The 57,671-nt window shown below is 35.9% G+C and carries 38 protein-coding genes and 1 pseudogene (1 of these 39 only partly in view); 22 read left to right on the top strand and 17 right to left on the bottom strand.

From position 1 onward, the window contains the following. Both ASC72_RS05130 and ASC72_RS05125 read right to left on the bottom strand, forming a co-directional pair. On the bottom strand, nucleotides 1-1,363 hold the 5' portion of the coding sequence (locus ASC72_RS05130; RefSeq protein ID WP_056187829.1) for a murein L,D-transpeptidase. Its footprint begins 263 nt before the window's first position; only the first 1,363 of its 1,626 coding nucleotides appear in the window; its start codon is at nucleotides 1,361-1,363; its stop codon lies off the left edge, out of view. A 176-nt stretch (nucleotides 1,364-1,539) separates the two neighbouring features. Beyond that, on the bottom strand, nucleotides 1,540-4,170 hold the full coding sequence (locus ASC72_RS05125) for a glycoside hydrolase family 3 C-terminal domain-containing protein (RefSeq protein WP_056187827.1): 2,631 nt from the start codon (nucleotides 4,168-4,170) through the stop codon (nucleotides 1,540-1,542). Between the two features lie 253 nt (nucleotides 4,171-4,423). Between ASC72_RS05125 and ASC72_RS05120 the strand changes: the two genes are divergently transcribed. The 15 genes from ASC72_RS05120 (at nucleotide 4,424) to ASC72_RS05050 (ending at nucleotide 30,404) form a co-directional block, all read left to right on the top strand. Next, nucleotides 4,424-5,473: a LacI family DNA-binding transcriptional regulator gene (locus ASC72_RS05120; protein WP_056187823.1), complete on the top strand. Its 1,050-nt coding sequence runs from the start codon at nucleotides 4,424-4,426 to the stop codon at nucleotides 5,471-5,473. A gap of 232 nt (nucleotides 5,474-5,705) precedes the next feature. After that, nucleotides 5,706-7,802: an alpha-glucuronidase family glycosyl hydrolase gene (locus ASC72_RS05115; protein WP_241775634.1), complete on the top strand. Its 2,097-nt coding sequence runs from the start codon at nucleotides 5,706-5,708 to the stop codon at nucleotides 7,800-7,802. 18 nt (nucleotides 7,803-7,820) lie between these two features. After that, on the top strand, nucleotides 7,821-8,558 hold the full coding sequence (locus tag ASC72_RS05110) for an SDR family NAD(P)-dependent oxidoreductase (protein ID WP_056187814.1): 738 nt from the start codon (nucleotides 7,821-7,823) through the stop codon (nucleotides 8,556-8,558). 357 nt (nucleotides 8,559-8,915) lie between these two features. After that, the gene (uxuA, locus tag ASC72_RS05105; RefSeq protein ID WP_117595773.1) at nucleotides 8,916-10,079 is read left to right on the top strand and encodes a mannonate dehydratase; all 1,164 of its coding nucleotides are present in this window, start codon (nucleotides 8,916-8,918) and stop codon (nucleotides 10,077-10,079) included. Between the two features lie 315 nt (nucleotides 10,080-10,394). Beyond that, the gene (locus ASC72_RS05100; protein WP_056187809.1) at nucleotides 10,395-13,265 is read left to right on the top strand and encodes a glycosyl hydrolase 115 family protein; all 2,871 of its coding nucleotides are present in this window, start codon (nucleotides 10,395-10,397) and stop codon (nucleotides 13,263-13,265) included. A gap of 112 nt (nucleotides 13,266-13,377) precedes the next feature. Further along, nucleotides 13,378-14,487, top strand: a complete 1,110-nt coding sequence (locus tag ASC72_RS05095) for an endo-1,4-beta-xylanase (RefSeq protein ID WP_056187950.1) — start codon at nucleotides 13,378-13,380, stop codon at nucleotides 14,485-14,487. Between the two features lie 218 nt (nucleotides 14,488-14,705). After that, complete coding sequence (locus ASC72_RS05090) at nucleotides 14,706-16,139, top strand: MFS transporter (protein WP_056187806.1); 1,434 nt, start codon at nucleotides 14,706-14,708, stop codon at nucleotides 16,137-16,139. A gap of 32 nt (nucleotides 16,140-16,171) precedes the next feature. Beyond that, complete coding sequence (locus ASC72_RS05085; RefSeq protein WP_056187803.1) at nucleotides 16,172-17,200, top strand: glycoside hydrolase family 43 protein; 1,029 nt, start codon at nucleotides 16,172-16,174, stop codon at nucleotides 17,198-17,200. A 620-nt stretch (nucleotides 17,201-17,820) separates the two neighbouring features. After that, nucleotides 17,821-18,831: a GntR family transcriptional regulator gene (locus ASC72_RS05080; RefSeq protein ID WP_056187800.1), complete on the top strand. Its 1,011-nt coding sequence runs from the start codon at nucleotides 17,821-17,823 to the stop codon at nucleotides 18,829-18,831. A 3-nt stretch (nucleotides 18,832-18,834) separates the two neighbouring features. After that, nucleotides 18,835-20,319: a xylulokinase gene (locus ASC72_RS05075; protein WP_056187796.1), complete on the top strand. Its 1,485-nt coding sequence runs from the start codon at nucleotides 18,835-18,837 to the stop codon at nucleotides 20,317-20,319. 9 nt (nucleotides 20,320-20,328) lie between these two features. Beyond that, nucleotides 20,329-21,654 carry a xylose isomerase gene (xylA, locus tag ASC72_RS05070; RefSeq protein ID WP_056187793.1) on the top strand — a complete coding sequence of 442 codons (1,326 nt, stop codon included), beginning with the start codon at nucleotides 20,329-20,331 and terminating at the stop codon, nucleotides 21,652-21,654. A 337-nt stretch (nucleotides 21,655-21,991) separates the two neighbouring features. Continuing rightward, entirely contained in the window at nucleotides 21,992-22,648 is a 657-nt protein-coding gene (fsa, locus tag ASC72_RS05065) for a fructose-6-phosphate aldolase (RefSeq protein WP_056187790.1), read from the top strand. A 583-nt stretch (nucleotides 22,649-23,231) separates the two neighbouring features. Further along, nucleotides 23,232-26,324, top strand: a complete 3,093-nt coding sequence (locus ASC72_RS05060) for a TonB-dependent receptor (RefSeq protein ID WP_056187787.1) — start codon at nucleotides 23,232-23,234, stop codon at nucleotides 26,322-26,324. A gap of 11 nt (nucleotides 26,325-26,335) precedes the next feature. Further along, on the top strand, nucleotides 26,336-28,255 hold the full coding sequence (locus ASC72_RS05055; protein WP_056187785.1) for a RagB/SusD family nutrient uptake outer membrane protein: 1,920 nt from the start codon (nucleotides 26,336-26,338) through the stop codon (nucleotides 28,253-28,255). 235 nt (nucleotides 28,256-28,490) lie between these two features. Beyond that, the gene (locus ASC72_RS05050) at nucleotides 28,491-30,404 is read left to right on the top strand and encodes a sialate O-acetylesterase (protein WP_056187782.1); all 1,914 of its coding nucleotides are present in this window, start codon (nucleotides 28,491-28,493) and stop codon (nucleotides 30,402-30,404) included. 71 nt (nucleotides 30,405-30,475) lie between these two features. Here ASC72_RS05050 and ASC72_RS05045 read toward each other — a convergent pair whose 3' ends face one another. The 4 genes from ASC72_RS05045 to ASC72_RS05030 form a co-directional block, all read right to left on the bottom strand. Beyond that, nucleotides 30,476-32,962, bottom strand: coding sequence for a PAS domain-containing sensor histidine kinase (locus ASC72_RS05045; protein ID WP_056187779.1), 2,487 nt, complete (start codon nucleotides 32,960-32,962; stop codon nucleotides 30,476-30,478). A 12-nt stretch (nucleotides 32,963-32,974) separates the two neighbouring features. Then, nucleotides 32,975-33,424, bottom strand: coding sequence for a response regulator (locus ASC72_RS05040; protein ID WP_056187776.1), 450 nt, complete (start codon nucleotides 33,422-33,424; stop codon nucleotides 32,975-32,977). Nucleotides 33,425-33,930: 506 nt separating this feature from the next. After that, nucleotides 33,931-35,142 carry an NO-inducible flavohemoprotein gene (hmpA, locus tag ASC72_RS05035; RefSeq protein WP_056187773.1) on the bottom strand — a complete coding sequence of 404 codons (1,212 nt, stop codon included), beginning with the start codon at nucleotides 35,140-35,142 and terminating at the stop codon, nucleotides 33,931-33,933. A 129-nt stretch (nucleotides 35,143-35,271) separates the two neighbouring features. Beyond that, complete coding sequence (locus ASC72_RS05030) at nucleotides 35,272-36,165, bottom strand: dienelactone hydrolase family protein (protein ID WP_056187770.1); 894 nt, start codon at nucleotides 36,163-36,165, stop codon at nucleotides 35,272-35,274. A gap of 460 nt (nucleotides 36,166-36,625) precedes the next feature. On the opposite strand from ASC72_RS05030, the gene ASC72_RS05025 reads away from it, so the two are divergent. The 3 genes from ASC72_RS05025 to ASC72_RS05015 all read left to right on the top strand — a co-directional run bounded on the left by ASC72_RS05025 (nucleotide 36,626) and on the right by ASC72_RS05015 (nucleotide 39,079). Continuing rightward, nucleotides 36,626-37,912 carry a HAMP domain-containing sensor histidine kinase gene (locus ASC72_RS05025; RefSeq protein WP_056187766.1) on the top strand — a complete coding sequence of 429 codons (1,287 nt, stop codon included), beginning with the start codon at nucleotides 36,626-36,628 and terminating at the stop codon, nucleotides 37,910-37,912. A gap of 14 nt (nucleotides 37,913-37,926) precedes the next feature. After that, on the top strand, nucleotides 37,927-38,355 hold the full coding sequence (locus tag ASC72_RS05020) for a response regulator (RefSeq protein ID WP_056187762.1): 429 nt from the start codon (nucleotides 37,927-37,929) through the stop codon (nucleotides 38,353-38,355). Nucleotides 38,356-38,599: 244 nt separating this feature from the next. Then, nucleotides 38,600-39,079 carry a hypothetical protein gene (locus ASC72_RS05015; RefSeq protein ID WP_241775632.1) on the top strand — a complete coding sequence of 160 codons (480 nt, stop codon included), beginning with the start codon at nucleotides 38,600-38,602 and terminating at the stop codon, nucleotides 39,077-39,079. A gap of 2 nt (nucleotides 39,080-39,081) precedes the next feature. Here ASC72_RS05015 and ASC72_RS05010 read toward each other — a convergent pair whose 3' ends face one another. Together ASC72_RS05010 and ASC72_RS05005 are read right to left on the bottom strand one after the other, a co-directional pair. Next, nucleotides 39,082-39,900, bottom strand: a complete 819-nt coding sequence (locus ASC72_RS05010) for a helix-turn-helix transcriptional regulator (protein WP_056187759.1) — start codon at nucleotides 39,898-39,900, stop codon at nucleotides 39,082-39,084. A 334-nt stretch (nucleotides 39,901-40,234) separates the two neighbouring features. After that, nucleotides 40,235-40,840, bottom strand: a complete 606-nt coding sequence (locus ASC72_RS05005; protein ID WP_056187756.1) for an FMN-dependent NADH-azoreductase — start codon at nucleotides 40,838-40,840, stop codon at nucleotides 40,235-40,237. A gap of 184 nt (nucleotides 40,841-41,024) precedes the next feature. Between ASC72_RS05005 and ASC72_RS05000 the strand changes: the two genes are divergently transcribed. Beyond that, nucleotides 41,025-41,387: a helix-turn-helix domain-containing protein gene (locus ASC72_RS05000; RefSeq protein WP_117595770.1), complete on the top strand. Its 363-nt coding sequence runs from the start codon at nucleotides 41,025-41,027 to the stop codon at nucleotides 41,385-41,387. 157 nt (nucleotides 41,388-41,544) lie between these two features. After that, on the top strand, nucleotides 41,545-41,718 hold the full coding sequence (locus ASC72_RS23870; RefSeq protein WP_198528482.1) for a hypothetical protein: 174 nt from the start codon (nucleotides 41,545-41,547) through the stop codon (nucleotides 41,716-41,718). Between the two features lie 104 nt (nucleotides 41,719-41,822). Here ASC72_RS23870 and ASC72_RS04990 read toward each other — a convergent pair whose 3' ends face one another. The 8 genes from ASC72_RS04990 to ASC72_RS04960 all read right to left on the bottom strand — a co-directional run bounded on the left by ASC72_RS04990 (nucleotide 41,823) and on the right by ASC72_RS04960 (nucleotide 49,325). After that, the gene (locus ASC72_RS04990; RefSeq protein ID WP_056187745.1) at nucleotides 41,823-44,267 is read right to left on the bottom strand and encodes a TonB-dependent receptor; all 2,445 of its coding nucleotides are present in this window, start codon (nucleotides 44,265-44,267) and stop codon (nucleotides 41,823-41,825) included. Nucleotides 44,268-44,790: 523 nt separating this feature from the next. Beyond that, nucleotides 44,791-45,792 (bottom strand): aldo/keto reductase, encoded by a 1,002-nt coding sequence (locus ASC72_RS04985; protein WP_056187742.1) that lies wholly within the window; start codon nucleotides 45,790-45,792, stop codon nucleotides 44,791-44,793. 89 nt (nucleotides 45,793-45,881) lie between these two features. Next, nucleotides 45,882-46,778: an AraC family transcriptional regulator gene (locus ASC72_RS04980; protein WP_056187739.1), complete on the bottom strand. Its 897-nt coding sequence runs from the start codon at nucleotides 46,776-46,778 to the stop codon at nucleotides 45,882-45,884. A gap of 305 nt (nucleotides 46,779-47,083) precedes the next feature. Beyond that, complete coding sequence (locus ASC72_RS24695; RefSeq protein ID WP_256380466.1) at nucleotides 47,084-47,209, bottom strand: hypothetical protein; 126 nt, start codon at nucleotides 47,207-47,209, stop codon at nucleotides 47,084-47,086. 20 nt (nucleotides 47,210-47,229) lie between these two features. Beyond that, nucleotides 47,230-47,823, bottom strand: a complete 594-nt coding sequence (locus tag ASC72_RS04975) for a short chain dehydrogenase (RefSeq protein ID WP_056187736.1) — start codon at nucleotides 47,821-47,823, stop codon at nucleotides 47,230-47,232. A gap of 67 nt (nucleotides 47,824-47,890) precedes the next feature. Continuing rightward, nucleotides 47,891-48,151, bottom strand: a complete 261-nt coding sequence (locus ASC72_RS04970) for a hypothetical protein (RefSeq protein ID WP_056187732.1) — start codon at nucleotides 48,149-48,151, stop codon at nucleotides 47,891-47,893. Beyond that, nucleotides 48,148-48,378 carry a hypothetical protein gene (locus tag ASC72_RS04965; RefSeq protein WP_056187730.1) on the bottom strand — a complete coding sequence of 77 codons (231 nt, stop codon included), beginning with the start codon at nucleotides 48,376-48,378 and terminating at the stop codon, nucleotides 48,148-48,150. The genes ASC72_RS04970 and ASC72_RS04965 overlap by 4 nt, the downstream gene beginning before the upstream one ends. Nucleotides 48,379-48,473: 95 nt before the next feature. Continuing rightward, on the bottom strand, nucleotides 48,474-49,325 hold the full coding sequence (locus tag ASC72_RS04960; RefSeq protein ID WP_056187727.1) for an AraC family transcriptional regulator: 852 nt from the start codon (nucleotides 49,323-49,325) through the stop codon (nucleotides 48,474-48,476). 293 nt (nucleotides 49,326-49,618) lie between these two features. Here ASC72_RS04960 and ASC72_RS04955 point away from each other — a divergent pair, with 293 nt between their 5' ends. After that, complete coding sequence (locus ASC72_RS04955) at nucleotides 49,619-50,509, top strand: winged helix-turn-helix domain-containing protein (protein ID WP_056187724.1); 891 nt, start codon at nucleotides 49,619-49,621, stop codon at nucleotides 50,507-50,509. 441 nt (nucleotides 50,510-50,950) lie between these two features. On the opposite strand, the gene ASC72_RS04950 is transcribed toward ASC72_RS04955, so the two are convergent. After that, nucleotides 50,951-51,481, bottom strand: a complete 531-nt coding sequence (locus ASC72_RS04950) for a hypothetical protein (protein ID WP_241775631.1) — start codon at nucleotides 51,479-51,481, stop codon at nucleotides 50,951-50,953. 1,606 nt (nucleotides 51,482-53,087) lie between these two features. Here ASC72_RS04950 and ASC72_RS04940 point away from each other — a divergent pair. Further along, a pseudogene (locus ASC72_RS04940) lies at nucleotides 53,088-57,671 on the top strand (DUF11 domain-containing protein); the annotation flags it as partial.

The following is a 57,671-nucleotide window of genomic DNA, read 5'->3' as shown; positions in this document are numbered from 1 at the left end:
CATTGATGCAACCGTGGCTGAAAATACGTTTCTCAAAACCAAACAAACTTTTAGAAGGGGAGTCGTGCATATAGATATCATTCGGATTCGGAAACATAAATTTCACTAAGCCTAAGGCATTATTAGGTCCGGGTTTTTGCCGTACTTTTCCTCCATTCCATTCCATATTATGATCGGCCAGATAGTTTTTCTCTTCTGCCATTTTCAATTTTAATTCATTTTTAATGATGCTGCTCGGCACATACCAATACGGACTAAAAACAATACGATCTATTTGACCGCTAAAAATAACAGTTTGGGTTAAGGGTGTTCCTATGAAAACATTGGAGACAATATCATAATTCCCGTTTCTAACATAATATAATCGAAATGACGGAATATTAACCATAACATATTCGCTTTGGTTTTCCAGGGTTGGTGGAATCCATCGGCAGCGCTCCATGTTTAACATCAGCGTTTTGATACGATCACTTATAGGTTCATTCATTTGATTGATATGATCTTTGGTGATAATATAGTTTGGAGTCAGCACATATCTAGCTTTGTACTTCATGATGGCATCCATCAGTTCCCGATCATAAAAGTTGCTTTTAGAATCATTCGCTAAGTCACCAATAACAAACAATCGTGTTCTGATTTGTGCAATTGTTTTTGAGGTGTCATCTGGCCTTAAATCTTTAAAAGGCGTATCCATTTCAATTGTAGTCCAGGTATTGTTCTTTTCGATTTCACGATATTTTTTAAGAACTTCCTGAAGTTTATAATATTGACTAAAAAGCACATGATTATTTTGATCTAACAAATTCGGATTACTGGAAATAGAATCTAATAAAGTCTCATACGATATTTTTTTCTTTGGCAAATACCATTCAAGTTTATTCTGTGCAGCTGCATCCATTCCCTGATACACATGTTTCGCATAAAGGATGTACATAGAGCTCAATAAAAGTTCGGTGTCTGATTCTGACACTTTATCAGTTGAATCTTCATCAAAAACCTCATCGATTTTATTTTTATAGGGAATTTTAATCTGAACGCCTTCTTCATAAGTTGAATTTAACTTATGATACATTAAATGCCCAAATTCGTTTATGTCATTCCCACTGTACCAAATGGCTTTATACGATCTGTCTTTATAAAGGGCTGAAACATCGTTTTGATAGTCTTTTAATTGGGAATATTTTTTAAAAAAGGCCAACAAGGTGGCATTGTCAATAGTTGGCGCGGCATAGTTATCAAAAGAAATATTGGGAATAAAAAAAACTGCTTTCTTATTCCCGGAAAGACGATTCTCTTTCGAATACCCGAAGGAAGAAACAATAAAGCAAGAAATTAAAAAGATTGTCAGAGTAAAATTTTTCATTTTTTTTCAGTTTACATTACTACTATTTACCAAATGGTCAATGCAGGTTGAGGTAATTAAAAAAATGATTTGGGGAAATCGTTTTGAATGCCAATTTGTACAATCAAATTTAGAAAAAAAATGGTATTATTCTTTCATTTATTCCCGATTTAAAACTGATTTTTTTAGTTAATTTTTTATTGAATCACAAGACTTTTAGTCAAAATAGTACTGCTTGATTTATTAGGTTCATCCGGCTGATGACCGCCAATGGCAATTTTAATCTCGCCATTGTATTCCTGATAAACACCTTCAGCAGTAACATGAGATAAATCTTCCGGAGAAAGTGTAAAAGATATGATTTTGCTTTCTCCTGCTTTAAGACTGATGCGCTCAAATCCTTTTAGGGTTTTAAGAGGCGCCTTTATAGCTGTATTTTGATTGATGACATACAATTGCGCTACTTCTTCTCCGGCCATTTTGCCCGTATTGGTGATGCGTACAGAAACTGAAATGTTTTTTCCTTTAGCAATTTTCGATGGCATTTTTAGCTCATCATATTTGAAGGTAGTATAACTCAAACCGTATCCAAAACTGTAAAGTGGAGTTCCTTTAAAATAACGATAGGTTCTGTTATCCATTTTATAATCTACAAATTCAGGTAAGTCCAAGTCGCCTTTGTAAAACGTAATTGGCAATCTTCCACCCGGATTATAATCTCCAAAAAGAATATCCGCCACGGCTGTTCCGGCTGCCTGTCCGCCATACCACGCATTTACAATAGCAGAAACATTTTGAGCTTCCCACGGAATAGCGATTGCGCTTCCGGTCATCATGACGAAAATAACTGGTTTCCCTGTCTTTTGAAGTGCTTTCATCAATTCAGTTTGTACCGCTGGCAATAAAATCGAAGTACGGTCTCCACCTTTAAAACCCGGAAAATTTACTTTCATTTCTTCACCTTCTAATTGAGGTGAAATTCCGCCGACGAAAATAAATGCATCTACATCTTTTAAGCGATTGACAAGCGCTGTAAAATCGGTTTTTTTATAATTTCCGGCATTCAGGGCAACGTTACCTTTTCCTTCTCCCTGCCAATATTCCACTACCAAATTATAAGCAGTTCCTTTTGTTGTTTTCAGTTCAAAAGTTTGTCCGCCCCATCTGTTTTTTGACCAGGCATTTAGTTCTTCTTTTCCATTTACAAGAAAACGGTAGCCGTCGTCTGCAGCCAGTTCAAAAGTAATGCTTCCATCTTCAGCTGCCGTAAAGTTGGTCGTATATCGCGCCGAAAAATTATTGGCTTTGATGTTTTGAACAACCGCCTGGCCTTCCTGCCAAAAATGATTCAATTCCGTTTCTATCCTTGTAACTTCAGGTTTTCCTGCAAGATCCTTGTTATTGAAATATTCCGCTTTAAAGCCTTGTTTACCTTCAAAAGCATATTGGTTTTTAACATCAGCATACACTAATAAGGTATCGTTTGTAAAATTGATGGCTTTCTCATAAATCACTTCAGTGTTGGCGCCTAATTTATCTTTAATGCCTTGTAACACAGTTGATAGTTTGGAAGGTGTTCCGTTGTAATTCCCTAAAATAGAAATCGAATTATCTGCATTTGGACCCAGAACTGCTATCTTTTTTATTTTTTTACTCAGAGGCAACGTATTGTTTTCATTTTTAAGCAAAACCATCGATTGATGGGCCATTTTTAAAGCATGTTCCTGATGTGGGGCACTTTCTAATACAGAAGCTGGCGTCTGGGCATATTTTACCATTTCGACAGGATCAAACATTCCTAATCGGAAACGAATCATGAAAAGTCGTTTTACCGAAATATCAATTTGTGATTCCGGTATTTTTCCGGTTTTTACTGCTTGTACCAAAGCTTTGTAAGCGTCTGTTCCGCAGTCAATATCCGTTCCATGGAAAACTGCATCTGCAGAAGCAGACGCCGCATCCAGATGTGTTTTATGATTTTTGAAGAAATCGTCAATCGCCCAACAATCTGAAGTTACATAACCATCAAATTTCCATTGCTTGCGCAAAATATCCGTCATCAAAATATCGCTGGCACAACAAGGCTGTGTTCTGAAAGCATTGTACGCACACATTACACCGGCAACCTTAGATTCGGTTACCAATTTTTTAAATGCTGGTAAATAGGTATCCCAAAGTTCATAAGGCGTTACATCAACATCAAAAGTATGGCGTAAAGGTTCAGGACCGCTGTGAACGGCATAATGCTTCGCACAGGCTGCGGCTTTTAGATATTTTGGATCATCTCCTTGTAATCCTTTAACAAAGAAATCGCCTAAAGTAGCAGTCAAAAACGGGTCTTCGCCATAGGTTTCCTGTCCGCGTCCCCAACGAGGATCACGAAAAATATTGATATTGGGTGTCCAGTACGTAAGGCCAAGATAACGTTCATTGGTTCGGCCTAACTCAACCGCTTTATTGTAAATCGCTCTTCCTTCCAAAGCGGAATAATCGGCCATTTTAAAAAGCGAATTTTTATCAAAAGTGGCTGCCATGGCAATAGCCTGCGGATATACAGTGGTTTTAAAAGGAGTTCTTGCAACACCATGAAGTGTTTCATTCCACCAGTCGTAAGCCGGAATGTCTAATCTCACAATTGCCGGGGATGAATTCAGCATTTGCGAAACTTTTTCTTCCAAAGTCAAACGGTTTACAAGATCGTTTACTCTGGTTTCAAAGCTTAAAGTTGTATTTTGAAAAGGAAATTTCTCTTTTTTATCCTGTGCACTAGCATAGATTGAAAGAAAAGAAAATAGTATGATTTGATAAAGAGTGATTGATTTTTTCATAGGATATTTTTTTTAAACCATTTTTATTTAATTTTTAAAGTATTATACACACTTACTAAAATTCCCTAAAAAGGAGGTATATTTTTATTATAAAACTTTATTGCAACCGATTGTGTAAAGAAAGAAAAAATAATTTAATTTTACAGAAAATTTATCAGGAATTTATTTCTCAGAAATAGCGGAAATAGGAAGTCAGGCAAATTTTAATGTTGATTTACAATGTGAAATCCCATTATTTTATTTATAAAATTTTATGGAAGAAAGTAGAGATGTTACCATTTATGATATTGCGCAGCGAATGAATTTGGCGACTTCGACGATTTCACGCGCTTTAAAAGATCATCCTACGATTAGTGATAAAACCATAAAAAAAGTAAAAAAAGTTGCTGAGGAAATGGGGTTTCGCCCTAATATTTTGGCGGCTGGTTTACGTGGAAATTCGACCAAAATCATTGGGGTTTTAGTAACCCGAATTAATAGGCCTTTTATTTCATCACTTATAAGCGGTATTGAAGAAGTTGCTCAAAAAGCGGGTTATAGCGTTATGATTACGCAAAGCCATGATTCTTATGAAGATGAGGTTAATTTATCAAAGGCGCTTTACGACAGCCGGGTTTGTGGTATAATTTGCTCGTTGGCAATGGCTACACGCGATACTGGTCATTTTCAGAAGTTTATAGATAAAAATATTCCTTTGGTTTTTGTTGACAGGGTGCCTAAAGATTTTAGCACCTATCGTGTTATGATTGATAATTATTCTGCCGGTTATAAAGCAACAAAACATTTGATTGAACAGGGTTGTACCAGAATTGCCCACATTACAGGTTCGCAATACCGAAATACCTATAGCGAACGAAAAAGAGGTTATATCGATGCTTTATTAGAAGCTAATCTAATTGTAGATGAGAGTCTTATAACAGAAACCAACTTGTCTTTTGAAGAAGGTGAAGTTGTTGCTAATGCTTTATTTGATTTGCCAAATCCGCCTGATGGTATCTTTGCTTCAAACGATACTGCTGCAGTTGGTGCCATTCAGGTAGCGAAAAGAAGAGGCTTGAAAATTCCGAAGGATATAGCTATAATTGGTTTCAATGATGATCCGATTGCGTCTATTATTGATCCGGGATTAACTACTATTTCGCACCCGGCAGTAAAGATGGGGCAGACCTCAGCCAAGAAAATACTGAACCATTTAAAGTCGGCTAAAAAGAATCCTGCTACTCCAAAAAAAGATGATATTACAGAGGTGACTTTTTTAAACACTGAAGTTTTAGTTCGTGCTTCTTCGAATAGAGGAAAGTAATTTTCTTCTGATATATTGAAAAGCTCCTGCCAGGTATTCCTTTTTTTTACAAAACAATTTCTATTCAATGAAAAATTTTGATGTAAAATTTTTTTCTTAAAATGCAATGCTATATTTTTACGCAACCGATTGCAACTTTTAAATTTAATCATTCAAAAAACAGCTGATGCGATATCCAAAGAAACATTTATTTATACTCTCAATTTTTCTGCTTTTGTTTTCATTTAAAACAATGGCTCAGAAAGATTATAAATTATGGCTTCAGTATGATAAGAAAACAAGTACTGAAATCGTTTCAAAATATTTGGCTGATGTTCAGGGAATCGTTTCTTTAGGGAATTCTGAAACTTCAAAAATTGCTTCAAAAGAATTAGAAGTTGGATTAAGCGAAATGTTCGGAAATAAAATTGGTATTAAATCAAAAGCGGAAGGAGGTAAAAATATCATTATTGGATCTAAAGAAGTACTAAGTCCTGAAATTCAAAAGGAAATTGGAAATTTTGATCAGATTAATGAGGAAGGGTTTATCATAAAATCCATTTCGATAAAAAATAAAAATCAGATTATCATTACGGGTAAAAAAGATATTGGCGTTTTATATGGCGTTTATAATTTTTTGAGATTGGTTCAAACCAATAAGTCTATCAAAAAATTAAACATTGTTGACGCACCAAAAACGAATATCAGAATCTTAAATCACTGGGATAATTTAGACCGAACTGTCGAACGCGGTTACGCTGGTTTCTCTTTATGGAACTGGCAAAAACTACCTGATTTTATAGATCAGCGTTATATCGATTATGCAAGAGCAAATGCGTCAATCGGAATTAACGGAACAGTTTTGACCAATGTAAATGCGAATGCTTTAATCTTAACACCTCAATATTTAGAAAAAGTTGAAGCTCTCGCCAATGTATTCAGACCATACGGAATAAAAGTCTATTTAACTGCCCGTTTTTCGGCACCAATCGAAATTGGAGGTTTAAAAACAGCAGATCCAAAAGACATTGACGTAGCCAATTGGTGGAAAAACAAAGCCAAAGAAATTTATAAAAGAATTCCTGATTTTGGCGGATTTCTGGTAAAAGCAAACTCAGAAGGACAACCCGGCCCTCAGAATTATGGAAGAGATCACGTTGACGGAGCAAATATGCTGGCTGATGCCGTTGCGCCTTTTGGTGGTATAATTATGTGGCGCGCTTTTGTGTATTCAGAACATGATGCCAATGACAGAGCCAAACAAGCTTATGCCGAATTTGTACCGTACGATGGAAAATTTAGAGACAATGTAATCGTTCAGGTGAAAAATGGCGCGATCGATTTTCAGCCTCGCGAGCCTTTTCATCCCATGTTTGGAGCCATGCCCAAAACACCTTTGATGATGGAGTTTCAAATCACGCAGGAATATTTAGGTTTTAGTACACATTTGGTTTTTCTTCCAAAATTATTTCAGGAAGTTTTAGAATCAGATACCTATCAAAAAGGAAAAGGTACGACGGTTGCCAAGGTTATTGATGGCACTTTAACGAAAACAAAACTGACCGGAATTGCAGGGGTTTCGAACATCGGAAATGATTTAAACTGGACCGGACATCCTTTTGCACAGGCAAATTGGTATGGCTTTGGAAGATTGGCGTGGAATCCAAATTTAGATGCAGATGTTATTGCTGATGAATGGTTGCGATGTACTTTCTCTAATGATGAAAATTTCATTAAACCAGTTGCAGCAATGATGCTGGAATCGCGTGAAGCAGTTGTCAATTATATGACACCGCTTGGTTTGCATCATATTATGGATACCGGTCACCATTACGGTCCGGGTCCGTGGGTTTCAAATTTATCGCGACCAGAATGGAATCCGGTATATTATCATAAAGCAGATAAAAACGGTCTTGGTTTTGACCGCTCTAAAACCGGAACCAATGCCACAGCACAATATGCACCTGAAGTAGCCAAAATTTTTGATAATTTAGAAACCTGTCCCGAAAAAGATTTATTATGGTTTCATCATGTTTCCTGGGATTATAAATTGAAAAACGGACAAACGCTTTGGAATGGTTTGGCGTTAAAATATCAGGAAGGCGTAAATCAGGTGGCAGCCATGCAGAATGTTTGGAATAAAACCGAGAAATTTGTTGACTCAGAGCGTTTTAAAGAAGTACAGATGTTATTAGAAATTCAGTATAAAGAAGCAAAATGGTGGCGAGATGCGTGTTTGCTTTATTTCCAACAATATTCAGGTAAAGAATTGCCAGCTGGAGTAGAGAAACCAACACAAACTTTAGATTATTTTAAATCCTTAAAATTCCCTTTTGCACCGGGAAATTAAATATTCAAATTAAAAAATATGAGCACAAAAACAGCAATTGTAACCGGAGGGAATTCGGGTTTGGGTTTTGCAACAGCAAAGAAATTATGTGATAACGGAATCAAAACCTATATAATTGGAAGATCAAAAGAGAAAACAGAAGATGCCTGCAAAGAAATTGGAGCCAATGCAATTCCGGTTATTTACGACTTAAATAATCTTGCAGGAATTCCAGCTATGATTGAGAATATTATCAAAGAAAATTCGATTGATATTTTGGTAAATAACGCTGGAATCAACCTTAAAAAAGAATTTTTGGATGTGACTGATGAAGATTTTTTATCTGTAATTCACACCAATCTTTTAAGTGTTTTTGCAGTTAGTAAAGCCGTTGTAAAAAATATGAAAGAAAATAAAGGCGGAAGTATCATCAACATTAGTTCGATGGCATCGCAATATGGTATTCCGAAAGTAATTGCGTATTCAGCAAGTAAAGGAGCAATCGAATCGATGACCAGAGCAATGGCAGTAGAATTGGCACCGTTTGGCGTTCGTGTAAACTGTATCGCTCCGGGCTTTATCAAAACAAAAATGTCTTCTACGGCACTTGATAACGATCCGGAAAGAAAAAATAAAGTACTGGGAAGAACACCAATGGGATTTTTAGGGGAACCATCAGACATTGCAGATGCTGTTTACTATTTCGCTTTAAGCGAATCAAAATATACAACCGGAACCGTTTTACCAGTTGATGGCGGAAACAGTATTGGGTTTTAAAATAGATATATTGAAAGATATTTAAACACATAGAAACATAGATTTTGTCTGGCGGTAAAGGCGTTTCACTAGTTTTAAAACATATTAGCTATGTGTTAAAATCTAGTTTTTTTTAAAAATATCTTTTTTCAATACCAAGGAAAGTTATGTCTCTATGTGTTTAAAATTTAATCCGTTAAAACATAAAACATAGGTTTATTCAAAAAATATAAAATAATAAATAACACAGCTACACATAGCCAGCTATGTGTTTTTAAACAAATGAAATGTCTTTTTTCAACATCATGTCAAGCTATGTCTCTATGTGTTTAAAAAATTAAAGGTGTTTAGAAAATTAAAGTTAGTATTATGATAAAAATGCAACAAACCATGCGTTGGTTTGGCCCTCAGGATGGCGTTACTTTACTAGATATCAGGCAGGCTGGCGCAACCGGAATCGTAACGGCTTTGCACCAGATTCCCGTTGGGGAAATCTGGACAATCGAAGATATTAAAGAAAGACAGCAAATCATCAAAGAAGCAGGCTTGGAATGGACAGTTGTGGAAAGTTTGCCGGTTCATGAAGAAATAAAACGTGCTTCCGGAATTTATTTGGAATACATCGAAAATTATAAAATCAGTTTAAAAAATCTGGCAGATTGCGGACTTAAAATCATCACGTATAATTTTATGCCGATTTTAGACTGGGTACGTACAGAACATAATTTTGTCAATGAAGACGGGAGCAAAGCGTTGTTATACAATCAGATGGCGTTTACTTATTTTGATATGTTTTTACTGAAAAGACCCAATGCTGAAAATGATTATTCGGACGAAGAAAAAGCAAAGGCTCTGGAATTCGGAGATAAACTTTCTGAAGAGGAAAAGGCGTTACTTTTTAAAAATGTTTTACTAGGATTACCGGGCAGTAAAATCAATTTTACGGCAGAACAAATTCTTTCCCTTTTAGATAATTACGCTGAAATTGATAACAATAAACTAAGAGAAAACCTGATTTTCTTTTTGTCTGAAATAACTCCGGTTGCGGATGAATGCGGTTCAAAATTGGCAATTCATCCGGACGATCCACCGTTTTCAGTTTTAGGATTACCGCGAATTGTTTCAACAGAAAAAGATATCAAAGCAATTTTTGAAGCCGTTCCTTCCAATGCAAACGGATTGTGTTATTGCACAGGTTCTTTGGGTGCAGATCCAGAAAATAATCTGGAGAAAATAATCGATGATTTCGGAGATAGAATTCACTTTTTACACCTTCGAAATACCATCCGCGAAAGCGCAACTATTTTTAGGGAATCAGAACATTTAAATGGCGATTCAAAAATGGCAGTTATCGTTGAAAAACTGCTTTTATTGATGAATAAAAGAAAAGTGAGTTTACCCATGCGTCCGGATCACGGATTTTTGCATGCGGTGGATGAAAAAACAGAAACCTATCCGGGTTATTCTTTGGTTGGAAGATTAAAAGGTCTGGCCGAATTAAGAGGACTGGAAATGGGAATTGCTTATAAATTGAATTTGTAATCTAAGTATCCTAACAGGTTTTAAAAACCTGTTAGGTATCTGATGAAGTTAAGTTTGTATGCACATTTTGTGATCCCGAGGAACGAGGGATCACACACGAAACTCGACAAAGATTGGTTTAAATTGAGATGAGTATACGCACTTTATGTCATCCCGAGGAACGAGGGATCCCCGCAAGTAGCTCGATAAAGATTGGCGATTTACTTTGCGGAATTTCTAGTGTGATCCCTCGTTCCTCGGGATGACAAGATTGTGGTCAACTGTTAGATTCAAGATTGTGGTCAAAACTGTTACAATTAATTAATAAAAATTATCATGCATTTACTAAAATCTCCTTTACTCCCAATAATCCTAATGCTTTTCCTTTTCAGCATTAGCACAAATTCGTATGCATTAAACGGAGAAAAATATGTAGTAAACAAAGCTTCTGCAGAAAATTTCCCTTTGGCATCAAAAGGAAAAGTGGCTTCTATTTTAATAAGTAATAATGATTATCCCGGAGTTTTGCGCGTTGCCGGACATTTAGAAAATGATCTTTTTAAAGTAACCAGTTTACATCCAAAACAAATCAATACAATTTCAGAAGCGAGTGATTATGTTGTTATTATCGGAACAATCGGAAAAAGCGAAATCATAGATCAATTGGTGCGGGACGGAAAAATTGATGCGAGTCAGCTGAAAGGAAAATGGGAAAAATTCACTACTCAAATTGTTGATAATCCTTCAGGCGGCATTAAAAAAGCGTTGGTGATTGCAGGTTCAGATAAAAGAGGAACAATTTATGGAATGTACGATTTGTCGAATCAGGTTGGTATTTCTCCCTGGTATTTCTGGGCAGATGTTCCTGTGAAAAAACAATCAGAATTGCATGTTTTGAGTGGAACTCATTCTAATGGAGAACCAAAAGTAAAATACCGCGGCATTTTTATTAATGACGAAGCTCCGGCTTTATCAGGCTGGGCGTTTGATACGTATGGCGGATTTAATGCGAAATTCTACGATAAGGTTTTTGAATTGATTCTTAGAATGAAAGGCAATTATTTATGGCCATCGATGTGGGGAAGAATGTTTTATGTCGATGATCCTCAAAATGCTGTTTTGGCCGATGAATACGGAATTGTAATGGGAACTTCGCATCATGAACCATTGACAAGAGCACATGCAGAATGGGCAAAATTAGGGAAAGGAAAATGGGATTTTAGTACCAATTCTGAAAACCTGATTTCGTTTTGGAAGGAAGGAATGAAAAGAATGGGCAACACAGAAACCATTGTAACGTTAGGAATGCGTGGCGATGGCGATGAACCAATGACACAGGGAACCGCAATTGATTTGTTGGAAAATATCGTAAAAACCCAACGAGAAATCATAAAGGAAACAACCAAAAAACCAATTGAAGAAACGCCTCAAATGTGGGCACTTTACAAAGAAGTTCAGGATTATTATGACAAAGGAATGCGTGTTCCGGACGATATTACACTTTTATTGTGTGATGACAATTGGGGAAATATCAGGAAATTACCGGAACTAAACGCCAAACCAAGAAAAGGCGGTTACGGTATCTATTATCATTTTGATTATGTTGGCGGACCCCGAAATTACAAATGGATCAACACCAATCAAATCGAACGTACCTGGGAACAAATGGATTTGGCGTACCAGCACGGTGTCGATAAAATTTGGATAGTCAATGTGGGTGATATCAAACCGATGGAATTTCCAACAGAGTTTTTCCTTGACATGGCCTGGAATCCGGAAAAATGGAATGCCGGGAATTTAGATCAATATTATACACAATGGGCGAAAGAAAATTTTGATAATCAGAATACGGAGGAAATTGCTGAAATTATAAAATTGTACACGAAATACAATTCCAGACGAAAACCGGAATTGATGAATGAGAAAACCTATAGCATTACCAATTATAACGAAGCAGAAACCGTTCTAGCCGATTATAAAATATTGGTTGACAAAGCCAATGCAATCAATGAAAAAATAAAACCGGAATACAAAGACGCTTTTTATCAATTGGTATTATTTCCGGTGTTGGCAAGTGCAAATTTGAATGAATTGTATGTTGCAACGGCTAAAAATAAGCTTTACGCGAGTCAGGGAAGAGCTTCTGCAAATGCGTATGCAAAACAGGTAAAAGAATTATTTCAAAAAGATAGTTTACTGACGAATTATTATCATACCAAACTGGCAAACGGCAAGTGGAATCATATGATGGCGCAGACGCACATTGGTTATACTTCGTGGCAGGAACCAAAAAACAATGTGATTCCGGAAACGAAAACTATTGAATTACCAAACAAAGCAGAAGCCGGAATTGCAACTGAAGGTTCTGAAAATTGGTGGCCCAATACTGCAACAGAAGCTGTTTTGCCCACTTTTAATTCGGCTGAAAACAAATCTTATTTCATAGACATCTTCAACAGAGGAACTATTCCTTTTGACTTCAAAATAACGTCTAAAGAAAACTGGATTAAATTCTCCAAAGCAAAAGGAAAAATCAATTCCGAAGAAAGAATATTGGTTAGCATAGACTGGAAGAAAGCTACTAAAAACGACGCCAAAAGTCAATTTACAGTTTCAGCCAATAATCAAAACTTCACTATAATTGTAAATACTAAAAATATTGATTTAAGCGAAATAAAAGGTTTTGTAGAGAACAATGGTTTCATATCAATTGAAGCTCCAAATTATTCTAAAGCTATTAACTCAGAGGTGAAATGGACCATAATTCCGAATAATGGGAAAACCGAATCCGGACTTACTTTAAAACCTTCTAATATTAAACCAATTGAAATTTCTGAACAGTCACCACGATTAGAATATGAGGTGCATTTTTTTAGTAAAGGAGAAGTAAAAGTACATGCTTATTTTTCTCCTACCATTAATTTTACAATTCGTGATGGTTTGAAGTACGGAATTGGTTTCGATACAGATCGTCCACAAATAATGAATCTCAACGCAGACAGCTCTGATAAAAACTGGAATATGTCTGTGGCTAACAATATTAAAATCATAACCTCATCGCATACTATAGCAAATGGAGGAAATCATACGTTGAAATTTTATGGAATTGATTCCGCTTTAGTGCTCCAAAAAATTGTGATTGAAACAGCATCAGGTGAAATATTAAAAACCTATTTAGGACCACCAGAAAGTTTTCAAAAGAAATAGTTTGGCAAAGAACGCTTATGTGTTTTTAAACAAGTGAAACGCCTATATGGACAAAGAAAAACTATGTCTCTATGTGTTTGAAAAAATAACTATCAACAAAAAAATTAAAAATATGAAATTAATTAAACCCTGTTTACTGGCAATAACCACCTTGCTGTTTGTAAACTGCACGGCACAAAAAAAAGAGACCTCCTTAAAAGAGGCTTATAAAAAAGATTTTTATATCGGAACTGCTTTGAGTGCCAGTCAAATTGAAGAAAAAAACGCTAATGAAGACGCATTGATTCGCAAAGAATTTAATGCAATTACGGCAGAAAATATCATGAAGTCGATGTTTGTACATCCACAAAAGGACAAATATGACTTTGCCATGTCTGATAAATTTGTTTCCTATGGCGAAAAAAACAAAATGTTTATTCACGGCCATACTTTAATATGGCACAGTCAGTTAGCGCCCTGGATGCAGAAAATCAAAGACAGCACAGAAATGAAAGCTTTCATGAAAGATCATATTACAACGATCGTTTCCAAATACAAAGGAAGAATTGGTTCCTGGGACGTTGTCAACGAAGCATTAAATGAAGACGGAACATTGCGAAAATCTGTTTTTTTGACTACGCTTGGTGAACAATATCTTACCGATGCTTTTAAATTAGCTGCAGCGGCAGATCCAAAAGTCGACTTGTATTACAACGATTATAATAACGAAGTTCCTGCTAAAAGACAAGGCACAATTAATTTAATCAAAAAAGTAAAAGCGGGCGGTGGTAAAGTAGACGGTGTTGGTATTCAGGCGCATTGGAGATTAGAAAGTCCGTCGTTAAAAGAAATTGAAGAAAGTATTTTAGCTTATTCTGCTATGGGCCTAAAAGTAGCTTTTACAGAATTAGATATAACAGTATTACCTAATCCATGGGATTTACAAGGCGCAGATGTAAATCAGAATTTTGAAGGAAGTGCCAAAATGAATCCGTACCCAGAAAAACTTCCGGATGCTGTTCAGACACAGCTCGCACAGCGTTATGAAGATATTTTTAAATTATTTCTAAAACACAAGGACAAAATCAGCCGTGTCACTTTTTGGGGTGTTCATGATGGACAATCATGGTTAAATGACTGGCCGATAAAGGGTCGTACGAATTATCCTTTGTTATTTGATACACAGCTTCAGCCGAAAAAAGCGTACGATAGTGTAATGAAATTAAAAAAATCAAAAGAATAGTAGCATTGACAAGGCTTTAAAGAATCAATACACGAGATCGTTTCTAAAAAAAAATGTAATAAAGCAAAGTAAATTTGGACGGTATGTTTTTTTTGCTAATTTTACACAACCGATTGCTTAAGTAAAAGCCTTTTGAAATCAGTACCAGAGCTAATAAAATAATCCGGTTTTAATGAAATTGGATTATAAAACTAACCCGAAATAACCACAAAAGAAGAATGAATTTTAATACTCAAAAACTATCCATAAAAGAAAAAATTGGATACAGCTTAGGCGACCTTGCGGCCAATTTAGTTTTTCAGACCCTGATGACTTATCTGGCTTATTTTTATACCGATATTTACGGATTATCGCCTACAGATTCTTCTATTATTATGTTGGTTGTTGGTTTGATTGCAGCTTTTATCTTTAATCCGATTATTGGAGTTTTGGCCGACAGGACCAATACCAAATGGGGAAAATTCAGACCCTGGATTTTATGGACTGCAGTGCCTTTAGGCGTAATTGCTTTGTTGGCTTTTACAACTCCTAATTTCGCCTATCATGGTAAAGTGATTTACGCTGTTGTAACGTATACTTTTTTGCTCTTGTTTTATGCTAGTAACAATTTACCATATTCGGCTTTAAGTGGTGTAATTACGGGAGATATGGGCGAACGCAATAGTTTGTCTTCTTATCGTTTTGTTGCGGTAATGTTTGCACAGTTTTTTGTTCAGGTTTTTATGCTCGGAATTATAAAAAGTGCCGGAAATGGAGATAAAGCCATTGGTATCGAAAAAGTAATGACTGTTTTGGCTATCATTGGAACTATAATGCTTTTAATTACTTTTTTCACGACCAAAGAACGTATCGTTCCAAAACCGGAACAAAAATCAAGCATCAAGGAAGATTTAAGCGATTTAGTAAAAAATAAACCATGGGTAATCATACTAACCTTGACGACTTTGGTATTTGTTACCCTGGCCATGAAAGGTGGTGCTTATGTATATTATTTTGAAAATTATGTAGACAAACAACAACTGGCAATTTTTATTCAGCCTATACTGGACGGATTATCAGGAATTGGACTGAATCAATTTGGGAATGACCCTATTGCGGCAGGATTTGGTTTGTTTAATGCCGGCGGAATTATTTTTATGATCGTCGGAATCACCTTATCAAAAAGATTGGCAGATAAATATGGTAAACGAAACATTTTTGGTTCCTTTTTGTTTGTTTCCACCTTATTTATTTTGGCTTTCTATTTCTTTTCTTCCAAATCAATCAGCCTGATTTTTTTCTCTCAAATCCTGCACGGATTTTTCTACGGAATTACAATTCCGCTGCTGTGGGCCATGATTGCAGACGTTGCCGATTATTCTGAATGGTTGAATAACCGTCGTGCGACTGCGATTATTTTTTCGGCCATGATGGTGGGTTTAAAAGCCGGTTTGAGTATTGGTGGAGCTTTAACAACTTCATTGTTAGGGCATTTTGATTATGTTCCGAATTCATTGACCCAATCTGATATTGCCATTAACGGAATAAAACTGCTGGTAAGCGTTTTTCCTTCAATTCCTTTTCTGATTGGTGTTGGATTATTGTTTTTCTATAAAATAGACAAGAAAATGGAAATCCAAATTGAATCGGATTTAAAAGAAAGAAGAGCCTAGCTTATTTAAAAATTAAAAAAACTTAAAAAAAAATGCCTGAAGATAGTATTGAAAATATTGACTTTTTAGAGTTAGATAAACGAGCAATCTCGAATCCATTAGTAAATCATATGTATACAGCTGATCCATCAGCACACGTTTTTAATGGAAAAATATACATTTATCCGTCACACGATATTGATGCCGGAATTCCCTTTAACGATAATGGAGATCATTTCGGAATGGAAGATTATCACGTTATTTCGATGGAAAATGTAAACGCTGAAGCGGTAGACAATGGCCTTGCTTTGCATGTAAATGATGTTCCGTGGGCAGAGCGACAAATGTGGGCGCCTGATGCTGCATGCAAAAACGGAAAATACTATTTATACTTTCCGGCCAAACGTACCAACGGAATTTTCCAGATTGGAGTAGCTATCAGCGATTCGCCAACTGGTCCTTTTATACCGGAACCGGAAGCGATTAAAGGAAGTTATACTATTGATCCTGCTGTTTTTGAAGACAAGGATGGAAAATATTATATGTATTTTGGTGGTATTTGGGGAGGTCAGCTTCAAAAATACCGAAACAACAAATACGATGAAGCAAATGAAGAACCTTCATCAAATGAACCTGCATTAGGGCCAATTGTGGCTTTATTGTCAGATGACATGAAGGAATTTGCAGAAGAACCAAGAGAAATCAAAATTCTGGATGAAAATGGAGCTGTTTTATTAGCGGGTGATAATGATCGTCGTTTTTTTGAAGCTTCATGGGTGCATAAATATGATGGTAAATATTATTTCTCGTATTCAACCGGAGATACCCATTTTATTTGTTACGCAATAGGAGATAATCCTTATGGACCCTTTACCTATAAAGGAAGAATTCTGAATCCGGTAATTGGATGGACTTCGCATCATTCTATTTGTGAAATTGAAAACGAGTGGTATTTGTTTTATCATGATTCAAGTTTGTCAAAAGGAGTAACACATTTAAGATCGATCAAAGTAACCAAGATTGAATATAATGCGGATGGTTCGATTGTGACGATTGACCCTTACGATAGAAAAGAAAAATAGACATTAAAAAAATTTGAAGAAAATCACAACCGGTTGTTCAAGGTATAGCCATCAATTGGTTTATTAAGCAAGGTTCCAGCGGGACGTTATATTATAGAATACGAGTTATTGCAAATGACCCAATCGGAGTATCATGGTTGGTCGTAATATCGCTCCGCTGGAGCTTTTAGAATTGTTGTGATTTTTTTTCTATAAATAGTACGCTCCGCTGGAGCTTGGGATGTAGAATAATTTTGCTGTACTAAAAAAGCCCCAGCGGGACGCCATATTTATAGAATTGACAAGTTTATTGCAAATGAACCCCATCGGGGTGACATATTTTAGCTTTTGACCTCGCTTCATTTGGAGCTTTTGAAATTGTTAATTTTTTGCTATAAATAGTACGTTCTGTTGGAGCTTTTGAAAATTAGTGTTTTGTTACGGTTATTGAAACGATTTGCGTGAGGGATAGAAGTGGAAAGCCCGGAGCCTGACGAAGGAAGTGCGAGGACTTGAAACGGATAGCCAGGCCCGGAGGGACACGCCCAAATTATTTTAAAAGTTAACATTTTTAATGTAAAAAGTATTTTTTTATTACAAACAATTAATTACTTTAGCAGACCAGAACAGAACGGAACAGTATGTTGAACGAAGCGCAGGAAAAATTTGTATTTGTAATCAATCACGACAGTGATATTCCGAAGTACCAGCAGTTGGTCAACGGAATTAACAATGCCATTGCAGAGAATATTCTGCAAAAAGGAGATTTGCTTCCGTCTGTAAATGCAATTTGCAAGGAGAATCAGTTGTCGAGAGATACTGTTTTTAAAGCGTATTCCATTTTAAAAGAGCAAAATGTAATTGATTCAGTTCCGAATAAAGGGTATTACGTTTCAGGTGAAACCAGAAAAGTGCTTTTGGTATTAGATACTTTCAAAGCCTATAAAGAGGTTCTGTATCACTCGTTTGTGAATAATTTGCCGGACAATGTAATTACCGATGTGCAGTTTCATCATTATAATATCGATGTTTTTAAAACGATCATCAATAACAGCGTGGGAAAATATTACAAGTATGTGGTAATGAATTTTGATAATAAGGAGGTTGCGCCAACATTATCGGCAATATCAAATGACAAATTACTTTTGATCGATTGGAATATTCATTCAAAAAAAGAGAATAATTATATTTTTCAGGATTTCGGAAAATCATTTTACAACGCTTTAAAAGAGGCTGTTGATTTGTTTAAGAAGTATAAAAGCATTCATTTTATTTATCCTGATTATACCAGTCACCCAAAGGAAACAGTAGTATTTTTCAAGAAATTTTGTGCTGATTTTAATTTTAAAAGTGAAATTATTACTGATGCAAAAAAGTTCAACATCGAAAAAGGAATTGCTTACATCAGTATTAGTGACAGGATTTTAGGTCATTTTTTGGAACAATGCAAAGAGAAGGATTTAGAGCCCGGAGAAGATGTTGGCTTTTTGTCTTACAACGAAACGCCAATGAAGAAATTTATATACAAAGGAATCTCGGTTGTATCGACTGATTTTAAGGAACTAGGAACAAAAGCTGCGGCGTTTATCACGCATGATGAAGTGGTGCAGTGTTATATACCAACAAATTTAATTTTAAGAGAATCATTATAAGTTATGTATTATATAGGATATGATATCGGAAGCTCGTCTGTAAAAGCAGCTATTGTTGAGGCTGAAACAGGCAAAAAAATAATTGTTTTGAATGAGCCGCAAAACGAAATGGAAATAGTGTCACTGCACTCTGATTGGGCAGAACAAGATCCTGAAATGTGGTGGGAACATATTTGTACCGCTACCAAAAGAGCTATTCGTGAAGCTAATATTGATGCCTCTAAAATTCAGGGTGTTGGTATTTCGTATCAGATGCACGGATTGGTTATTGTGGATGCGGCATGCAACCCTTTGCGCAACTCTATTATCTGGTGCGACAGCCGCGCGGTTGAAATTGGAAATAAGGCTTACGCCGAAATCGGGGCAGAAAAATGTTCAGAGCATTTGTTGAATTCTCCAGGGAATTTTACCGCTTCAAAATTAAAATGGGTGAAAGAAAACGAACCTGAAATCTATAGTAAGGTTTATAAATATATGTTGCCGGGCGATTATATTGCCTACAAGCTGACCGGAAAAGTAACCACAACAAAAAACGGTTTGTCTGAAGGAATGCTTTGGGATTATAAAGAAAACAAAGTAGCCAACTGGTTGTTGGATTATTACGGAATCGATCAATCACTGACTCCCGATATCGTGGAGAATTTTACCAATCAGGGAACTTTAAACGAAAAAGCTTCAAAAGAATCAGGGCTTCCTGTTGGAATCCCAGTTGTTTACAGAGCAGGAGACCAGCCGAATAACGCCTTGGCTTTAAATGTTTTAAATCCAGGTGAAGTGGCGGCAACAGGTGGAACTTCGGGTGTTTTTTATGCCGTAAGCGAAATGGCTAACGGAAATAAAACCAACAGAGTCAACAATTTTGTACACGTTAATTACGAAGTTGAAACTCCACGAATTGGTAAATTATTAAACATAAACGGCGCCGGAATTCAGTATCGTTGGCTGCGTAATAATATGGGTGATGAAACCTATGAATCAATGAACCGTAAAGCGTCTAAAATCGCTATTGGTTCTGATGGAGTAGTGGTAATCCCATTTGGAAATGGTGCCGAGCGTATGTTCAACAACAAAAACATCGGAACACACTTTTTAAATCTGAATTTAAATATTCACAATAGCGCACATTTATTCAGAGCTTCTCTGGAAGGAATTGCTTTTTCATTTGTATATGGAATGGAATGTTTAAAAGACGACAACGCTACAATTAATGTGATTAGAGCCGGAAACGACAACTTGTTCCGTTCTGAGATTTTCTCCAATACCGTTGCGACATTAATTGGACACGAAATTGAAATTTATAATACAACAGGAGCAGTCGGTGCCGCAAGAGCAGTTGGCTTAAAAGATGGTGACTACAACAAATTTGGTTCAAGTATCACAACGAACGATCACGTAATGACTTTCTTACCGTTAAAAAATAAAGAACCATATGAAAAGGCGTATCAAAAATGGAAACAAGAATTAGAACTAATATTAACAAATAAATAAAAGAACAAAATGATAGTTTTAGGAAATAAAGAATACTACAAAGGTATAGGTCAAATTAAATTTGAGGGAAAGGAATCAGATAATCCTTTAGCATTTAAATATTACAATCCAGAGCAGGTTGTAGCAGGAAAAACAATGCGTGAGCACTTTAGATTTGCAATCGCTTACTGGCATACTTTCTGCGGACAAGGAAGCGATCCATTCGGACCTGGAACGCAACATTTTCCATGGGATCAGCCTACAGATGCGATCGCTGCCGCAAAAGAAAAGGCAGACGCAGCATTCGAATTCATTACCAAAATGGGATTTGACTATTACTGTTTTCACGATTATGACCTGGTTAATGAAGGAGCTACTTTTGCAGAATCAGAAAGCAGATTGGCTACCATTACAGAATATTTGAAAGAAAAACAAGCCGCTTCAGGAGTGAAATTACTTTGGGGAACTGCAAACTGTTTTTCTAATCCAAGATATATGAACGGTGCCGCAACTAATCCAGATTTTAATGTATTGGCAAGAGCCGGAGGTCAAATAAAATTGGCATTGGATGCTACCATTGCTTTAGGAGGAGAAAACTATGTATTCTGGGGAGGTCGTGAAGGTTATATGACTTTGCTGAACACAGATATGGGTAGAGAATTGGATCATATGGGACAATTCCTGGCTCAGGCAAGAGATTATGCAAGAGCACAAGGATTCAAAGGAAATTTCTTCATTGAACCAAAACCTATGGAGCCAATGAAACACCAATATGATTTTGACTCGGCTACAGCTATTGGATTTTTGCATAAATATGGCTTAGAGAAAGATTTCAAAATGAACATCGAGGTGAATCACGCTACATTAGCGCAACACACTTTTCAACACGAAATGGAAGTAGCTGCCAAAGCTGGAATGTTAGGAAGTTTAGATGCTAACAGAGGTGATTATCAAAACGGATGGGATACTGATCAATTTCCAAATAACATTCAGGAAGTTACAGAAGCGATGTTGGTTTTCTTAAAAGCAGGTGGATTACAAGGTGGAGGAGTTAATTTTGATGCCAAAATTAGAAGGAACTCTACAGATATGGAAGATGTATTCTTAGCTCACATTGGTGGAGCCGATACTTTTGCCAGAGCATTATTGACGGCTGACAAAATTATCACATCTTCTCCTTATGATAAATTAAGAACAGAACGTTATAGTTCTTTCGATTCTGGAAACGGAAAAGCTTTTGAAGAAGGGAAATTAAGTTTAACTGATTTGTATAAAATTGCCCAGGAAAATGGTGAATTAAATTTACAAAGTGGTAAACAAGAATTGTTCGAAAATATCATCAATCAGTATATTTAATCGATTGAAGAAAAAAAAATAATTTTCGGTTATTGAAGTTAAACCGAAATCAAGATTGTTTTTGTCGTTTTTTTATCTCTGGCAACTATTTAGGTTAGTGTATTTGTCAGGGAGAATAAAGTGAATTATTTAGTAATTTATGGCCGTTGGGTTGAAGAGTCGGCGGCCATATTATTAAATTTTCTTCAAAATAAATAGTTTTTCAAACTGTTTTCACAGTAATTTCTTTACTGTTCAATTTTCAAATTATATAACATATTGCCTGTTTCTAAACCCTTTACGGAATTGGATAGAGGAAACTATTATTTAATCAAAAATAAATTTAAACCACAAACTAATGAAATTTTTTATAGACACTGCCAATTTAGAAGATATTAAAGAAGCTCAGGCTTTAGGCGTTTTAGATGGGGTTACGACAAACCCGTCATTGATGGCCAAAGAAGGAATTACCGGAAAAGATAATATTTTGAAACATTATCTTGCTATCTGCAATATTGTAGACGGCGATGTTTCTGCAGAAGTTATTTCGACAGATTTTGACGGAATGATTAGAGAAGGGGAGGAACTTGCGGCTTTGCACGAGCAAATCGTAGTGAAATTACCAATGATCGCGGACGGAATTAAAGCGTGTAAATATTTTTCAGATAAAGGAATCAGAACCAATGTTACTTTAGTTTTTTCACCAGGACAAGCTTTATTGGCTGCAAAAGCCGGTGCAACTTATGTATCTCCTTTTTTAGGAAGACTGGATGATATCTCAACTGACGGAATGCACCTGATTTCAGAAATAAGAGAAATTTATGATAATTACGCTTTCAACACACAAATACTTTCAGCTTCTATCAGACATACGATGCATGTCGTGAATTGTGCCAAAGTTGGATCTGATGTAATGACCGGACCATTATCATCTATTAAGGGATTGTTGAAACATCCTTTGACAGATATTGGACTAAATCAATTTATTGAAGATGCTAAAAGGATGCAGCTTTAACCAAATAAAGACCCATTCTTTGGGATAGTTTTTTTATCTTTTTTAAGAACTCCTTTACTTTTAGTAGGAGTTTTTTTTTGTTTTAAAACAAACGATTGTGTGAAAATCAAATTAAGAAGATAGAAATATTCGAAATTGTATTTTTCGCATATTTTTTATTAGTGAATAAGCGTATTGTCCCTGTTTACTAAGGTTTAAAGTTGTCAATTAGTACAAATAAACTTTCTTTTTTCAGCCCATTGGTGCTGCTGCTACTGCCATGACAATTTTTGCTTTTTTCTTATTAAATTTTAAAATCGATTAATTTACTTTTAAAATTTAGATTCTTAATGCTTTGTTCGTTATGATATAAGTAAACTTTTATCCTAAAAATTATACTTACCTTATTTTATTCTGACTTTTTTTTCGATATAAATAAAAAAATATTACGCAACCGATTGTGTATTTTATATTTTTATTTATATTTGTTAAATGAATATTAAAAAAGTCTTAATCTGACTTCTGAGACAACTTCTCGTTTTAATCTTCGTACAGTAAAAAAAACTAACTCAACCATTCTATTAATTATCTAAATCAATTTTTTATGACTAACTTTTTTACAATTAAAAGCAAATCAAAGCTCCTAAAGTGCTTGGGGTTTCTATCGCTGATGTTTCTGTTTTCTTTGAGTGCCAGTGCTCAGACAACAGTTACTGGAGTTGTTTCTGATGCTAATGGACCAATTCCGGGTGCCAATGTGAATATTAAAGGCACTAAAACAGGTGTCGTTACAGGTTTTGATGGAAATTATACTATTACGAATGTTCCTTCTAATGGAGTATTGGTATTTAGTTTTCTTGGTTTAACAACAAAAGAAGTGCCTGTTGCAGGTAAAACTAAGATCGATGCAGTATTACAGGAAAATTCTAATGCGCTGCAGGAAGTTGTTGTTATCGGTTACGGTACGCAGCGAAAAGAAGCAGTAACAGGTTCTGTGGCTTCCATTAAAGGAGACATCGTTCGCGAAGTGCCATCGGCTAATATTACACAAGCTTTACAAGGGCGTTTAGCCGGAGTACAGATGACGCAAACCTCATCTAAGCCAGGTGCTGAAATGCAAATCCGTATTAGAGGTACACGTTCCTTAACAGCAGATAATAACCCATTAGTTGTTTTGGATGGTATTCCTTTCGCCGGTTCAATTGGCGATATTAGTCCGGACAATATAAAAAGTATTGACATCCTAAAAGATGCTTCAGCAACTGCTATTTACGGATCACGTGGTGCTAATGGTGTTATTTTGATAACAACCAATAAAGGTCAAAAAGGTCAAAAAGCGACCTTTACTTACAATACTTATAGTGGTTTAAAAAATATTTTTGCCAAATTTCCAATGATGAACAATTCAGAGTTTGTTGCATTACGTAAAATAGCGACTCTGCCGGGTACTACTGCGCCACTTTATGCAAACGGTCCGGACGAAGCTGATAATGTAAATACGGATTGGCAGGACCTGATGTTTAGATCTGGTATAGTAACAAATCATGATATAGGCGTTGCAAGTGGTACTGAAACAGGTAACTATAATTTTGGAGCTAGTTATTACAAGGAAGAAGCAGTATTACCTGGACAGGATTATGCACGTCTAACTTTGAGAGGTGCTGTTGATCAGGCAGTTGGAAAGTATTTCAAATTTGGTTTTACTACAAATAACAATTACTCCATTACAAACGGAGGTAATTTAGGTCTATACAGTACTTTGAGTACGACGCCAATTGCTAATCCATATAATGCGGATGGTTCTTTGAAAAGAACTGTTAAGATGCCATTAGATGAAAACTGGGTATATACTAGAGAAACTGTAGAAAATTTGGGCGATAAATGGATCGATCAAACTAAAGCATATAGTTCATACAACAATTTATATGCTGAATTAAAAATACCTGGTATTGAAGGTTTAAAATACCATATCGATTTAGGCGGTAATTTCCGTACTACTAATGGAGGTCAATATACAGGAGAAGGCGTATTTAGTGTCAACCCAACAACAGTTTCAACGGCTCAAATTGTTAACACTCTGAGTACTAACTGGGCAATCCAAAACTTGCTTTCTTACGATCGTACCTTTGGAAAACATCAGGTAAATGCAGTCGCTATGTTCTCTTCAGAACAAACCAGTTACAACAAATCACAAGTTAATGCAAAAGATGTTCCTTCTGACTCTTTCCAATTTTACAACTTAGGAAGAGCAGCTGGCGAAATTTCGATTAATCCGGACAATCAGGATTATTATAAAAGTGGATTGATCTCTTATATGGCACGTGCCATGTATTCTTATGACAATCGTTATATGATTACAGCTACTATACGATCAGATGCTTCTTCAAGACTTGCTGAAGGACATAAATGGCATACTTATCCTGCAGTATCAGCTGGATGGAATGTTAAAAATGAATCTTTTATGCAAGAGGTTAGCTGGCTGGATCAGTTAAAGCTACGCGCAGGTTATGGAGAAACTTCAAACCAGGCAGTTGCCCCTTACTCTACACTTGGGCTTTTAGCTTCCAGACCCTACAACTTTGGAGATGTGAATACAACTGGTTACTATGTATCTAAGCTGCCTAATCCTGAATTGGGTTGGGAATATTCCAGCACAATAAATTATGGAGTAGATTTTGCCTTCTTTAAAAATCGTTTAACCGGTACAGCAGAATACTATGTTACGGATACAAAAGATATTCTTTTGGATGTAAACCTGCCTCCAACAGCAGGTGTGGGTAGCTACACGGCAAATGTGGGACAAACTCAAAATAAAGGGTATGAATTGACGCTTAATGGAGCAATATTGGACAACTTTAATGGTTGGTCGTGGGATGTTGGTGTAAACTATTATTCTAACAAAAACAAGTTGGTTGCACTTTCTTCAGGACAACAAAGAGACGAAAACAACTGGTGGTTTGTAGGGCACCCAATTGATGTAATTTATGATTATCAGAAAATAGGACTTTGGCAAGAAGGAGATGCAAATCTTACCAAATATGAGCCAGGAGGAAATGTGGGAATGATTAAAGTTAAATATACTGGTGATTTCAATGCAGATGGCACACCAACAAGACAAATTGGACCAGCAGACAGACAAATTATAGATGTGAATCCTGATTTCCAGGGAGGTTTCAATACTCGTGTAGCTTATAAAAATTTAGATCTTAGTGTTGTAGGTGCTTTCCAGAGTGGTGGAGTTCTTATTAGTACACTTTACTCTTCATCAGGTTACCTAAATATGTTAAGCGGACGTAGAGGAAACGTAAAAGTAGACTACTGGACACCTGAAAACACAGATGCTAAATATCCAAGACCAGGTGGAGCTACAAGTAATGACAATCCAAAATACGGATCTACTTTAGGATACTTCGATGCTTCTTACGTTAAAATTCGTACGATCACCCTTGGTTATAACATTACTGAAAAATTTATTAAGGATTTAGGAGTTGATAGATTTCGCCTTTACTGTACCATACAAAATCCATTCGTAATCTATTCGCCTTACCACAAAGAAACAGGTATGGATCCGGAAACCAACTCATATGGAAACGAAAATGCAGCAGTAACCGATTTTTACAAAAAACGTTTACTGACATTAGGAACAAACACGCCTTCAACGCGTACTGTCTTACTTGGCCTTAATTTAACATTTTAAAAAAGATAACGATGAAACCTATACAAATAAAAACTTTTATGGTAACAGCAATAATAACGCTGTTCCTGGGAGCCTGTTCTAATGTTTTAGAAGAAGAGCCTCGCAGTATTTACACTCCCGAATATTTTAAAACCGAAAAAGGGGTTATTGGAGGATTAACGTCAATGTATGCACACTTACGTTATATCTACGGACAAGGCTACTATTACAATACGACTGAAACCGGAACCGATGAAGCAACATACGCACAAAGTGCAGATGCCAACTTCAAGGATATGGATCTTTCAGGAGTAGGATCGATTACGCCATCTTCAAGCCGTACTGATGCTTTGTGGCAACCCGCATTCATTAACATCAATACTGCCAACGGTATTATTGAAAATGCTCAGGCAATTGGAACTATTTCAAATGCGATGATTGCCGAAGCCAGATTTTTCCGTGCATTTGACTACTTTATGCTAGTTCAGACTTTCGGTGGAGTTCCATTAGATTTGGGTGCAGGAGAACTTAAATTCAATACAAGCCCATCACGATCTTCTGTTAGAAATACCGTTCCTCAGGTTTATACCAAAGGTATTTTTCCTGATTTAGTGACAGCGGTAAATGACTTACCAGATGTTGGAAGAGTAAAAGGCGGGGTAACTAAAACGGCAGCCAGACTTTATTTGGCAAAAGCGTATTTAACGTATGCATGGTGGTTGAAAAATCCAAATAACATTCCAACCTATCCGGAAGCTACTCGCGTAGATCCTGACGGACACGATGCAGCGTGGTATTTTCAAAAAGCTTATGATGTAGCCGCAGCCGGAATTGACTCTCATGGTGCTTTTGCATTACAACCAACTTATTATGATGTACACTTAGGAAGTAATGACCGTAATAGTGAAATCGTATTATATGCTGACCACACTGAAAAAAGCGAATTTTTTAATGCCAGCAGTTTAACCTATTCCAATGGTGCTGCACCTGAAAATTTTGCTGTTTGGATGATGACTCCAAATTACACTAACATCAGAAGTTCAGGAGTAAGTTCTGTACAACGTGAAGCAGAACAACACTTAGGTCGTCCTTATGTTCGTATGTGTCCAACTATTGGCGCAATCACAAACACATTCGCTGACAAAACAAATGATTCTCGTTACGATGGCACATTTACAACCGTATATCGTGGTAACTGGAATAAGGCGGGAAATACTTCTCCAACATTAAATAATGCTAATGGCTTACCGGTTGCTCCGGGAGGTGCCATACTTTCATTCCTGAATAATGACGATCCATCAGTGGTTTATACTGCTTCAACCGGAAGTGTTGGTGCAGGAGTATTGCCAGGGAGATCCGATTTTGTTATCTCACCAAGTGGAGTAAGCAGAATTTTATTCCCTGGATTATGGAAACTGGGAGTTTACCGTACAGATGGCGCCGGAGGTTTAGGCCAGCCAAATGCTGCAAGTACCCGTCCTTTTAATATAGCTAAATTATCAGAACTGTATTTAATTGCGGCAGAAGCAGCCGTAATGGGTGCCGCTCCTCAAGGTGGGAAAAGCGCGAGAGAACTAGTAAATGTTTTACGTGCCCGTGCTGGAAAATGGAGATTTGATAACAATGGAAATGTAGTAAAAACAGCAGATAACAGTGCTGCAATGATTGCAGCGACACCTGCAACTATTGATATTAACTACATTTTAGCTGAACGCTCACGTGAATATTTTGGTGAAGGGTATCGCTGGTTCGATTTGATTCGTACTCAAAAATGGACAGAACTTTCAGGTTTCTATAGAATTTGCGGCACCTCTTATGGAGACCACACACCAGCAACTGTAGTCAGAGACATTAAACCATATCACTATTTACGTCCAATTCCTCAGTCTCAATTTGATGCCATGATAATGACTGCTGAAGAAAAAGCTGTTTATCAGAATCCTGGTTATTAAAATAAAATAAATATTGAAACAAATTTGGTTAGATCTAAAAGTAGTTAGTTAGTAGTTATAAGTTTTTTTTACAGAATTAATTTATAACATTAATATAAGTTTGTTTCCAAAAAAGCCGGGAGTTTATTTCTTTCGGCTTTTTGTTGTTGAACCAATGAAATCTTTTTATTGTAAATATTTCAGCGTAAATTCAACAGCAGAATAATGATAGTCCGGATTTTAAAAGAAAAATAAAATGAAAAAAACACTCATCTTTATAACATTGTTTATTTGCAGCAGTATTTATGCTCAGATAAAATTGCCGAGGTTAATTAGCGATGGAATGGTTTTGCAACGCGATATTCCGCTGAAAATCTGGGGATGGGCATCGCCAAATGAAAAGATCGAAATTAACTTCAATCAAAAAAAGTTTAAAACGACAGCTGCGAAAGATGGCAACTGGATCGTTACACTGCCGTCTCAAAAAGCGGGCGGACCATACGAAATGACTTTATCTGCCAGCAATACTATTGTACTCAAAAATATCCTGATTGGTGATGTCTGGCTTTGTTCCGGACAATCGAATATGGAACTTCCTATGGAACGTGTTAAGGGTAAATATAAAGAGGTAATTGCAAAGATTGATAATAACAATATCAGACAATTTTTGGTTCCTGATCAATACGAATTTGCAAAAGAAAATATAGATTTTTCATCAGGAGAATGGCTTTCGGCTAATCCAGAAAACATTTTAAAGTTCTCTGCAGTTGCTTATTTTTTTGCCGATGAAATCTATCAAAAATATAAAATCCCAATTGGATTAATTAATAGTGCTTTAGGAGGTTCTCCAGCCGAATCATGGATCAGTGCAGATGCTGTCAAAAAGTTTCCGGAATATGATACTGAGTATCAGAAATTCAAAGATGGGACATTAGGTGCTCAAATTGAAGCAAGCGATAAAAAGATTAACGCGACCTGGTACTCCACTATAAATAGTGAGGATGAAGGTTTGAAGAATAAATGGTTAAATCCTGAGTTAGAAGATTCGGATTGGAAAAGCATGAATATTCCCGGATATTGGGCCGATAATGAATTAGGAAATGTAAATGGTGTGGTCTGGTTCCGAAAAGAATTTACAGTTTCAAATTTAAAAGAAAGCAATGCAAAACTAATTTTAGGAAGAATTGTCGATGCTGATTCGGTTTATGTAAACGGCCATTTTGTGGGTACAACATCGTATATGTATCCGCCAAGAATTTATCCTTTTGATGCGAAGTTTTTAAAAGAAGGAAAAAATGAAATTGCCGTTCGCGTCATAAATAATTCAGGAAGAGGAGGATTTGTTGAAGATAAACCATATGAATTGCTACTTGGAAATGAAGTAATCGACCTGAAAGGTTCATGGAAATATAAATTAGGAGTAAAAATGCTGCCTTTGCCGCCACAGACTTTTATAAGATGGAAACCTGTAGGACTGTATAATGCGATGATTGCGCCTTTGAAAAATTATGCGATAAAAGGTGTGCTTTGGTATCAGGGTGAATCGAGCACTAAAAAACCCGAAGAATATTCAGCTTTAATGGAAGCCTTAATCACAAACTGGAGAACAGAGTGGAAGCAAGGTTCTTTTCCGTTTTTATACGTGCAGCTTACTAATTTTATGGCGCCAAAAACAGAACCGGGCGAAAGTAATTGGGCTGCATTGCGACAACAGCAAAAAAATACTTTAGCAGTTCCGAATACAGGAATGGCAGTAACAATCGACCTTGGAGAATGGAATGATATTCATCCTCTAAACAAATACGATGTTGGAAGAAGACTTTCATTATTGGCCAGAAAAATGGTTTATGGAGAAAAAGATCTTGTTGCTTCAGGACCACTTTTTAAATCTTTGGAACAAAAAGGAAATCAACTTGTTTTGAGTTTCACCGATATCGGAACAGGTTTAATGGCTAAAGACAATAAAGCTCTCAAAGCATTTGAAATTGCTGGCGAAGACGGTAAATTTGTTTGGGCTGATGCCGTAATTGAAGGTGATAAAATTTTGGTTTCCAATGCAGCTGTTTTAAATCCTAAGAAAGTACGATATGCCTGGGCAGATAATCCGGATCAGGCTGATTTATACAACAAAGAAAACTTACCGGCTTCTCCTTTTGAAGGAGGTTTGTAAAATCATAGTCAATTATAAGCAAATAAAAGCGGGATTTCTAAATTGAAACCCCGCTTTTATATTTTAAATAGTTATCGAACCGGAATATAAATATCAAATGTAGCTCCTTTGTTTTTTTCGCCGGTTGCTGTAATAATTCCGTTATGATTGTCTACTATTTTTTTTACAATGGCGAGACCAATACCAGTTCCCGTGTAGTCTAATTTTCCATGCAAACGCTGAAAAACTTCAAAAATTTTGGAACTGTATTGTTGCTCAAAACCAATTCCGTTGTCTTTAATTTGTATATGACAGTAATTAGTATCCTTCTCTAATTTTTTATTTTCTAAAGCTGCGCCTTTCACAATTTTACTGCTAATTTTTATGACAACTGGCGTTTCAGGATTAGAGAATTTAAGCGAGTTGCTTATTAGATTGTATAAAAGCTGTCTAAATTGAAACGGAATAATATTGGCTTCACAACTCTCACAGTTTTCAATTGTGGCGTTTTTTTGTTCAATTTCTTCTTGTAAATCGTCTTTTACTTCGTCAACAATTTTAGAAAGATCTGTTTTTTCAAATATGCGTTCCTGAATATTAGTTCTTGAATAAGAAAGTAAATCGTTAATTAATGTTTGCATGCGCTTTGCAGCATTTTGCATACGCTGAAATTTATCTTTTCCGTTATCAGATAAGTTTTCAAATTCTTTTTCCAGAATTAACGTAGCAAAAGTTTGTATTTTTCTTAATGGTTCCTGCAAATCATGGCTCGAGATATAAGCAAAAGATTGAAGTTCCTGATTCATTTTCTCCAGTTCTGCATTTTTCTGTTCCAGTTCTAAAGCATTTAATTTTAATTTATCATCTGCTTTCTTTTTCTCTGTTAAATCATGCGTTACTTTTGAAAAACCAATCACCTGACCTTTTTTGTTATGAACAGCGGTAATGACAACACTTGCCCAAAAAAGGCTTCCATCTTTACGAACGCGCCAGCCTTCTTGTGTCGCTTTTCCTTTTTCGATGGCAATATTTAAAAGTTTTTGAGGAAGGTTGCTATTTCGATCTGATTCGGTATAGAAATTCGAGAAATTTTTTCCAATAATTTCCTCAGCCTTGTATCCTTTAATTTTTTCAGCACCTAAATTCCAGTTTTCTACAATTCCTTCATGATTAAGATACAAAATAGCATAATCCTGAACCTCTTCCACCATTAAATGATAACGTTCTTCACTTTTTTGAAGCGATTCATTCATCAAACTTAGTTCCTTCGTTCTGGCAGCCACTTGCTGTTCGAGTTCGTGAGTAAATGCCTTTTCGGTATGAATGTCGGTAAAGGCACCAACCCATTTGATTATAGTATTGTCTATATCTAAAACTGGTTCTCCAATTACGGCATGCCATCTGTAATTACCATCTTTTCTTTTTACGCGAACATCGCAGCGATACGCTGCTCCTGTGGCTAAACTATGACTCCATATCTTGGCATTTTCATCAAAGTCATCGGGATGAATCATAGCTCTCCATTCTGCTTCTCCGCTCGGTTCAATTCCGGTATATTCGAACCATTTGCCCGAAGCAAATAATAAATTACCTTTTTCATCTGTTTCCCAAATTAATTGCGGAATACTTTCGGTTAAAGAACGGAATCGTTTTTCGCTTTCTTCTATTTTTTTTCTGGCCTGTACTTTCTCAGTAACGTCAATCAACGTAATTTTTATTCCGGAGATAGTGTTGTCGGATTCACGTTGTGGAGCATATTCAAAATCAATATAATACTCATGGTTTTTACCGTTTCTATTAATGTACAAAAGAGACTCTGATTCAGCGTATACATTTCCGGTTTCGTATACCTGCTCTAATAGCTGAGCATATTTTTGTTTTCTAAGTTCCGGAAATATTTTGAAAAGTTTTTTGCCCTGGACATCACTTTCTTTTTTCTTCCAAATGTTTTTCAAAAGGACAGCATTGGCAATTTCAATAACCATATCTTTCCCTTTAACAATTGCTTTTGGTACAGGAGATTCCATCACCAGAGTACGAAATCTTTTTTCACTTAGTTCCAGTTCTTGCTGATGCTTTTTTTCGTCAGTAATATCTCTTATTGTTTCGGTAGTTTCAATCGCAGTAACTAACACTCCGCCAACTGTTCCATCTTCTTTTCTAATTGGACTGTATGAAAAATCAAAGTAACATTCTTCTATAAAACCATTTCTATTTAATGGCAGCATAAAATTAAGAAAGCCAACGGGTGTACCTTCCATGGCACCTGCAAACATAGGTCCTATTATATCCCATATTTCCGAAAATGTTTGTTCGGCACTAATTCCTAAGGCATCAGGATGTTTGGCCGATCCTAAAATAGGCAGGTATCCGTCATTGTACAATTGTGTATAATTATCACCCCATGCTATGTACATTCCAAAGGGATTACTCAACATAACTGCCACCATTGTACAAAGACTTGGAGGCCAGGTTTCAGGATCGCCTAATACTGTTTTACTCCAGTCCTTGGTACGTATCAATTCGCCCATTTTTCCACCACCGGCTAGAAAATAATGTTCCTTATTTGTACGGTTCATTCCAAAAACTATTTAAGGTTGAAGAACAAAATGCTCTCGTACAGGTTGTTTTAATTTGTTTTGAGAAGCTACATGCAAGGCATTGCCAATCACTTTTTTTAATTTAGAAAATTCACCGGGTTTACGAATATAATAAGTCGCCCCTTTTTTATACATCAAATCAACAATTTCGATATCCAGAGATGTTGAGAAAATAATTATTGGCAACGTATGGAGTTTTTCAATTTCTTTTATTTCTTTCAGGCATTCATGACCATTTTTGCGGGGCATATTGAGATCAAGAAATAACATATCCGGCAAATTATTGGAAGAATTAGCAGTTAAATAATCCATAAGCTGAACGCCATCGTTAACAACAACAAGAGATACCGAAAGCGATAATTCGTCAAGTGCTTCTTTAAAAAAAGCGCAATCGTCTTCATCATCGTCCGCTAGTAAAAGATTGTAGTGGTGTTTATTCATTTTATAGTAGGATAAAATTTGTTTGGATCATGTTTTCTAAATTTAAATATCTCATTTTGTTTGTATTTTATGAAATTCTGAATCTAAAAAATGTTTTGTTTGTGCTAAGATAAGGCTAATTATAATAGTACGAATTCATAATAAACCAATAAATTTAACGATTTAAAGTAAAATTTCATAATCTTTTTTTTGTTTTAAGACTTTTTTTGCTTGAAAGTAAACCTCGAAAGATTGCTTTGATTTTAAGCTTAACTTTAATTTACAAAAAAGAAAAACCTCCAAACAGACTGGAGGTTTTAAGATTTTATTTTTTATTGGAAAATATAATAAAGGAAAAAAAAGTTTGAAGTCAGGCTTGCTGCTCTTCAGGAACGCATCCAAAAAAACATAAAATTAGATTTGTCCGTACAATTTATAGAGGCCAATGTCAAAGTGATAAAAAATGTTGTGGTCAAATTCTTTAAAAGGATATTTTTTTCTTCTTGTAAAATGGAACAACTTTTATTTTAATTCAAATTAATCAATTGAGGGCCAAATTCTTCATAAAAGATATTTTCCTGATTGATATTCAAATTGATTAAGGTTTCATATTGTGTTTTGATGAATATTTCAGGTCCACAGATATAAAATTTAGCATCTTCTAATAAAATAGCGTCTTTACATTTATGAAGATCGACGCGTCCCTCAATTATCTGATTTGAAATATCGTCATCGTTTTGTGCCGAATCATAAAAAGTAAATGTTTCCAGCCATTTAGCATCTTCTTTCAACGTTGAAATCTGTTCTTTAAAAGCGTGAACAGATTCATTTCGGCATCCGTGAATCCAGACTGTTTTTTTATTTTGAAGGGCATTTAAATTGGTTTCCAGCATGCTCAGCATAGGAGTAAGGCCAACGCCGCCACTAATTAAAACCAATGGATTTTCAGCATCTTTTTCTAAATGGAATAATCCGGCTGGAGCCGAAATTGAAATAATATCTCCTTCTGATTTTGAATGTAAAGTTTGGGAAACCATGCCAGATGGGTTTGGTGCAATTCCGATATCTTTTTTTACTGAAATTCGATAATATTCAGGATTAAAAGCACTCGATAAACTATATTGTCTCGGTTGTAAAAGACCTAATTCGGGAACAAAAACCTGAACACTGATAAATTGGCCAGCGTGAAAATTAGTAATTTCTTTTCCATCTTCAGGATAGAGATAAAAGGATTTGATTTCTGTTGATTCTTCAACAATTCGTTTAATGACAAATTTTCTCCAGCCGTTCCAGCTTCCGGGTTTGGCTGCATTTTCTTCATATAAACCTTTTTCAAGATCGATCATAATTTTTGCCAATTGATAGTAGGCGACTGTCCAGGCTTCTAATATTTCAGGAGTAGCGGCTTCACCTACAACTTCGCCAATAGAAGCAATCAATTGTGTTCCGACGATTTTATATTGTTCAGGTTGAATATTAAGACTTCTGTGTTTGGTTCCGATTCCCTTCAGAACGCCAAGTAAAACACCCGGATCTTCTATATTTTCGGCGTAAGCCAAAACTGCATTTGCCAAAGCTGATTTTTGTCTTCCGTTGGCCTGGTTTCCCATATTAAAGATATTTCGCAGTTCCGGATGTTCTCTGAACATTCTGCTATAAAAATAACTGGTAAGGTCTTCGCCGCTGGCTCTTAAAATTGGAATTGTAGCTTTGATAAGTTCTTTTTGATGTGAATTCATTTTGTGATATTAAAATTTGATTTAGATAAATACTGCTACCTGAGCATTTATATTGACAAATTTAATTACCAGTTAAGGCTTAGTTTTATGACTCAAATCATAATAATAAAATTAGACCCCTATTTTGACTTATTTCTTTTTCAATTTCTCTCTAAAAAAATCAATAGTTCGTGTCCATGATAAAGTTGCAGCAGCTTCGTCATATCTTGGTGTTGTATTATTATGAAAACCATGATTCACGCCGGGATAAAAATAGGCTGTGTTTTCAACTTTATTCTTTTTCAGGACTTCTTCAAAAGCTGGCCAGCCTTCGTTTACGCGTGTATCCAAACCAGCGTAATGCAGCAGGAGCGGAGTTGTTATTTTTTCAGCTTCTTCTTTGGTAGGTTGTCCTCCATAATACGGAACCGCGGCAGGTAAAGTCGGTATTTTTACGGCCATCATATTAGAAATCCATCCACCAAAACAAAAGCCTACAACGCCTACATAACCATTACAGTCTTTGTGGGTTTTTAAGTATTCATAAGCAGCAATAAAATCTTCGAGCATTTCTTCTCGGGTTCGTTTTTTTTGCAGTTCGCGTCCGGCATCGTCATTTCCGGGATAGCCGCCTAATGGTGATAAGGCATCTGGTGCAAGTGTTATGAAACCCTCAACAGCAGCTCTTCGGCCTACGTCTTCGATATACGGATTAAGGCCTCGGTTTTCATGCACGACAATAATTCCGGGTAATTTTTTTTTGGTTTCAACGGACTGCGATAAAAGTCCTTTAATGGTACCGCCACCTTTAGGAGACTGATAGGTTATGTAATCCGATTTTATCCTTGGATCTCCGGGTTTAATTAAAATGCTGTCTTCATAATTTGGCATCATAAAACTTAAAAGCGATGGAAGGGTCAGCGTGCCTACTGCAAAAATGGAAAGCTTTTCGATAAACTGTCTTCTTTCTATTTTATTGTGGGCATAATCATCATATAAATCGAATACTTCTTGCGAAATATCTTCTTTGGTTAATTTCTGCATATCGTTTATTTTTTGAAAAACTAATTTAGAAAATAAAATGATTCGTAATTTAAAATAATTTTAAGTATTTGATATTCAGTATGTTTTTACTAAAATGCAAACTAATTTAACTGCTGTTTTGAAGTTTTAAATATTGGTCTAAGCCATAATAGATTAAGATGAAGTCTCGTATCAGGTCAGTTAAACCTCATCTTATTCTGTAAAAACTATTAAAAATAGATGTTATAAAAAATTATATTTAATTGTAAAATATACATTACTTAAAGTTTGTTATTATGTTTTTTTTGTATAATTTGGTGAAATCTTATTAATAAATTTCTTAATCATTTAATTTTAAAACAATTTAAAGTCAAAGGTTTTGCACATCCTCAAATTGTTACTATGAGGCTCAATTTCTTATAATCTACAGCCAAAAGCTAAAAAAGAGAATTAAATAACAATCCCAAATTGCAAAAAAAACATGAAACAAGAAGTTGCTGCTTTAGAACAATCCATGCACATTAAAGATTTTCTTTTTGTAATTAAAAAAAAATCAGATCACTTAACTAATTATTTCCTTATCAGTTTTTTTGTCGTCGGCTTGTTGCTTTCTTTTTTTTATGACACCTGGCAAATAGGCATTGGAGTTGGAAGCCTGTTGCTTATTGCGTATTATTCGACAAAAATTGTCCTCCCTAAATCGAATTTATACCAATATGTCCTTAGTGTAGTATTGGGAATTTTCATGGCTCAATTTATTTATCAAATGCATGGAATGTTCGAAATGCATTTTATGGCATTCATTGCAAGTGCAATACTTATTACGTATCAAAACTGGAAGTTGCAAATACCACTTTTGCTGGTTGTGGGAATACATCATGGAGTGTTTGGTTATTTTCAGTATCTGGGATTAGATGAAATTTATTTCTCTCAGTTAGATTATATGTCATTGCAGACATTTATTATTCATATAATACTTGCAGGTTGTATTTTTTCTATTTGCGGGTTGTGGGCCTATCAATTTAAAAAATATAGCGAAATACATATGGAACTAATTTTTAACAAAAGAGAGATTGAAAATCAGGAATTAAAAACCGCCAATTATGAACTTGACCGTTTTGTTTACAGTACCTCTCATGATTTGCGGGCGCCACTGAACTCAATGCTTGGTCTTATTGAAATAGCCAAAGAAGAGACTACTGAAGAATTGATGCTTGAATATTTTAGAATGTTAAAAGGTAGTGCAAAAAAACTGGATGGCTTTATTTGTGATATTCTTGATTATTCGCGAAACTCTCGTATGAAAATCAATAACGAACTAATCAATTTCAGAGAACTGATTAATGGTGTAACAGAAAATTTAAAATTCATAGGTGATAATAACAGAATGGTTGAATTTAAAATTGAAATCTCTGATGAAGCTTCCTTTTATTCGGATAAAAATCGTCTGATCACTATTTTAAATAATCTTATTTCAAATGCTATTAGGTATCAAAATTCTCAAATTCCAAATCCCTATGTCCATATTAAAATAGAGACGTCTCCGGCTGAAACCAATATCTTTATTCAGGACAATGGTATAGGTATTGATGAAGAATCGCAATCTAAAATATTTGATATGTTCTACCGGGTATCTCAGGAATCTGTTGGTTCAGGACTAGGATTGTATATTGTAAAAGAAGCTGTTAATAAACTGAATGGCGATATAAAAGTTAAATCTCAAATAGGTGAAGGAACGACTTTCTTAATTAAAATACCAAACCAATAAACTAATCTTAACTAATGGACCAGGAATCAGAAAAACCGACTTTCAAAAAAATTTTAGTGATAGACGACAATCCAACTGATCGTTATATTGCAAAGCGAATGGCTGAAAAATATCATTTTGCCGAAGAAATAATTTTGCAAGAATCAGCTCTTGAAGCACTTGATTATATTAAATCATTAGAAAGTACTCCAGAACTACTTCCACAGTTCATTTTTTTAGATATTAATATGCCGGGAATGAACGGCTATGAATTTCTGGAAGAATATGCAAAACTTTCTGAAACCATTAGAACAAATTGCATCATTTTGATGATTACAACTTCCATACATCCCGACGATTTTAAACGGGCTGAAAATAATCCTTCTGTATTTCGTTTTTTAAACAAACCACTCGATAGAGAGAAATTTAGGCTTATTGAAGATGAGTTTTTATCGAAGAAATGAAAGATCAATTGATAATATTTCGACTATTCTAAAAATCCTGAATTTTATTAAACCACAATAAATCTTTTATTTTTGGTTTGGTAAAAAACAATTATGGAAAAACTTAGAAAGCATATTGAGGAAATTATACCAATCACTGGCGAAGAGTTTTAGAAATAAGAAAGGAGAGTAAGAAATCTAATAAGTTTTTTTAAATATTGAAAGCAAAGAGTGTTCGTAATTTTACAATTTCCTGCCTGTGGGAATGATTTACTTTGTTTCTATAAAAATTATAAAAATGAAAAAATCACTTATTTTAAACGGATTACTGATGCTTACCTTTTGGTGTAATGCTCAAAATGCGGAGCCTAATTTGAAGGCTGCCAGAAAGGCCATAGAAGCCAGCAATGAAATCTACGCAGACCTCGCTAACAAAAACGACGGATCTATTCTTAGCAGGTATACTGATGATGCCTGCTTATTCCCGCCTAACACTGCACCGGTATGTGGAAGTGAACAAATAGCTTCATTCTTTAAATCCGGACCAAAGGTGCATGTTAAGTTTATCATTCAACATTTATATGGAGATGGCAAAACTTCTGTAACAGAAGAAAGCTTTTATGAGATGACTGATCTGGAAGGTAAAAAACTGGATGACGGAAAAGTGATTGTCATCTGGAAGAACACGAAAGACGGCTGGAAGATGTATCGCGATATGTTTAGCAGCAACCATCCGGCGAAATAAGTCTAAAAACCAACGTTGACAGCTTGCTGAAAATCGGTACCATTTTTTATTAATGAACTTCTGGCGGCAGAAGGAGTGATATCTGTAAACTTCCTAAATTCTTTAATAAAATGGGCCTGGTCGTAATACCCGCAGTCGTAAGCGATCTCAGTCAACGATTGCGGCGTATTGAGTACCAGCTGCAGACTCTTGTTAAATCGCACTACTGAAGTAAAGGCTGCAGGACTTATACCAATATTTGATAGGTAAAGTTTTTGGATATATCTTTCTGATAATCCTGAATGCCGAGCCAGAGCAGGTAAATCCAGTGGCTGATAATCAAACAAAAATTTCTGACTGAGAGTCTGAAGTATTGATACTTTCTTCAATCGGGTTTCGTTTTTTTTCAGTTGTTGGAGAAAGTAGTTTTCTAAGATTCTAATTTTATTGGGAAGTCCGTCGATCTCCATAATGCGGTTGTACAACTCCCTGTTTTCACTCAATGCAACATCATACATATCGGTGGCATAGTTAGTAAATTCAGACAGTGGATCAGAGAAGAACAATGCGCTGGCATGCGGGTAAATTCGCGCTATAAGTACTGAAGTCCCTTTTGCTACTGTAAGTCGGGTCGGAAGGGTGAGATGGCCCAATAGCTCTATTGCCGGTGTATCCTTGTGTTTGCCGTTGATAATAGTGGCAGCTGCTCCTTCAGAGATATTGACAATAAGGTCGACATATCCACTTGGATAAAACACTTCGTTGTCGAGATCTTTGTTAATAGTAACAAGGGTATAATTCTTTATATATGGTGCTAAACTGGGGGAAGGCAAAATCTCCATATAATTACTTTTGTAAAAATTCAGAAGCAAATCTTCTGATTTATAGTTTATTATAAAATTAAAAAAAATATAATATGAACCGATGTAAAAATTAAAAAAAAGTGAATTAATAGTTTGTAATTTTTTGATAAAAAAATAATAGGCAATTAATGAAATTCTTTTAAAACATTTGCCTTTGGAGGATCAATAACAATAAAAAAAATCCCGTAAACATGTTTACAGGATTTTTTGTGGAGTCGCCAAGAATCGCAAGCTATTTCCAAAAAAAGATTTAACAAACTAAAGTATCCATAAACAGAGCTCGTTGTGTCCAAAATGAGTGTTGTTATATGTTTTAATCAATCTTTATACTTTCAATTGCTTTCACCATAGCAGTTTCCTTTATCCCAGGCACTTTTAATCCTTCAGCACGAAAAACTGTTAAATCTGTCATACCTAAAAATCCAAGGAAAGCTTGCAAATATGGAGCCACAAAGTCGTTGGCTTTACCTTGTCCTTCTGAATAAACACCACCAGAAGCCATGGCTACATAAACTTTTTTTCCTGTTACCATTCCAATTGGGCGACCATCTTCGCCATACCCAAAAGTTATTCCTGCTCTGGTAATATGGTCAATCCATGCTTTTAGTGAAGAATGAATCGTAAAGTTGATAAGCGGTGCACCAATGACGATGATGTCTGCAGCCATTAATTGTTTAACCAATTTATTAGATAAGCTGATAGATTTTTTTTCTTCTTCAACTAGTTGATCTGTTGGAATAAAAAAAGTCCGAAGTACAGCAGGTGTAAGATGTGGTATTTCGATTTCGACCAAGTTTAATTCTTCAAGTTCATATTGAGGATATTTTTCCTGAATTTTTACGACAATAGCATTACCCAGTTTAATACTGTAGGAATCTTTGCCTAATAGACTGGATTTTAGATGGAGAATGCGTTTCATAACTGTTTTATTTTTTTAAGTTTATCAATTCTAAGTTCTGAGATGGATTCCTTTCTATGTTAACTATGAAAGGTTTATTTCTCTCGAATTATCAAAAGCAAAGTTATTGTTTGTAAGTATATAAAAGTTAGTACTTACCCAAAGGAAAGTGGTTACTTTTACGAAAGTTTGTATATTTGCTATGATGAAAACAATTGAACATATAACACTTCCGACCAAGGAAGAGTGTACCGGATCTCTCAAAAACGTCATTGATGCGATGTATGTTCTTAATGGAAAATGGAAACTGGCTTTGATTCTTTGCCTTGTGCAATCATCAAAGCGTTTTAACGAGATTCAGAAGGAAATTACAGGTATTTCCCCTAAAGTATTAGCAAATGAATTGAAAGATTTGGAACTAAATTACCTTATCAAACGTAACGTGCATCCAACTACTCCAGTAAGCATAATTTATGAAGCGACCGAGTATAGCCGAACTTTAAAAAACGTGCTAAGTGAGCTAGGTGCTTGGGGTGAACAACATAGAATGAAAATTAAAGAGAAATAGTATCAATTAAACCGCACCCGAAACACCAACGTGCCCAGCCTATTTTTACTCTCTAATAATTTGCTAAAGGATTGTACTTCACCTCAAAATGTCGAAAGCAGTATTTTACCAACAATTATTTCTACAGAAAGTAGTCTTACAGCCAAAGAAGGTAACTATGATGAGGTTTCATGGATGGGCTTCACAAAACGGTGGAACAACCGGAGGAGGAACTGCTCAAGAGACTGTCGTAACTGATTATGCTCAATTAAAAGCGGCACTTCAAAATACTGCAGTAAAAGGAATCAATGCATCAGCTACCATTACCGTACCTGCAATTACCGAAGGATAAATAAAAAAGCCCGGATGCAAGTCCGGGCTAAAAGTGTAGTGACTATTTTTTGACGTTTATTCAGATGGATGAATAAATGTTTTTCAAATATAAATAAGCTATTTTTAAAACGAGTAACCCAATGTCAAGAGCCAGTTTGACGGCGCACCAGGAAACAAACGGATATAATCGTAACCTCCAACCCAGTAGGTTTTGTTGGTTATGTTATTGGCATTAAGCTGAATTTTAAATTTATTGATATTGTAATACAAAGCTGCATTAAAGAGCGTATAACCCGGAATGGTCTGCGTTACAGTCTGGCTTAAATTACGGGTAGTCACAAAATTGGTTCCAAAGGCAAGTCCAAAATCTTTCAAAGCGCCTTCTATAAAGTTATAACGTGTCCAGACATTTCCCTGCTGTTTGGGGGTATTTGCTTTTTGCCTATCCACTTCAGATACTACCGGACTTTCTGTGATGGCTGCTTCGTTATAAGAATAAGCTGCTGAAATGCTCCAATTGCGGGTAATGCTTCCGTTTAGATCAATTTCAATACCTTTAGATTCTTCCTCTCCAATTGCTCTCATCAAATCCGGGTTTGTGGCATCATTTGCCGGATACAGAGTGTTTTTCTGCTGAATTTTAAATAAGGCAACAGTCACAAAAAGTTTTTCTCTAAACCAGGAAGATTTTCCTCCAAACTCCACCATATTGCTTTCCAGCGGGTCAAACGGTCCGCCCGCATTTGGGTTTGATAAAGAAGATGCAGTCTGCGGATTGTATCCTTTTACGTAAGTTCCGTATAAATTAATGTTCGGATTAAGCGTGTAAGTAAGTCCGAAACGAGGAAGGAACGAATGTTGCTTTACTTTCTTCTCTGTCGCTTTTTTATAGTTTTCCTTATCGGTATATTCGTCGTAACGCATACCAATCAGAGCCTGAAAAGCACCAAATTTAATGTGATCCTGAAGATAAATTCCGTACAATGAATAATAAGTCGGGTCAAAGGGACGGGCCGCATAGAAATATTTGCTCATGTCTTTTAGCTGCTGTGATGCCGATGGATTTGTCAGGTCAAAATGTGCCACATTGGGAACAGGATTTCCTTTTGAATCGAGCAAGTAAAGATTCTTTTTTGTCGGATCATAGCTGGCAATCGATGCGTTATTTGCCGCATTTCTATATCCTGTTGCCTGCAGCTGCGACCCCCCGGAAGGAACCTGTTCCTGGGCATAATCATAACCTGCAATCAAATTATGATCTAAGGTTCCGGTTTTGGCCTGATATTTAAAGAAAGCAGAAAGATTATCGATATAACGTTTACGTTTTCGCTGGAAAACCTGCATTTCAATTGCGGTTGGAATGGTAGATCCATCGCCGGCAGAAGCATATTTGTTAGCACCGCGGTGTTCCAAAAGATCTTCGGTATAACCCGTACGGATGTAAGAAGCAGAAAACGATAAACGATCTGTAAACTGATGATTTAATGAAGTGGTAACGATATAGGTTTCTTCATTTAAATAATCATTGGTAGAATTTAGTGAATTTGAGGTCTTGGTTGAATATAAATTGTCTTCATAAGTCGATTGTCCCCGGTCTAAGATACTTTTTGAGCCCGTATAAATCAAGTCAAAGTTTACACTTGTTTTATCATTTGGAAGAAATGACAGGGAAGGGGCGATGACAATATTTTTATCGAATTGCAGATCTCTGAAAGAATTTGCATTTTCATAACCTAAATTCAAACGGTATAAAAGCGATTTGTCTTGGGTTAATGGTCCTGTAAAATCGGCCAAAGCTCTTAGCGTATTGAAACTCCCTGTTGAAAAACTTACGCTGTTTGCTGCCTGATCCAGAGGTTTTTTGGTAACCCTGTTTAAAACTCCTCCGGGAGATGCGTTTCCAAACAAAGCCGATGAGGGCCCTTTTAAAACTTCAACACGTTCCAGGTAATTGGCGAGAGGCTGTTTCCAGAATCCGGTAGAAGTTCTCATTCCGTTTAGTAATTGCGTATTACTTCCTCCGTTAATTCTAAAACCCCGAATAGAAATGTCATCATAAAATGTAAACTGGCTCACACCACTAAAGTTCTTTACCACTTCGCCTACACGGATAGAACCCTGGTCTGCGATTAATTCTTTTGTGGCGTATGAAACAGCCTGAGGCAGATCCTTTAAAGCAATTTCAGTTTTGGCACCAATAAAAGATTTGGTGTTCCTGTATGATTTCTCTTTTCGTCCCGTAATCTCTACAGTCTGTAGAGTGTTGATATTTTCCTGTAAAATTATCGAAACTTCAAGGTTTTCATTCTCGTGCACCTCTACTGTTTTTTCCTGAACAGAAAAACCCATCGCTGAAAAATGAACAGTATAATTTCCGGGTGTGAGGTTATTGATTTCAAAATTTCCCTTATCGTCAGAACTGGTATTCTTTTTAAGACTTTTTATTGATATAGAAGCATAAGATAAAGCTTCGTTATTCCCGGAAAGGATCTTCCCGGTAATTTTCCCATTTTGTGCCTGACCTAAATTAAAGAAGGCGAGCAGCAAAAATAAATAAGTAAACTTCATGGCGGTTATTTATATTTTAGCTGCAAATTTATATTTATTTAGATTAAATACAAATAATAAATTAAAAAAATGAATGACTCTAACAACAGAAATGTCACAATTAATACCTGCTTCCAAAGATGTAATGGTATCCATTAGGATTGGTTTGATATAACGGTCTCATTTTTGGCAAGTTATTGTTTTTATTGAAGTGATATTAAATCAAGTTTAAATGAGCAGGCCAGGATAATTTTTTAAAATGTATTTTTATTTGGATTTAAACATAAAGACAAAACATTCGGGACAAAATGGAGAAAAAGTACTTATGCCATTCATACTGGCAGTATGTACGGTTGGTCGACCAAAATTTTAGCCACACTTTGTTTCTTTATTTTGTGCCTTTTTGCCTGTTAGCGGTTTTCTGATTTGGTGGTGACAAAATAAAAAAAGAATGATTTTAGAATTGTTGGCAAAAATAAAGTCTGCTCACACCACAGCGCGAGCAGACTTTATTTTTGCTGCTATTTTTAAATAAAACAACTGCTTAGTGATTAACCATCTTCATTGCTTCTTCACTATAGCGCTCTCCAATTATAGGATATCTATTAATTAGTTCATTAACAGCAGTAAGATCAGCACTTGTCAATTTAACTTCAATTGCACCTATATTCTCTTGCAGATAATTTCTTTTCTTGGTTCCTGGAATAGGAATTATATCTTCACCCTGGGCTAACACCCAAGCCAAAGCTAGTTGTGCGGGTGTACAACTTTTGGAGGCTGCAAATGCAGCGAAATTTTCTATAAGCTTATTGTTGTTATCAATATTTTCACTTTGATAGCGAGGAAGGGTCCTTCTGAAGTCATCAATGGCAAGTGTGTCCACATTAAGTTTATTTGTAACCAGACCCCGCGCCAAAGGAGAATAAGGGACAAGAGAGATACCAAGCTCACGAGTAGTTTTTAATATTCCATTTTCTACATCTCTTGTGAGAAGCGAGTACTCACTTTGAACAGCGGAGATTGGATGTACAGCGTACGCTTTTCGTAAGGAATTTGCAGAGACTTCACTAAGTCCGAGATAGCGTACTTTACCTTCTTTTACTAAATCTGCCATTGCCCCAACAGTTTCCTCAATAGGAATATTTGGGTCAACGCGGTGCGCATAATAAAGATCTATAGTGTCTATTTTAAGGCGCCTCAGGCTCTGTTCAATAGCAACTTTCATCCAGGCAGGTGAGCCGTCAAAATAGGTTCCTGAAGAACTGCTAGGTCCCGCAATCCCATCTTTAAAGCGAAATCCGAATTTTGTTGCGATAAATATCTTATCGCGGTTAGGTACAAGGACTTTGGAGATGAGTTCTTCGTTGGCACCGTTGCCGTACATATCGGCTGTATCCCAAAAGTTGATGCCCATATCAAGGGCTTTCTCCAGCGTGGCGAGGCTTTCTTTATCGTCTGTTGGACCATAAGCAAAACTCATGCCCATACAGCCTAATCCAAGTGCTGATAGTTCTTCACCTGTTGTTCCGAGTTTTCTGTATTTCATTTTTATCTAATTTTGTTTCTACAAAAGTAGATGCAAAAACATGGTCAGGGCTTATAGTTATCAAACAGTTAATTATAATATTCAAACAGTTATCTCAGCTGGGTGGGTGCCAAACCAGTGTGTTTTTTAAAAAAGAATGTAAAATAAGAAGGGTATTCAAAACCAAGGCTGTAGCCAATATCGGCAATATTCCAGTCTGTGTACTGCAATAAGGTTTTAGCTTCTTTAATAATACGATCTGCAATATGAGTAGTTGTAGTTTTTCCTGTAATTTGCTTTACCGAACGATTAAGATGGTTGATGTGTATGGATAAAGAATTGGCGTAATCTGCCGGATTTTTTAATTTTAGTATAAGTGAAGGGGAATCAATTGGAAACTGTCTTTCGAGCAATTCAAGAAATAAAGCAGATACCCGGGAAGAAGCATTTGTATAGGTCTGAAAATTTGTGGCAGAATTATTTTTCATAGCCTCATGAATTATCAGATGCAGATAGCTGCGCAGGATATCGTACTTATGTGGATAAGTGGAGAGCATTTCTGATTGCATCTTCATATATATGGATGAAAGTTCCTTTAATTGAGTATCATCGGGAAAAAATATGGGATTACATCCAATTTTGAATAAAGGAGAATCCAGTAAGCTATTCATGCGTTCGCTATGCTGGATAAAATCTTCGGTAAACAGACAGTACCAACCTGACTGATGCTCAGATTCCGCTTCCCACGAATAAGGTACCACAGGATTAGAAAAGAGTAGGGCGGGTTTGTCAATCTGTATCCATTTGTTTGCATAATAAATCTTACCCTTGCCGATGATGAGAGAAATTTTGTAAAAATCCCGTCGGCTGTAGGGACTTACTTCGGCACATGTTTCTCTGCTAAAAACATTAATATGGCCTATCCCAGCATTATTAAGCGGAACATTTGTGGGTGCATGGTTTGGCAGTCGTTTATAAAATTCGCTAACGCTTTCTGCTTGTTTCATTGTGTAAATTTATAAAAATAAAATAGACCTTAAAATAGGGAATTCAATTTTTCAGCGCTATTGCTTGTGATTTTTTATCAAGAAGCGTATTTATTTTATCTTTATGGTATTGCCTGACTCACTGTTCTATTTTTTACAGCAGCTCAATTTCTTTAGGGGCATCTGTCAGATCTGAGAGCCCCTTTATAAAGTAGTACCCCATCTTGCCGTTAGCTTTGACGCTAACTTAAACTTCTCCAGAGGCTTTAATTTTCTCTGGATTCTTTGAAGTTTTGCCAAGGGGTGAACTAGTCATCTTGTTAATGTTATGGTGAATTAGCCATCACCTGATACATATTGGGTATACGCCCCATTTTTTTACTAAGCATTTCCAAAGTTGGTTTTGCCTCATGCGACGCTTGCTCCGCATCAATTGCTTGAATATTCATCATCTTTATTTTTCTGCTTGTTATTATGGCTTAATTATCTGGCCCGTGTTTGCTCCAAATACACTTTTTCGGAAACCGTATTCGAGCTGTTTCATAGTTACCGGGATTTCTCCTGGGAAATAGGAAAAATACTGAGGTGAATCTTCAATAACAGTCGGACTAACAGCATTGATGCGGATACCATTGTCTAATTCAATTGCTGCTGCGCGAATAAAGCTTTCAACAGCGCCATTTGCAGCGGATGCATTTGCAAAGTTCAATTGGGGTTCATACGTTAAACCGCCTGTAATTAAAGTAAATGAACCTTTTGGATTGATATAGTGCTGTCCAATGAGTACCAAATTAATTTGTCCCATCATTTTTCCCTCGATACCTTTTCTGAATTCCTTGTCGGTCATTTTCTTCCATGGTCCAACATGAGTTGGTCCGGCTGTTGATATAAGTGCATCGAAGGAACCAACTTGCCTGAATAAATTTTCTATTGATTCAACAGCAGTAATATCGACTTGAAAGTCGCCATTGCCTGACCCGACTCTTATGATCTCGTGTTCTTTTTCAAATGCAGTTGACAAGTATTTTCCCATGGTGCCTGTTGCGCCTATGATGATAATTTTCATTTTTTTGTGTTTAAGGATTAAAAATATTTATTGTGTTAGGAATTGTTAGCCTCAGATCTGCATAATTTTAAAAATCTTCAAAAATTAATTTTTTACTTACTGTCATTCCTGTTGCTGTGCTCATGGCAATGGTAAGGCCAATGTTTGTGATTGCCGGCGTTTGAATAATTACATGAAAGAATTTTCCCTGAGGAATGCATGTCAGCCATCGGTCGACAAAAAGTAATCCCCGTGATTTAATACTACAAAGGCTTAGTATAAATATCAGACAGTCTATCAGCAATGTTGCGCCTGTATCAGTCGCAATTGTTTTAAAAAGAACCTTCACAGCTGTTGTTTATTATCTTTTTTGCTAGCTTGGCGGATGATAAAATCTACAAAAGGGACACCTACAAAAATTATCCAGGGAACCAGGGTAAGAGTAAGCAATAATGTTTTCAGGTACAAAGGCAATATCAGAGAAGATTTACCTAACAGATACAGAAGCAGCGTGATAGACGGGTAAATTACGACCCATATCTTTAATGCCGCAATTAATTTTATTTTTGTTTTCATACAAATTACTTTTTGAATACTTATAATTATTTATTCAGCAAAAGTAATTTCAGATCTAATCTATAGGATAGGACAAAAACGAGGATGAATAGGACTTATTTGAGATTTTGCCTAAATACCTCGGGCGAAGTGCCTGTATGCTTTTTGAAGAACCTGATAAAGTAGGAAACATCTTCATAACCCAGATAATAGGCTATTTGGCTCACTTGATTCGATGTTGCAAGCAGCTGTCTTTTAGCTTCCAGGATAATGTATTCATTAATGAGATCAGAAGGTGTTTTATTCAGTAGGCTCTTTGTAATGGCAGCAAGTTGATAGGTAGAGATATTCATCAACTCGGCATATTGGCTGACTTGCTTATGGATAATTAGCCTGACCTCTAAAAGTTCAATAAATTGCTCAAGTTTCTCTTGTGCATATGGGTTAACTCCCTTTGTGGGCCTTTCCTTATTCTGGCGATTTCTCAGCAGTTCGATAAAGAAGACATGGAGACCTGTCTTAATCACTTCGTGATAACGCTCTTGCAGATCAGTAAACTCTTTAAAGATATAGGCTAGAATATTGGCAAGCTTCTCAAATTGATTAGTATTGGTTTTACAAAAATTCTGACGGCTCGCCTGACGTAAAAGTTGTACTGCTGAATGATCTTGGGCATCAAAAAAATCTGGTTTAAACTGAAGCAGATAGCCTGTGCTTCCTTTCTTTAGGTTTAGCTGGTGTACCTGTCCCGGGCGCATAAAAAACAGTGTGTTATCTCCCACTTCATGAACGGTAAAATCTATTTCGTGCTCCCCTATGCCATTTTTTAAAACCAATAGATAATAGAAGTCGTGCCTATGTAGTTCCTGTATCATTTCGCCTTGATTAAGCAAGTCTTCAATAGCTTTGATGCTAAAATGATCAGCTAAGGTAGGTTCCTGAATTTGCCTGACTGGAATTTTTTTCACCTCAAGTGGATAATGTTATACGGGTTAAAGATATAGTACTTATTTTTAATATTCCAGATACAGATCTAAAAAAAAATTAGCATCTGATACCAGTTTTGACGTTTTTCGAAACTATAAAATGAAATATTTAATAAAATAGAGGTCTGTTAAAAATGGATTGCAGCTTTATGTAGGTTTCGAAAATTGGAACTAAGTACACTCGGCTGAACAAATGAAATACTTGGATATTTTTAGGCTTGAGAGGTTTAAATTGTAAATAAAAATGTAAACTTTGTAAATAAAAACTTGACACTATGCATCTTAGTCAAAATCTCCTCTCTGGAAAACGCAAATACTTATTTGCATTGATACTACTCCTTTTTATCTTTGTAATCTGTGTGGCTTTTAGCATGGAGGATGGTGACGATTTTGATATCTCAAGAAGGGAAGTTTTACTCCGCAGAATTGGACATGAATTACTTTTACAGTCGGGCGACAGTACATCACGGGTACTTCCGGTAAAAAAAATCGCTGAAAATGAGTACCAGATCAGGTTTGAGAATGATCTAAGTTTTCAACCTGCCTCGTTAGTGAATATTACCCGGCGTTTTTTGACCAAAGACCCGCTCGCAAGCGATTATGTTGTCAACGTTCTGAACTGTGGCAACTCTAGTGTAGTTTATGGATATGCTATATCCAAAAATAAAAAAGATGATATTGTAGCCTGCATAGGAAGAGTACAACCTATCGCCTGTTACATGATTAACATCAAATTCAAACCAACAGGCATAAATACAGCTAAGAATGGATATCTTCTGGGCGGTTTGTCTTTTTTAGCATTCGTTGGCCTTATTTTGTTGAGGTCTTTTAAGCCTCGGAAGGTTTTATCCGATAGTCGGGATACTGGCAAGTTAACTTTGGGCCCGGTGTTGTTCGATGCAAAGAATCAGAAGTTGGAAGCAAACGGAAAAACAATAGACCTGACCGGAACGGAAACCCGTGTATTGCTTATTTTCGCATTGTCTCCCAATGAGACTATAGAGAGAAGCCGACTGCAAAAAGAAATCTGGGAAGATGAAGGTGTTATTGTGGGGCGTAGTCTGGATATGTTCATATCAAAACTTAGAAAAAAACTGGAATTTAATCCAAATATCAAAATTGTTGTTATACGCGGCAAAGGATATAGGCTTGAAATTAGCTCTTAAGAAAATAGAAGGAATAGGTATTTGTCGTAGTATGGCGAAGGTAGTGAATAATGGCCGATACTTGCGATAGCGCGGATTCGTAATCCGTGCCTATAAAGATATAACCTATAATGCAGATAAAATACGGGCTATTAGTCTATTTATAGCATTTTATTGGGCATTTTATAATTAGATTAAATTAGAAAAAAAACATACAACAATAAAAAAAACCTAACTACTCTTATTTAAGTAATTAGGTTTTTTGTTGTAGCGAAAGCGGGAAATACTTTGAACACTTATTATGTTTCTAAAAGTTTTAAAAGAGGTTCATGATAGCAAAAAGTAAGATTTTTAGCTTTATGAATAGCCCAAAAGGGAGATTCTTTGAACACTTATTAGCGTTTCCGGAGACGTTAGAGCCCGTTTAATTGCTATTGCAGTTAATCGCGAAGCCGGTAATCCTTAGCAACCGTTATTTTTGCTAAAGTCACGTTTAAAAAGTATCTTATTATTTCGCTCAATATAGTCGCCCGATATAATCAAATATGGATGATTAGGTGAATACCCTGCGCTGCGGCTTCGTACAATTATTTTGTCGTTAACTTTCAGGCTGTTTAACTGCTGAAAATCCTTAGGAATAAATTGCATCATATATTCTTCGCCATTAATCCTGACTATAAGCCATTTTGGCCCTGACGATTTCCCGTTTGCGCGCTGAAAAGTAAGAGAGATTACCACGGCGTCCATATTGGTGAAAGTCTTTATGTACTTCTTTATTTTATCATGACTGGCATGCACTTTTTTACCTTCAGGAGAAACCTCCCATTCTTTGTACTTTATACCGTCAGGAGAAGCCTCCCATTTTTTCCTGTCATCCAGGACGGCTTTCCTGTCAGCAATAGAAGACGGTTTTGAGGATGGCTTAGTTTCATTTTTAATTTCATGATTAGCAAATACTAGTCCGCTTACCACAACCAGTAGTAAGATCAGCACATAGACGATTTTTTTCATATTTTTTATATCTTTTCAAAATTGATTCACCAAATTTACTTTGGTATTTCTCAACGTAAGTAATTTGGATTGTAAATAAAAATGTAAACTTTGTAAATTAATTGTAAATAATGCGTTTGATAGCGGTATCGGGCGGATATGAGACCGAAGAGCTACACCGATAGTGCGGATTTGTAATCTGTGCCCATAAAGAATTTAACCCGCAGCAATATAAAAAACCTAACTGCTTCTTTTAAAGTAATTAGGGTTTTTGCTGTAGCGGGAACAAGACTTGAACCTGTTACCAGGAAAAAGAACTAAGTACACGGATATAAAGTTTCGAACCTAAACTCTGCAACCTCTGTTGTAACTACATTTTTAAATATGAAAAATAGCTTGTGCCACTAATTTGTCACAAAACTTAAGGTGGAACTTTTTAAAATATTTTACCTCTTAAAGTGTGATCGGGTCATTATCCTTTTGAGCCTTTCAACAAATAAAATTGAACTTTTTCATTCAGAACCCTTATTTAAAAATTCTCTAATTAAACGAATCAGGTTCTATGGCTTAAAACGAAATGTTAGCTTTTTAGAATAAATAACTAAGTTTATAAGTTGAAATTGGACTCTATTAAATTCCCTCTGATTCAGATTTTTACGATTTAAAACTTAATTGTGAAGTTTAAAAAGAATAGTTAATATGGCACATTTTTTTTGTAAGAACCTCTCTTTTAGTTTAATATGTGTGCTTTTTAGGGATGTAGGAAATAAAATACAGTTGATGTATTTTGTCGATAATAATTATCGACGAATGGGATGTTAGGCCATGATTTGTTTCATGATTTTATTTCAGATTTTATTTTTTATCCATATGACAACAATTTTATTGTAAAGTTTCTCTTATAGAAACATAAATGAGGTTTATCGCAATTTTATAATGGTAAAATATAGTTTCAAATTTTATATAAAATATAGGGAATTATAATTTTATTTTAAACTATTGATAATCAGTGATTTTTTATTTTAAAAAGCATGTGCCATAACGTAATATACTTATACCGAAAAAGAGGTGAAAAAAAATATTCGATCGAAAGAAAGATTTTTAAAGAGTAAAAATCACTATGAATTTTAAAATTGCAAAATCAAACAAATGTTAAATTTTTTTGATAATACTTTTTAATTATTATTTGTAAGATATTTTGATTTTTTTATTGTGAATAAGCTTAAAACATGTAGTATTGATAATAAATTAAGAAAATTCTGCTATTTTTTTATGGAATAAATAATTTTTGAAGCTCTAAGAGTGAATTTAAGTTGAATAAAAGTGTTATTCAACGTTTTTATAGGTAGTTTGTCGACTAAAGTAGCTAGTTGTTAGGTGTTTATATACTTTCGCGACTCCAAAAACTACCAATAACCTATGAGACAATTTTTATGTCTTGAACCTACAAAGGTTCAAACCTTTTTTGATTTGTATAAAAGTTTGAAAAAAGATTTTATTACTTATTCAAAATCTAACCCTTATATTTTTTCATATTCCACCTATATGCTAAAAACCACAATTGGTTTCTTGGCTTACAATATTTGTATTTCTCAAATCTCTTTTGTGTATGCGTAACTTTACTTTTAATTGGTCTAAATTTTTTAGGCTCAACTTTCTAATTGCATTTTTATTACTGGGAACTTACAATGTTTCGGCTCAGTTTTATACCAAACACTACATTGCTCCGGCGCCTTGGCAATATTTTAGTAAATCAAATGAAATTGTTATTGCTACAAACTCGCTAACTACAGTAAATATTACGTTGACTAAGAGTGATGGTACTCTAGAAACGACTTTAACTGCAACTAAAGGAAATCCTGCGATCTACAGGTTTAAGCTTCTGGCAAAAGATCTTCCAATGTATGCTTTAGATACGGTAATAAATGCAGCGGGACTGATTGTTTCGAGTGATGGTCCGACATCTGTAAATATGCGAAATGTTGCTTCAGATAATTATGTGAATGGGGAGAATGTCGATGCCAATCTTAAAGGTAATGCTGCACTAACGAGTTTTGGGGACGCAGGAATTGGTGTTCGTTTTCGAGTAGGTTATTATAGAAATGGGTCGTTGGGAAATTTTGGTAGTTTAGGTGATCAACGTCCTATTTACAGTATAATGGCAACTGTAAATAATACGACAATAAAAATAAATAATGTTATTACCGCTACATTAAATGCAGGACAAAGTTATTTGTTTAAAGCCCCGATAGGGACATTGGTAGAATCCTCAAATCCCTGTGTAATGAATACTTCGGCAGCAATTGATATGCCAGGGGGGTGTGGAGATGGTGCCTTTAATCAAATTCCTCCAGAAGCAGTTTTGGGAACGGAATATTTTATTGAAAGAGGAACTGGAAATGATATTGCAGAACAGACTACAGTAGTAGCAACAAAGGATAATACAGTTTTAACCATAAATGGATATTCAACTACGGGAGTGTTAGCGTCTACAAACACTGTTACTTTAGCATTAGCCGGCGATTTTTATACTTTTATAAATGGTGTTACTAATACAAGTTTTACTGCATCTCGTGTTGCCGCAGATAAGAGGGTAGTGGTATATTCAGGAACGGCGCAATCTTGTGAAGTCGATATTTCGACAATTGCCCCAGTTTCAGAATGTGGTGGATCTAATTTTATAGAAACTGCAAAGTTTAGAAATTACGCTTCGGGAACATTAGATTATTTTGGATATATTCTTTTAAGAAGTGCTACAGAAGTTGTAAAAGTTAATGGAACTAATATTGAAACTGTAAGCGGTATTACAGCTCGTCATCAAATAGGAACGACAGGTTGGTATTTGATAAATTTTAAAAATACTCAAATAGGTAGCCCGGATGTTCTCTCTATTTCGAGTAATGCGAAACTTACGGTCTCCATTGTACAACAAGACGGGGGTTTTTCTATGGCTGGATTTTTCTCAAATTTTGCAGCTCAGCCAGAAGATCCAACCTTAACTTATATTTCAGGTGGAGGCTGTACCAATAATAAGGCAGAACTTACAACACCTGCTGGTTTTGCACCATACCAATGGTATTTGAATGGAACGGCGATCACAGGTGCTAATTCGGCAACTTATACAGCAACTAAAACGGGTGCTTATTCTGTAGCTTCTACTTTGACTTGTGGAGCTCAAACACAATCGAAACCAGTTAGTGTAACTTTATGTACAGATTTAGGAATTACAAAGACAGTTGATAATGTGGCACCTTGCATTGGGTCGAATGTAGAATTTACAGTAAAACTAAATAATTTAGGTGGTAATAATGTTTCTGGAGTTTCTGTAAATGATTTACTTCCTTCAGGATATACTTATGTAAGCTCAATTCCATCAATAGGTAGTTATAATTCAGGAACAGGAGTTTGGAGTATTGGAGATTTAGATGGAGAAACAGAAGTGACTTTAAAAATTACTGCCAAAGTAAATGCATCTGGTATTTATACTAATACAGCATCATTACCAACTTCTATAGATGATAATGCAGCGAATAATTCGGCTAGTGTAGCCATAAATCCAAAAACACTGCCTACTCTTGTTATTACAAATCCTGCCACGGTTTGTTCACCGTCTACAGTTGATTTAACTGCTTCTTCAGTTACGGCAGGAAGTAGTGCAAATTTGACTCTTTCTTACTGGACAAATGCAGCTGCAACAATATCTTATACAACACCAGGTACTGCAACTACGGGAACCTACTATATAAAAGCGGTTTCATCTGAAGGATGTGAAGTAATAAAACAAGTTGTGGTTACTGTTGATTCACCTTCAAATACACCAACAATTAGTGTAGTAAGTGGTTCGGTTTCATGTTCAACTGGAAATGTTGTTTTAAGGTCATCGGGTAATTCAGGTAGTTATTTATGGTCAACTGGAGAAACAACAAAAGAAATTACAGTTACTGTTGATGGAAATTATACAGTAAAAAGAATAAACAGCTCAGGTTGTGTGAGTAATAGCTCTGCGCCTACAGTTGTTACATTTAAACCTTCAGCGCCAACAGCTTCAGCCCAAATTTTTTGTAGTTCTGAGGGTAAAACAGTCAATGATTTAATTGCTGCTGGAATTAATTTAAAATGGTATAATACAAATGCGTCAACACCAGCTTTTGCAGGAAGTACAGCATTAACAACAAAAACATATTATGTAAGCCAGACATCAGTAAGTGGTTGTGAAAGTGCAAGAACTGCAGTAGCAGTAACTGTAAATACCGTTTCTTCAGCACCAGTAGCGTCAGCTCAGGCATTTTGTGTATCTGAAAATAAAACAATACATGATTTAATAGCTACAGGAACTGGTTTACAGTGGTATGATACGAATACTTCAACAACACCTTTAACAGGAACTACGGCATTAATTTCAAAAACATATTACGTAAGTCAGACTGCAAACAGTTGTGGCGAAAGTGCGAGAACTGCGGTAGTAGTAACAATTAATACAATTCCAACTGCACCAACAGCTTCATCTCAGACATTTTGTGTGGCAGATGCTAAGAAAGTAAGTGATTTAATTGCTTCAGGAAGCAATTTAAAATGGTATAATGCTAGTACTGGCGGAACACTTTATAACGCAACCGACATATTATCTTCAGGAAACTATTATGTAAGTCAATCGAATAGCTGTGGTGAGAGCTCAAGAACTTTAGTAGCTGTTACAGTGAATAATACGACTGCACCAACTGCTTCATCTCAAATATTTTGTGCAACTGATGGTAAAAAAGTAAGTAATTTACAAGCTACAGGATCTAATTTAAAATGGTATGCTGCAAGTACTGGGGGAAGTGCTTATGCAGGAACGGAGACATTATCAACAGGGAATTATTATGTAAGCCAGACTTTAAATAGTTGCGAAAGTACAAGGGTTTTAGTCCCAGTTACAGTAGATAACGCAGCACCTGTACCGACTGCATCTGCTCAAACATTTTGTGTTTCTGAAGGTAAAACGGTTAATGATTTAATAGCTTCAGGGAGTAATTTAAAATGGTATACTGCAAGTATTGGTGGAACATTATATACGGGAACGGAAACGTTATCTTCAGGAAACTATTTTGTAAGTCAGACTACAAACAGCTGTGGTGAGAGCGCCAGGACTTTAGTTGCAGTTACAATAAATCCAACACCAGCTGCGCCAACAATAACACCAGGAGGCCCGACAACATTTTGTTCAGGAGGTACTGTAGTTTTGACTTCAAGTGGAGGAAATGACTATTTATGGTCAACAGGGGAAACAACGGAATCTATTACGGTTTCAACTTCAGGAAATTACAATGTTAAGGTAACAAATGCTTCTGGTTGTCAAAGCGCAGCTTCAGCTTCAACAACTGTAACTGTAAATCCTATTCCATCTTCACCAATTGCTTTAGCTCAGACTTTTTGTTTAGCAGATAACAGAAAAATTAGCGATTTAGCACCTTCGGGAACCGGTATTAAATGGTATAGTGCCAGTACAGGAGGAATACTTTATATAGGGACTGAGACATTAGTGACAGGAACTTATTTTGCAAGTCAGAGTTCGAATGGTTGCGAAAGTACAAGAACTTCCGTAGGAGTAACGTTAACGCCAAAACCATCGGATATTGTCACAACGGCAACTATCTGCTCGGGAGAGACCTATACGTGGGCGGCCAACAACACGCCTTATACGACCAACCAGTCGGCACTTAAAATTGTAAACGACGGCTGTACGGCAGACCAGGTATTGAATTTGAGTGTAACACCAAAACCATCGGATATTGTCACAACAGCAACTATCTGCTCGGGAGAGACCTATACATGGGCGGCCAACAACACGCCTTACACTACAAACCAGTCTGCACTTAAAATTGTAAACAACGGTTGTACGGCAGACCAGGTATTGAATCTGAGCGTAACACCAAAACCTTCGGATATTGTCACAACGGCAACTATCTGCTCGGGAGAGACYTATACRTGGGCGGCCAACAACACGCCTTACACTACAAACCAGTCTGCACTTAAAATTGTAAACAACGGTTGTACGGCAGACCAGGTATTGAATCTGAGCGTAACACCAAAACCATCGGATATTGTCACAACGGCAACTATCTGCTCGGGAGAGACCTATACATGGGCGGCCAACAACACGCCTTATACGACAAATCAGTCTGCACTTAAAATTGTAAACAACGGCTGTATG

This window comes from Flavobacterium sp. Root420 (assembly GCF_001427905.1).
GTDB lineage: Bacteria > Bacteroidota > Bacteroidia > Flavobacteriales > Flavobacteriaceae > Flavobacterium.
This window is presented reverse-complemented; position numbering and strand designations above follow the sequence as displayed.

Coding starts and splice junctions, on each gene's coding strand:
- ASC72_RS05125 (WP_056187827.1), bottom strand. CDS start 4,170: ATGAAAAAATCAATCACTCTTTATCAAATCATACTATTTTCTTTTCTT.
- ASC72_RS05120 (WP_056187823.1), top strand. CDS start 4,424: ATGGAAGAAAGTAGAGATGTTACCATTTATGATATTGCGCAGCGAATG.
- ASC72_RS05115 (WP_241775634.1), top strand. CDS start 5,706: ATGGCTCAGAAAGATTATAAATTATGGCTTCAGTATGATAAGAAAACA.
- ASC72_RS05110 (WP_056187814.1), top strand. CDS start 7,821: ATGAGCACAAAAACAGCAATTGTAACCGGAGGGAATTCGGGTTTGGGT.
- uxuA (WP_117595773.1), top strand. CDS start 8,916: ATGCAACAAACCATGCGTTGGTTTGGCCCTCAGGATGGCGTTACTTTA.
- ASC72_RS05100 (WP_056187809.1), top strand. CDS start 10,395: ATGCATTTACTAAAATCTCCTTTACTCCCAATAATCCTAATGCTTTTC.
- ASC72_RS05095 (WP_056187950.1), top strand. CDS start 13,378: ATGAAATTAATTAAACCCTGTTTACTGGCAATAACCACCTTGCTGTTT.
- ASC72_RS05090 (WP_056187806.1), top strand. CDS start 14,706: ATGAATTTTAATACTCAAAAACTATCCATAAAAGAAAAAATTGGATAC.
- ASC72_RS05085 (WP_056187803.1), top strand. CDS start 16,172: ATGCCTGAAGATAGTATTGAAAATATTGACTTTTTAGAGTTAGATAAA.
- ASC72_RS05080 (WP_056187800.1), top strand. CDS start 17,821: ATGTTGAACGAAGCGCAGGAAAAATTTGTATTTGTAATCAATCACGAC.
- ASC72_RS05075 (WP_056187796.1), top strand. CDS start 18,835: ATGTATTATATAGGATATGATATCGGAAGCTCGTCTGTAAAAGCAGCT.
- xylA (WP_056187793.1), top strand. CDS start 20,329: ATGATAGTTTTAGGAAATAAAGAATACTACAAAGGTATAGGTCAAATT.
- fsa (WP_056187790.1), top strand. CDS start 21,992: ATGAAATTTTTTATAGACACTGCCAATTTAGAAGATATTAAAGAAGCT.
- ASC72_RS05060 (WP_056187787.1), top strand. CDS start 23,232: ATGACTAACTTTTTTACAATTAAAAGCAAATCAAAGCTCCTAAAGTGC.
- ASC72_RS05055 (WP_056187785.1), top strand. CDS start 26,336: ATGAAACCTATACAAATAAAAACTTTTATGGTAACAGCAATAATAACG.
- ASC72_RS05050 (WP_056187782.1), top strand. CDS start 28,491: ATGAAAAAAACACTCATCTTTATAACATTGTTTATTTGCAGCAGTATT.
- ASC72_RS05045 (WP_056187779.1), bottom strand. CDS start 32,962: ATGAACCGTACAAATAAGGAACATTATTTTCTAGCCGGTGGTGGAAAA.
- ASC72_RS05040 (WP_056187776.1), bottom strand. CDS start 33,424: ATGAATAAACACCACTACAATCTTTTACTAGCGGACGATGATGAAGAC.
- hmpA (WP_056187773.1), bottom strand. CDS start 35,142: ATGAATTCACATCAAAAAGAACTTATCAAAGCTACAATTCCAATTTTA.
- ASC72_RS05030 (WP_056187770.1), bottom strand. CDS start 36,165: ATGCAGAAATTAACCAAAGAAGATATTTCGCAAGAAGTATTCGATTTA.
- ASC72_RS05025 (WP_056187766.1), top strand. CDS start 36,626: ATGAAACAAGAAGTTGCTGCTTTAGAACAATCCATGCACATTAAAGAT.
- ASC72_RS05020 (WP_056187762.1), top strand. CDS start 37,927: ATGGACCAGGAATCAGAAAAACCGACTTTCAAAAAAATTTTAGTGATA.
- ASC72_RS05015 (WP_241775632.1), top strand. CDS start 38,600: ATGATTTACTTTGTTTCTATAAAAATTATAAAAATGAAAAAATCACTT.
- ASC72_RS05010 (WP_056187759.1), bottom strand. CDS start 39,900: ATGGAGATTTTGCCTTCCCCCAGTTTAGCACCATATATAAAGAATTAT.
- ASC72_RS05005 (WP_056187756.1), bottom strand. CDS start 40,840: ATGAAACGCATTCTCCATCTAAAATCCAGTCTATTAGGCAAAGATTCC.
- ASC72_RS05000 (WP_117595770.1), top strand. CDS start 41,025: ATGAAAACAATTGAACATATAACACTTCCGACCAAGGAAGAGTGTACC.
- ASC72_RS23870 (WP_198528482.1), top strand. CDS start 41,545: ATGATGAGGTTTCATGGATGGGCTTCACAAAACGGTGGAACAACCGGA.
- ASC72_RS04990 (WP_056187745.1), bottom strand. CDS start 44,267: ATGAAGTTTACTTATTTATTTTTGCTGCTCGCCTTCTTTAATTTAGGT.
- ASC72_RS04985 (WP_056187742.1), bottom strand. CDS start 45,792: ATGAAATACAGAAAACTCGGAACAACAGGTGAAGAACTATCAGCACTT.
- ASC72_RS04980 (WP_056187739.1), bottom strand. CDS start 46,778: ATGAAACAAGCAGAAAGCGTTAGCGAATTTTATAAACGACTGCCAAAC.
- ASC72_RS24695 (WP_256380466.1), bottom strand. CDS start 47,209: ATGATGAATATTCAAGCAATTGATGCGGAGCAAGCGTCGCATGAGGCA.
- ASC72_RS04975 (WP_056187736.1), bottom strand. CDS start 47,823: ATGAAAATTATCATCATAGGCGCAACAGGCACCATGGGAAAATACTTG.
- ASC72_RS04965 (WP_056187730.1), bottom strand. CDS start 48,378: ATGAAAACAAAAATAAAATTAATTGCGGCATTAAAGATATGGGTCGTA.
- ASC72_RS04955 (WP_056187724.1), top strand. CDS start 49,619: ATGCATCTTAGTCAAAATCTCCTCTCTGGAAAACGCAAATACTTATTT.